At 69.5% G+C, this 57671-nt stretch carries 43 protein-coding genes, 2 tRNA genes and 1 riboswitch (1 of these 46 running past the window's edge); of the genes, 24 read left to right on the forward strand and 21 right to left on the reverse strand.

The features are described from left to right. On the forward strand, positions 1 to 1819 hold a 1819-nt coding region (gene lon / locus GC203_RS09340; RefSeq protein WP_293453606.1), incomplete at its 5' end, for an endopeptidase La. 65 nt (positions 1820 to 1884) lie between these two features. Here lon and GC203_RS09345 read toward each other — a convergent pair. The 3 genes from GC203_RS09345 to GC203_RS09355 all read right to left on the reverse strand — a co-directional run bounded on the left by GC203_RS09345 (position 1885) and on the right by GC203_RS09355 (position 8285). Then, positions 1885 to 3837: a DUF3604 domain-containing protein gene (locus GC203_RS09345; protein ID WP_293453608.1), complete on the reverse strand. Its 1953-nt coding sequence runs from the start codon at positions 3835 to 3837 to the stop codon at positions 1885 to 1887. A 34-nt stretch (positions 3838 to 3871) separates the two neighbouring features. Next, positions 3872 to 5839 (reverse strand): DUF3604 domain-containing protein, encoded by a 1968-nt coding sequence (locus GC203_RS09350; RefSeq protein WP_293453609.1) that lies wholly within the window; start codon positions 5837 to 5839, stop codon positions 3872 to 3874. Between the two features lie 100 nt (positions 5840 to 5939). After that, positions 5940 to 8285, reverse strand: coding sequence for a TonB-dependent receptor (locus GC203_RS09355; protein ID WP_293453610.1), 2346 nt, complete (start codon positions 8283 to 8285; stop codon positions 5940 to 5942). A gap of 113 nt (positions 8286 to 8398) precedes the next feature. Here GC203_RS09355 and GC203_RS09360 point away from each other — a divergent pair, with 113 nt between their 5' ends. From GC203_RS09360 to GC203_RS09400, 9 genes are all read left to right on the forward strand, one after another. Continuing rightward, positions 8399 to 9310, forward strand: coding sequence for a LysR family transcriptional regulator (locus GC203_RS09360; protein WP_293453612.1), 912 nt, complete (start codon positions 8399 to 8401; stop codon positions 9308 to 9310). Between the two features lie 211 nt (positions 9311 to 9521). After that, on the forward strand, positions 9522 to 9797 hold the full coding sequence (locus GC203_RS09365) for an HU family DNA-binding protein (RefSeq protein ID WP_293453614.1): 276 nt from the start codon (positions 9522 to 9524) through the stop codon (positions 9795 to 9797). An 82-nt stretch (positions 9798 to 9879) separates the two neighbouring features. Continuing rightward, a riboswitch (yybP-ykoY riboswitch) is annotated at positions 9880 to 9986 on the forward strand. Positions 9987 to 10066: 80 nt separating this feature from the next. Beyond that, positions 10067 to 10648: a TMEM165/GDT1 family protein gene (locus GC203_RS09370; protein ID WP_293453616.1), complete on the forward strand. Its 582-nt coding sequence runs from the start codon at positions 10067 to 10069 to the stop codon at positions 10646 to 10648. Positions 10649 to 10673: 25 nt separating this feature from the next. Beyond that, entirely contained in the window at positions 10674 to 12062 is a 1389-nt protein-coding gene (locus GC203_RS09375) for a peptide MFS transporter (protein WP_293453618.1), read from the forward strand. Positions 12063 to 12086: 24 nt separating this feature from the next. Then, positions 12087 to 12163 (forward strand) — tRNA-Val (locus tag GC203_RS09380). 81 nt (positions 12164 to 12244) lie between these two features. Then, on the forward strand, positions 12245 to 13132 hold the full coding sequence (locus GC203_RS09385; protein ID WP_293453620.1) for an alpha/beta hydrolase: 888 nt from the start codon (positions 12245 to 12247) through the stop codon (positions 13130 to 13132). 3 nt (positions 13133 to 13135) lie between these two features. Then, positions 13136 to 14050 carry an aldo/keto reductase gene (locus GC203_RS09390; protein ID WP_293453622.1) on the forward strand — a complete coding sequence of 305 codons (915 nt, stop codon included), beginning with the start codon at positions 13136 to 13138 and terminating at the stop codon, positions 14048 to 14050. 89 nt (positions 14051 to 14139) lie between these two features. Then, positions 14140 to 16065, forward strand: a complete 1926-nt coding sequence (locus tag GC203_RS09395) for an NAD(P)/FAD-dependent oxidoreductase (RefSeq protein ID WP_293453624.1) — start codon at positions 14140 to 14142, stop codon at positions 16063 to 16065. A gap of 241 nt (positions 16066 to 16306) precedes the next feature. Further along, positions 16307 to 18061 (forward strand): PAS domain S-box protein, encoded by a 1755-nt coding sequence (locus tag GC203_RS09400; RefSeq protein ID WP_293453626.1) that lies wholly within the window; start codon positions 16307 to 16309, stop codon positions 18059 to 18061. Between the two features lie 4 nt (positions 18062 to 18065). Here the strand turns inward: GC203_RS09400 and GC203_RS09405 are convergent, their stop codons facing one another. The 9 genes from GC203_RS09405 to lptF all read right to left on the reverse strand — a co-directional run bounded on the left by GC203_RS09405 (position 18066) and on the right by lptF (position 28674). Beyond that, positions 18066 to 19073: a DUF2891 domain-containing protein gene (locus GC203_RS09405; protein ID WP_293453628.1), complete on the reverse strand. Its 1008-nt coding sequence runs from the start codon at positions 19071 to 19073 to the stop codon at positions 18066 to 18068. Beyond that, a complete protein-coding gene (locus tag GC203_RS09410) occupies positions 19054 to 20007 on the reverse strand; it encodes a DUF979 domain-containing protein (protein WP_293453630.1) in 954 nt (317 codons plus the stop codon). The genes GC203_RS09405 and GC203_RS09410 overlap by 20 nt, the downstream gene beginning before the upstream one ends. Beyond that, entirely contained in the window at positions 20004 to 20672 is a 669-nt protein-coding gene (locus GC203_RS09415; protein ID WP_293453632.1) for a DUF969 domain-containing protein, read from the reverse strand. The genes GC203_RS09410 and GC203_RS09415 overlap by 4 nt, the downstream gene beginning before the upstream one ends. A gap of 97 nt (positions 20673 to 20769) precedes the next feature. Further along, positions 20770 to 21597, reverse strand: a complete 828-nt coding sequence (gene rsmA / locus GC203_RS09420; RefSeq protein WP_293453634.1) for a 16S rRNA (adenine(1518)-N(6)/adenine(1519)-N(6))-dimethyltransferase RsmA — start codon at positions 21595 to 21597, stop codon at positions 20770 to 20772. Next, positions 21594 to 22601: a 4-hydroxythreonine-4-phosphate dehydrogenase PdxA gene (gene pdxA / locus GC203_RS09425; RefSeq protein WP_293453636.1), complete on the reverse strand. Its 1008-nt coding sequence runs from the start codon at positions 22599 to 22601 to the stop codon at positions 21594 to 21596. The genes rsmA and pdxA overlap by 4 nt, the downstream gene beginning before the upstream one ends. After that, a complete protein-coding gene (locus GC203_RS09430; protein WP_293453638.1) occupies positions 22598 to 23962 on the reverse strand; it encodes a peptidylprolyl isomerase in 1365 nt (454 codons plus the stop codon). The genes pdxA and GC203_RS09430 overlap by 4 nt, the downstream gene beginning before the upstream one ends. A gap of 40 nt (positions 23963 to 24002) precedes the next feature. After that, positions 24003 to 26330, reverse strand: coding sequence for an LPS-assembly protein LptD (locus tag GC203_RS09435; RefSeq protein WP_293453640.1), 2328 nt, complete (start codon positions 26328 to 26330; stop codon positions 24003 to 24005). 92 nt (positions 26331 to 26422) lie between these two features. After that, on the reverse strand, positions 26423 to 27526 hold the full coding sequence (gene lptG / locus GC203_RS09440; RefSeq protein ID WP_293453642.1) for an LPS export ABC transporter permease LptG: 1104 nt from the start codon (positions 27524 to 27526) through the stop codon (positions 26423 to 26425). Then, a complete protein-coding gene (gene lptF, locus GC203_RS09445; protein ID WP_293453643.1) occupies positions 27523 to 28674 on the reverse strand; it encodes an LPS export ABC transporter permease LptF in 1152 nt (383 codons plus the stop codon). The genes lptG and lptF overlap by 4 nt, the downstream gene beginning before the upstream one ends. Positions 28675 to 28915: 241 nt before the next feature. Between lptF and GC203_RS09450 the strand changes: the two genes are divergently transcribed. The 3 genes from GC203_RS09450 to GC203_RS09460 are packed head-to-tail and all read left to right on the forward strand — an operon-like array spanning position 28916 to position 31524. After that, entirely contained in the window at positions 28916 to 30361 is a 1446-nt protein-coding gene (locus tag GC203_RS09450) for a leucyl aminopeptidase (protein ID WP_293453645.1), read from the forward strand. Between the two features lie 13 nt (positions 30362 to 30374). After that, positions 30375 to 31073, forward strand: coding sequence for a hypothetical protein (locus GC203_RS09455; RefSeq protein WP_293453647.1), 699 nt, complete (start codon positions 30375 to 30377; stop codon positions 31071 to 31073). After that, entirely contained in the window at positions 31066 to 31524 is a 459-nt protein-coding gene (locus GC203_RS09460) for a DNA polymerase III subunit chi (protein ID WP_293453649.1), read from the forward strand. Before GC203_RS09455 ends, GC203_RS09460 begins: the two co-directional genes overlap by 8 nt. A gap of 187 nt (positions 31525 to 31711) precedes the next feature. On the opposite strand, the gene GC203_RS09465 is transcribed toward GC203_RS09460, so the two are convergent. Then, a complete protein-coding gene (locus GC203_RS09465; protein ID WP_293453650.1) occupies positions 31712 to 32944 on the reverse strand; it encodes a glycosyltransferase in 1233 nt (410 codons plus the stop codon). Between the two features lie 97 nt (positions 32945 to 33041). Here GC203_RS09465 and GC203_RS09470 point away from each other — a divergent pair. The 3 genes from GC203_RS09470 (at position 33042) to tig (ending at position 36650) form a co-directional block, all read left to right on the forward strand. Beyond that, a tRNA-Leu gene (locus GC203_RS09470) sits at positions 33042 to 33124 on the forward strand. 122 nt (positions 33125 to 33246) lie between these two features. Continuing rightward, positions 33247 to 35139, forward strand: a complete 1893-nt coding sequence (locus GC203_RS09475) for an ATP-binding protein (protein ID WP_293453652.1) — start codon at positions 33247 to 33249, stop codon at positions 35137 to 35139. Between the two features lie 152 nt (positions 35140 to 35291). Then, on the forward strand, positions 35292 to 36650 hold the full coding sequence (gene tig / locus GC203_RS09480) for a trigger factor (RefSeq protein WP_293453904.1): 1359 nt from the start codon (positions 35292 to 35294) through the stop codon (positions 36648 to 36650). 304 nt (positions 36651 to 36954) lie between these two features. Here tig and GC203_RS09485 read toward each other — a convergent pair whose 3' ends face one another. Continuing rightward, a complete protein-coding gene (locus tag GC203_RS09485) occupies positions 36955 to 37131 on the reverse strand; it encodes a hypothetical protein (RefSeq protein WP_293453654.1) in 177 nt (58 codons plus the stop codon). 328 nt (positions 37132 to 37459) lie between these two features. On the opposite strand from GC203_RS09485, the gene GC203_RS09490 reads away from it, so the two are divergent. The 7 genes from GC203_RS09490 (at position 37460) to GC203_RS09520 (ending at position 47889) form a co-directional block, all read left to right on the forward strand. Beyond that, complete coding sequence (locus tag GC203_RS09490) at positions 37460 to 39241, forward strand: FAD-dependent oxidoreductase (protein WP_293453656.1); 1782 nt, start codon at positions 37460 to 37462, stop codon at positions 39239 to 39241. Further along, positions 39234 to 41078: a 2-oxoacid:acceptor oxidoreductase subunit alpha gene (locus GC203_RS09495; RefSeq protein WP_293453658.1), complete on the forward strand. Its 1845-nt coding sequence runs from the start codon at positions 39234 to 39236 to the stop codon at positions 41076 to 41078. The genes GC203_RS09490 and GC203_RS09495 overlap by 8 nt, the downstream gene beginning before the upstream one ends. A gap of 10 nt (positions 41079 to 41088) precedes the next feature. Beyond that, positions 41089 to 42144 carry a 2-oxoacid:ferredoxin oxidoreductase subunit beta gene (locus GC203_RS09500; protein ID WP_293453660.1) on the forward strand — a complete coding sequence of 352 codons (1056 nt, stop codon included), beginning with the start codon at positions 41089 to 41091 and terminating at the stop codon, positions 42142 to 42144. Between the two features lie 188 nt (positions 42145 to 42332). Then, on the forward strand, positions 42333 to 43679 hold the full coding sequence (locus GC203_RS09505) for a CHASE2 domain-containing protein (protein WP_293453662.1): 1347 nt from the start codon (positions 42333 to 42335) through the stop codon (positions 43677 to 43679). A gap of 426 nt (positions 43680 to 44105) precedes the next feature. Then, positions 44106 to 45710 (forward strand): M48 family metalloprotease, encoded by a 1605-nt coding sequence (locus GC203_RS09510; RefSeq protein WP_293453906.1) that lies wholly within the window; start codon positions 44106 to 44108, stop codon positions 45708 to 45710. Between the two features lie 92 nt (positions 45711 to 45802). Further along, complete coding sequence (locus GC203_RS09515) at positions 45803 to 46384, forward strand: hypothetical protein (protein ID WP_293453663.1); 582 nt, start codon at positions 45803 to 45805, stop codon at positions 46382 to 46384. Positions 46385 to 46590: 206 nt separating this feature from the next. Continuing rightward, on the forward strand, positions 46591 to 47889 hold the full coding sequence (locus GC203_RS09520) for a DUF2254 domain-containing protein (protein WP_293453665.1): 1299 nt from the start codon (positions 46591 to 46593) through the stop codon (positions 47887 to 47889). On the opposite strand, the gene purM is transcribed toward GC203_RS09520, so the two are convergent. Then, positions 47886 to 48911 carry a phosphoribosylformylglycinamidine cyclo-ligase gene (gene purM / locus GC203_RS09525; protein ID WP_293453667.1) on the reverse strand — a complete coding sequence of 342 codons (1026 nt, stop codon included), beginning with the start codon at positions 48909 to 48911 and terminating at the stop codon, positions 47886 to 47888. The two genes, GC203_RS09520 and purM, sit on opposite strands and share 4 nt — an antisense overlap. 80 nt (positions 48912 to 48991) lie before the next feature. Between purM and rnd the strand changes: the two genes are divergently transcribed. Next, positions 48992 to 50173, forward strand: coding sequence for a ribonuclease D (gene rnd / locus GC203_RS09530; protein WP_293453669.1), 1182 nt, complete (start codon positions 48992 to 48994; stop codon positions 50171 to 50173). A gap of 482 nt (positions 50174 to 50655) precedes the next feature. Here the strand turns inward: rnd and GC203_RS09535 are convergent, their stop codons facing one another. The 6 genes from GC203_RS09535 to GC203_RS09560 form a co-directional block, all read right to left on the reverse strand. Beyond that, a complete protein-coding gene (locus tag GC203_RS09535; protein WP_293453671.1) occupies positions 50656 to 52158 on the reverse strand; it encodes a Ppx/GppA phosphatase family protein in 1503 nt (500 codons plus the stop codon). Further along, a complete protein-coding gene (locus tag GC203_RS09540; protein WP_293453673.1) occupies positions 52139 to 54331 on the reverse strand; it encodes an RNA degradosome polyphosphate kinase in 2193 nt (730 codons plus the stop codon). Before GC203_RS09540 ends, GC203_RS09535 begins: the two co-directional genes overlap by 20 nt. Positions 54332 to 54376: 45 nt before the next feature. Beyond that, complete coding sequence (locus GC203_RS09545; protein ID WP_293453675.1) at positions 54377 to 55960, reverse strand: CYTH and CHAD domain-containing protein; 1584 nt, start codon at positions 55958 to 55960, stop codon at positions 54377 to 54379. 133 nt (positions 55961 to 56093) lie between these two features. Next, positions 56094 to 56747, reverse strand: a complete 654-nt coding sequence (locus tag GC203_RS09550; protein WP_293453676.1) for a DnaA/Hda family protein — start codon at positions 56745 to 56747, stop codon at positions 56094 to 56096. Between the two features lie 64 nt (positions 56748 to 56811). Next, positions 56812 to 57579, reverse strand: coding sequence for an arginyltransferase (locus GC203_RS09555; protein ID WP_293453677.1), 768 nt, complete (start codon positions 57577 to 57579; stop codon positions 56812 to 56814). Positions 57580 to 57653: 74 nt separating this feature from the next. Next, positions 57654 to 57671, reverse strand: the final stretch of a protein-coding gene (locus GC203_RS09560) for a flagellar motor protein MotB (RefSeq protein WP_293453678.1). Its footprint extends 879 nt past the window's final position; 18 of the gene's 897 nt are visible here — the last part of the coding sequence; the start codon falls outside the window, past its right edge — the gene reads right to left on this strand; the stop codon is at positions 57654 to 57656.

Here is a 57671-nt window from a genome sequence, read left to right on the forward strand (position 1 = left end):
CTACGCCCTGATGGAGGGCGAGATCTCGGTCATGCAGACCGAGAAGAAGATCCGCAACCGCGTGAAGCGTCAGATGGAGAAGACGCAGCGCGAGTACTATCTGAACGAGCAGATGAAGGCGATCCAGCGCGAGCTGGGCGAACAGGACGACCATCGCGACGAGCTGATCGAGCTCGAAAAGCGGATCAAGAAGACCAAGCTCTCCAGGGAAGCCCGCGCCAAGGCCGAGGCCGAGCTGAAGAAGCTGCGCAACATGAGCCCGATGAGCGCGGAATCGACCGTCGTCCGGAACTATCTGGACTGGCTGCTGTCGATCCCGTGGGGCAAGGCCAAGCAGAAGACCATCGACCTCGCCAAGGCCGAGGCGATCCTCGACGAGGACCACTACGGCCTCGACAAGGTGAAGGAGCGGATCCTGGAGTACCTGGCGGTGCAGAGCCGCGTGGGCACCCTGAAGGGCCCGATCCTGTGCCTCGTTGGCCCGCCCGGCGTCGGCAAGACCTCGCTGGGCCGCTCGATCGCCAAGGCCACGGGCCGCGAGTTCGTCCGCGTGTCGCTGGGCGGCGTGCGCGACGAGGCCGAGATCCGCGGCCACCGGCGCACCTACATCGGCTCGATGCCCGGCAAGGTCATCCAGTCGATGAAGAAGGCCAAGACCACCAACGCCTTCTTCCTGCTCGACGAGATCGACAAGATGGGCTCGGACTGGCGGGGCGACCCGTCGTCGGCGCTGCTCGAGGTGCTCGACCCGGCCCAGAATTCCACCTTCGCCGACCACTATCTGGAGGTGGATTACGACCTGTCGCCGGTGATGTTCGTCACCACGGCCAACTCGCTCAACATGCCCCAGCCCCTGCTGGACCGCATGGAGATCATCCGCATCCCCGGCTACACCGAGGACGAGAAGGTCGAGATCGCCAAGCGGCACGTGCTGCCGAAGCTGACCAAGGACCACGGCCTGAAGCCCGAGGAGTTCATCGTCCCGGACGAGGCGATCCGCGGCCTGATCCGCTACTACACGCGGGAAGCCGGGGTCCGGAGCCTGGAGCGCGAGCTGGGCAACCTGGCGCGCAAGACGGTGCGGGACCTGGGCCGCGAGAAGCTCACGTCGATCACCATCGACGATGAGCGGCTGGCCAAGTACGCGGGCGTCAGGAAGTTCCGCTACGGCGAGATGGACGAGGAGGATCAGGTCGGCATCGTCACGGGCCTGGCCTGGACCGAGTTCGGCGGCGACATCCTGACGATCGAGGCCGTCAAGATGCCGGGCAAGGGCCGCATGTCCATCACGGGCAACCTGAAGGACGTGATGAAGGAGTCGATCTCGGCGGCGAACAGCTATGTCCGCAGCCGCGCGACCAAGTTCGGCATCGAGCCGCCGATCTTCGAGCGCACCGACGTGCACATCCACGTGCCGGACGGGGCGACGCCCAAGGACGGCCCGTCGGCCGGCGCGGCCATGGCCACGGCCATCGTCTCCGTGCTGACCGGCATCCCGATCCGGGCCGACATCGCCATGACCGGCGAGGTCACGCTGCGGGGCCGGGTCACCGCCATCGGCGGCCTGAAGGAGAAGCTGCTGGCGGCGCTGCGTTCCGGCGTGAAGACGGTGCTGATCCCCGAGGAGAACGAGAAGGACCTCGCCGACATTCCCGACAACGTGAAGTCGGCGCTCGAGATCATTCCCGTGAACACCATGGACGAGGTGCTGGCCAAGGCGCTGACCCGCCAGCCCGAGCCGATCGAATGGACCGAGGTCGAGCCGGTCGCCGTGGCGGCCGACGACACCGACCCGTCGGACGCGATGGTCACCCACTAATCCGGGCGACTTCTAGTTCGAGCCAATGCGCCGGCCGGCCCCGAGAGGGGCCGGCCGGTTGCGTATCAGGCCTTGGGTTCGAACCAGATGGGCGAGGACCAGGCCCGCTCCATGATGGTCTTCGGCATGGTCGGGTTCGGCGGCGTGCCGTTGCGCAGGGCGTCGAGCGTCGACCAGCGGCACGACGGGTTCTCCAGCACGCGCACGTAGTAGAAGGCCCGCTGCTTGGGATTGAACTGCGGATCGGTCCAGACGGTGCGCAGCTCCACATCGCCCTTGAAGCGGTCGGGTTCGCAGGTCTGGAGGTTCACCGACGCGCCGTTGTCGGGGCAGCGGGCGGTCTTGGGATCGACCTTCAGCCCGTCGGAGCAGGCCACGTCGAACACCTTCTCCTTGGCCACGCCGTTCTCGATCCAGCCCTTCACGATCTGGGCCCGCTGCAGGTAGCCGGCCTTGGGGTCGCGCACGGCCCAGACGAAGAACTTGGGCGCGCGGCCGTCGGCCGCCAGATCACCGCCCATCGGCACGCCGTGAGCATAGGCCTGGCGCACGGTGTCGGGCCGGGTCAGCAGGTCGGACGGGAAGTCGTAGCCGCCGAAGAAGCGCACGCGGATGCGCGGGCCGGAGGTGGCGAAGGTCTCGCGCCGGCGCAGCGCCGCGAAGATCGACTCGCGGTCGTTCTCCTCGGCCCAGACGCCTGCCAGGCCCGAGGCGCCCCATTCCTGGAAGCGGCCGCCGGCGTGCGTATCGGCGCCGTCCCAGGTCTTGGCGCCGCCGGCCGGGATCGACCCGCGCTGCTCGGGCAGGCCGTCACGCCGCCCGACCTTGCCGAAGTAGTTGGGCTCCTCGACGCTGCCGGGGGCGGCGTTGTGGGTGTCGGACGAGCCGATGAAGCCCAGCTTGAACGGGTTCACGCCCAGCTTGTCGCGATAGAGGATGCCGTCCTCGAGCGCCTGGCGCACATAGCCGCCGCGGAACTTGGTGATCGGCTTCGCGCGGCCGATGTAGCTCTCCATGATCTCGAAGTTCGCCCACTCGTCGTTGGGCGAGAGGGACGGATGCGTCTCGGACGTGCCCTTGATCTGGGTGAGTTCGACGAGGGGCTCGTTGCGGGCGCGCAGTTCGGCGTAGGCCCGGTCGATGGGCTGGCCGTTCATCCGGGTGGTGTCGAACATCAGCCCGTCCGACCCGTTGGAATTGTGCGGGATGGCCAGGGTCTCGATGCCCTTGCCGCGCCAGGCGTCCATCGCATGCCACAGGTTCTCGGGATCGTTCGAGATCGTGGCGTTGTAGGGAAGCTCGGCGACGTTCGAGCCGCGGAAGATCACGTTGCGGTGCAGGTTCCGGCCGTCGGGGGCCGAGGTGTACTCATAGCCGACGAAGGTGGTGAACTTGCCCGGCTGGTAGTTGTTCGCCGCCGCCTGCTGGACCTCGGTCCAGGCGCGGGCGCGGACGGCCGGGTCGCTGAACTCCGGCGGCGTGGTGCCGTGTTCGAACGCGTCGACGATGGTCGCGAACGCCTTCTGGATGACCGCGGGATCGGGGCTGAACAGCCCCTTGGCGAAGTCCAGCTTCGACAGCGGGCTGTTGGGGTCGGCCGCTTCGCGGATCGCGCCCATGTATTCGGAGTGGTCGGTGACGGCGACGAAGTCGAGCGGGCCGCCGGCCAGCCGGATCTGGTAGCCGCTGGCATGGCCGATCGGCTCGCCCTTGGCGAAGCGGTAGGCGTCGTCCGGCGTGCGGCGGACGTTGAAGATGTAGGCGTCGAACGAGAGCTGGGTGTGGACGTGCAGGTCGCCGAAGTAGGCGTTGCGGTCCGGATTGTAGCCCGGCAGGTGCTGGGATGACGCCGGGGCGCTTGCCGCGGCGGGCGTGGCCGCGGAGGCGGCGGCCTTGGCGGCCGGCGCGGGTTTCGGCTTGGGCGTGAGTTGCGCGCCGATCGCGGTCCCGGCGACGATGGCGCCGACGGCGGCGGCGGGAACGGCGTAGCGCAGAGTCTGCTTCAGCGTCCGGCTCATGGCGTGTTCTCCCTTATGTGTTTTCGCGGCCGTCTCAGGCGGTGGGTTCGAACCAGATGGGCGAGGACCAGGCCCGCTCCATGATGGTGGGGGCGAGCGTCGGGTTGGGCGGCGTGCCGTTGCGCAGGGCGTCCCAGGTCGACCAGCGACAGGACGGGTTCTCCAGCACGCGGACATAGTAGAAGGCGCGCTGCTTGGGGTCGAAGCCCGGATCGGTCCACACCGTCCGCAGCTCCACGTCGCCCTTGAAGCGGTCGGGTTCGCAGGTCTTCAGGTTCACCGACGCGCCGTTGTCGGGGCAGCGGGCGGTCTTCGGATCGACCTTCATTCCGTCCGAGCAGGCGACGTCGAACACCTTTTCCTTGGCCACGCCGTTCTCGATCCAGCCCTTCACGATCTGGGCCCGTTGCAGGTAGCCGGCCTTCGGGTCGCGGACGGCCCAGACCAGGAACTTGGGCGCACGCCCCTTGGCGGCGGCGAGGTCGCCGCCCATCGGCACCCCGTGAGCATAGGCCTGGCGCACGGTGTCGGACCGGGTCAGCAGGTCCGCCGGGAAGTCGTAGCCGCCGAAGAAGCGCACGCGGATGCGCGGGCCGGAGGTGGCGAAGGTCTCGCGTCGGCGCAGCGCCGCGAAGATCGACTCGCGGTCGTTCTCCTCGGCCCACACGCCCGCCAGGCCCGAGGCGCCCCAGGTGGCGAGGGGCGCGGTCGAGCCGGCCTTGCCGACCTCCAGCGAGGCCGCGTCCCACGTCTTGGTGCCGCCGGCCGGGATCGACCCGCGCAGTTCGGGCGTGCCGTCGGCGCGGCCCACCTTGCTGAAGTAGTTGGGCTCCTCGACGCTGCCGGGGGCGGCGTTGTGGGTGTCGGACGAGCCGATGAAGCCCAGCTTGAACGGGTTCGCGCCCACCTTCTCGCGATAGAGGAGGCCGTCCTCCAGCGCGCGGCGGACGTAGCTGCCCTGGAACTTCGTCACGGCCTTGGCGTGGCCGATGTAGGTTTCCATGATCTCGAAATTCGCCCACTCGTCGTTGGGCGAGAGCGACGGGTGCGTCTCGGACGTGCCCTTGATCTGGGTGAGTTCGACGAGGGGCTCGTTGCGGGCGCGCAGTTCGGCGTAGGCCCGGTCGATGGGCTCGCCGTTCATCCGGGTGGTGTCGAACATCAGGCCGTCCGACCCGTTCGAGTTGTGCGGGATCGCCAGCGCCTCGATGCCCCTGCCGCGCCAGGCGTCCATCGCACGCCAGAGGTTCTCGGGATCGGCCGACGCCGTCGCCGAATAGGGCGCGCCGGGCACGTTGGCGCCGCGGAAGATGACGTTGCGGTGCAGGTTGCGGCCGTCCGGGGCCGAGGTGAACTCATAGCCCACCAGGGTGGTGAACTTGCCCGGCTGATAGTTGCGCGCCGCCGCCTGCTGCACTTCGGACCAGGCGCGGGAGATGATGGCCGGATTCTGGAATTCCTTCGGCAGGGTGCCGTCCTGGCGGCCTCGCACGAAGGCGCGGAACGCCTCCATGATCTTGGCCGGGTCCGGGCTGAACAACCCCTGGCTGAACGGCAGCTTCGACAGCGGCGTGTTCGGGTCTCCGGCCTCGCGGATCGCGCCCATGTATTCGGAATGGTCGGTGACCGCCACGAAATCGAGCGGGCCGCCGGCCAGGCGGATCTGATAGCCGGCGGCATGGCCGATCGGCTCTCCCTTGGCGAACCGGTAGGCGTCGTCCGGCGTGCGGCGGACGTTGAAGATGTAGGCGTCGTTCGACAGGTAGGTGTGGACGTGCAGGTCGCCGAAGTAGGCGTTGCGGTCGGGATTGTAGCCCGGCAGATGCTGAGGCGTCGCGGCGGCGCTCGCCGCGGCGGGCTTGGCGGCCGTGCCGGCGGCCTTGGCGGCTGGCGCGGGTTCGCTGCCGGCCACTCGCGTCGCGCCATAGGCGACGCCCGCGCCGATCAAAAGGGCGAGGGCCGTGCTTGCGGCCATGGCGCCCCGGGGCCGTGATCCCGTCATCTGTCTCTCCCCCTGCCTTTCTACGCCTGCGCGGCCGCCTTTGCCCATCGCGGCCGCGAGGATGGTCCGGGGCCGGGCGAAGCCGGCCCCGTGCAAGTCGCTAGTAGGTCTTGGTCACCCGAATGCCCCAGGTGCGCGGCGCCCCGACGTAGCCGCGATAGAGGGTGCCGCCGGTGGCCGGAATGCGAACCCCGAAGATCGAGTCCAGGGTCTGCACGAACTTCGCGCCCCGGAAGTAGTGCTCGTTGGTCAGGTTGTCGCCGAAGAGCGCCATGGTCCAGGACTTGTCGGGCCCGGTCAGGGTGATGCGGCCGCTGTAGAGCGTGAAGGAGTCGTCCACGCCCTGTTCGCTCAGGTCGTTGGTCGTGTACATGCTCCCGGTGTAGGCCATGTCGCCGCGCACGCTCAGGGTGTAGCCGTCGGCGAAGGCCGGCGTGGTGTACTCGGCGCCGATGTTGCCCTGCCACTTCGGCGAATAGGTCGGACGCCGCCCCGTGAGGTCCTGCAGCGTCGGGCACGACGTCGCCGAGCCGTTGCAGGCCGGCAGGCCCGGGGCCGACTTGTTCGAGGTGAAGACCGAGTCGAGATAGGCGAGCCCGAAATCGATGGAGACGCCCTCGATGGGCCTCGCCTGGCCCTCGATCTCCACGCCCTTGGCGCGGATCGAGCCGGCGTTGCGGATCAGGAAGCTCACGCCGTCGAACGAGCGCTCCTGGAAGTCGTCGAGGTCGGTCCGGTAGGCCGTGACGTTGAGGAGCAGCCGGCGGTCGAACAGGACCGACTTCATCCCCAGTTCCCAGTCCTTCGACTTCTCGGAGTTGAACAGGCGCTTCTGGCCGAGGGGCGCCGCGCCGCCCGCCGAGTTCAGTCCGCCGGACTTGTAGCCGGTCGAATAGGTCACGAACGTCATGATGTCGGGCGTGACGTGCCAGCTCAGGTTGGCGCGCCAGGACGGCTGGCTGTCGTCGAACTTGAGGTTGGTGTTTTCCGGTCCGCGGAGCAGGGCGGCGGCGGAGTTGGCCACCGTCTCGACGAACGAGCCGTGCTTCTTGTCCTTGGTCTCGCGCGCGCCGAGGATCAGGTCGAGGGTCGACGTGATGGCGTAGGTCGCCTGGGCGTAGGCCGCGTAGCTCTTGGCGTTCTGCTGGAAGAGGCCGTTGGCCGCGCCGATGAAGGGCCCCGCGTTGCAGGCGGCCAGCCGCGCCGGCGCGGCCACCGCGATGACGTTGCTGCAGTACTGGCTGCCGAGGTTGAACCCTTCCGAGATCTTGTAGTCTTCCTCGAAGAAGTAGAGGCCCGCGACGAAATCGAGCTTGCCGCCGAGCAGGGCGCCCTTCGGCGAGATGAACTGCAGCTCGTGGCTCTGGCTCTTGCTGTCGAAGGTGCTGTCGCGGCTGATGAGGTCCAGCGGCGTGAACACGACGTCGCCGTCGCTCTGGTTGTTCCGCCAGTTGCGGTAGGCGTTGATCATCCGCACCGTGTAGTCGCCGCCCAGCTCGATGCTGAGGTCGCTCGACACGCCGTACTGGCGATCCTTGAGGTTCAGGTTGGTGATGGCGCTGGCGAAGTCGTGGGTCGGCGGATAGACGAGCGCCGCCGCCGGGGTGCCCGTCCGCGCCGCGAAGTTGGCGATCTGCGTCGGCGTCAGGGTCGAGACGTCGACCTGGTTCAGCGCATAGCCGTCGCCGTCCGTCCGGGCGTAGTCGACCCGGCCGATCCAGGTGACGTTCTCGGTGGCCTGGAACTTGGCCGACAGCCGCCCGGCGATGGTTTCGTTCGCCCCGTAGGTCTTTCCGTCCAGGAGGTTCTTGGCGTAGCCATCGGTCTTGTTGGCCAGGGCCGCGACGCGGATCGCCAGGCGATCGTTCACCGGCGCGTTGATCATGCCCTCGGCCTTGTGCGTGCCGTACGAGCCGAGCTCGATGGCGGCCTTGGTGCCGAAGGTGTCGCGCGGCGTGGCCGTGCGCAGCGACAGGGCGCCGACCGTGGCGTTCCGGCCGAAGAGCGTGCCCTGCGGGCCGCGCAGCACTTCGGCGCTCTCGACGTCGAGGAACGTCGTCAGGATCGCGCCGGGGCGCGGGATGAACACGCCGTCGATGTAGGGCGCGACGCTCGGGTCGATGGCGGCGTTGGAGCTGGCGCCGAAGCCGCGGATGCGGATCGACACGCCCGCGAACTGGGCGATCGAGTCGAGGCGCAGGTTGGGCACCACCTTCTCCAGGCCGCGCGCGTCGACGACGCCTCGGGCCTCCATGGCCTTCTGCGAGACCGCCATGATCGACAGCGGCACATCCTGGATGTTCTCGGCCCGCTTCTGCGCGGTGACGATCACCTCTTCGACGGCGGAGGCGGCAGGTTGCGTGGTGGTGGTCTGGGCGGCGGCGGCGGACGCGGTCCCGGTCAGGACGGCGGAGGCGGCGAGGAGCCAGGCGCGACGATTGTTCATTATCCCCCCAATATCTTGGTTCTTATTGGTAGGCGCCCGCTATAGCGCTGGTCGCTCATGTTCTGAATTGAAAGAGATTTGCCGCACCCATAACCCCAGGTTATGGGTCGGACATGGACATCCGACAGATCCGCCAGATCCTCGCGATCCAGCGCCACGGCAGTTTCGCCCGCGCGGCCGACGAGCTCGGCATCTCCCAGCCGGCCATGTCCAAGAGCATCGCCCGGCTTGAGGACGAACTGGGCCTGCGGCTCTTCGATCGCTCCGGGGCAGGCGCGCGGGCCACCCCGACCGGAGAGCTGGTGGTGGAACGCGCCGAGCGGATCATCTCGGAGGCCGAGCAGCTCCAGCAGCTGGTCGAGCTCACGTCGACGGGCCGCATCGGGCGAATCAGGGTGGGGCTCGGGCCGGTGCTGCACGCCGAGTTCCTGCCGCGCTACGCCGAAGCCCTCGCGCGGCGGTGGCCGGAGCTGAAGATCTCGATCGACGTGGACCGGCGCGACCGCCTCATCGAGGACATCAAGACCAGCCGCTACGACATTGTGATCCACGCGCGCGCGGAGGAGCTGCTCGGTCCCGACTTCGTGGTCACCGAGGTGCTGCGCGAGCCGGCGCTGGTGGTCGCCAGCCCGGACCATCCGCTGGCGGCCCTGGAGGAGGTGCCGCTCGACCTGTTCCTGACCTATCCGACCGGCGGCGCCTCGCCGGACTCCATGCTCACGGCCCAGGGCTCGGTCCTGACCCCCGCCGTGGAGACGCATCAGGAGAACCGGATCGAGTGCAACGACGAGCGGACATTGAAGCTGCTGGCCAAGCGGGGGCTCATCACCCTGTTCACGGCCCGCCATACGGTCTGGCGCGAACTGGAGGAGGGCCAGCTCGTGCCCGTGAAGCTGGGATGGCGGATGACCCTGCAGCAGCTCGCCGTGACGCGCCGCGCGGTGAGCTATTCGCCGATCGTGCGCGAGGCGGTCGCGATCGCGTGTCGCATCGGTGTCGACCTGGGCGGCCTGGGCAGGCGGTGAGGCGGGGTAGGGCGCCCGCGCTTTCGCGCGCCGGCCGCTTCGGCGCCGACCGGATGGTCAAATTCCGGAAAATTCTCGCAATACAGACGCAAAGCCGCATCGCAGCCGTTTGACGGCCCCGCCGCGTCAGGCCTTAATCCGCGCAAGGCGCAGGCGGGCGCAGCCCAAGACCCGCCGCGCCAAAAGAGAATTGGGCTGGGAGAAAACGTAAATGACGAAAGCCGAACTCGTCTCGGCTATCGCCGACAAGGCGGGCCTCAATAAGGCGAAAGCCAAGGAGGCGCTGGACGCCTTCATCTCTTCGGTGTCGACATCGCTGAAGGCCGGAGACGAGGTCCGCCTCGTGGGCTTTGGCAGCTTCGTGCCGGTCAAACGCGCTGCGGGCATGGCCCGCAATCCGCGGACCGGCGAGAAGGTCAAGCGACCCGCCACGCAGACCTGCCGGTTCCGCGTGGGCGATGCGCTGAAGAGCGAGCTCAACAGCTAGATCGACCAGGGCGTCCAGGCGCCGGGGGGCGGCCTTTGGCGGCCGCCCTTTTCATTTGCGCCAACGTCCGCTAGGGAGGCGGTCTCCTCGGGGAGTAGCCGTCCGCACTTTCGCGGAGCCTGCGTCAACAGACTTGCCCTCGGGCATGGCGCCGGCGGCGGACCTCTGGTCCGGATTGGCGAGACCGACGATGCGGCCTCCGATGCCTGCGGGCGCGGCGGGGGCCTCGTCGTTGCGTCTCAACCGCCGCGTCCCGCCGGAGTCCACAGTTGGAAGCCTTCCTTATCTCGGCCGCGCTCGTGGCCGTCGCCGAGATCGGCGACAAGACCCAGCTCCTCGCGATCATTCTGGCGGCCCGGTTCCGCCGGCCGGTCCCGATCCTGCTGGGGATACTCTGCGCGACCATGCTCAACCACGCCCTGGCCGCCGCGCTCGGGGTGGTGGTGGCGCGCTTCCTCAGCGGTTCGGCCTTCCAGATCCTCGTCGGCGTGGGGTTCATCGCCATGGCGCTCTGGGCCCTCGTGCCGGACAAGGACGACGAGGACGCGGGCGCGCGGACGGCGGGCGGTGTCTTCCTCACCACCCTGGTGGCGTTCTTCCTGGTGGAGATCGGCGACAAGACCCAGATCGCCACCACGCTGCTCGGCGCGCGCTTCCAGAACGTGGCCCTGGTGGCGGCCGGCACCACGCTCGGGATGATGGCGGCCAATGCGCCCGCCGTGCTGCTCGGCGAGGCCGCCACGCGGGTCGTTCCCCTGCGGATCGTGCGCGCGGTGGCGGCGGCCCTCTTCGCCGCGCTGGGGGCATGGATTCTGGTCTCCGCCTTCCTTCGGACGGGTTTTTCCTTCTAAGGTCCGCCGGGGTTTGGAGAATCTTATGACGACCAAAATCGCCGACAAAGGCGACACGGCCTTCTTTGGTCATCCGAAGGCGCTGGGGTACCTCGCCTTCACCGAGGCGTGGGAGCGCTTCTCCTACTACGGCATGAACACCCTGCTGGTGCTCTACATGACCCGCCAGCTCCTGCTGCCGGGGCACGTGGACAACGTGGTCGGCTTCCCGTTCGTCCGCGACCTGTTCGATCCGGGGCACACCCTCAGTCCCCAGGCGCTGGCCGCGCTCATCGGGGGGACCTACGGCGCGCTGGTCTATCTCACGCCGCTGCTGGGCGGCCTGCTGGCCGACTGGGTGCTCGGTCGCACGCCGACCATCATCATGGGCGCGCTGCTCATGGCGGCGGGCCACTTCCTGATGGCGTTCGAGCAGCCGTTCTTCCTGGCGCTCATCTGCCTGATGCTGGGCTCGGGGTGCTTCAAGGGCAATATCGCGAGCCAGGTCGGGTCGCTCTACAAGGAAGGCGACAACCGGCGCGCCGACGCCTTCCAGGTCTTCTACCTCGGCATCAACGCGGGCGTCATCGCCGCGCCGCTGGTCACCGGAACCCTGGCGGAGAACGTCGCCTGGCACTGGGGTTTCGGCGCCGCCGGCGTCGGCATGCTGATCTCGATCGTCATCTACATGGCGGGCCGCAAGGGCTTCCCGTCCGACCCGCCGCTGCGCAAGCGCGCCGAGATGCATGTCGAGCGGCCGGCGATGACCCGATCGGATTGGATCCGCGTGGCCATGCTGTTCGCGCTGGTGCCGGTGATGGCCGCCTCGATCGTGGGCAACCAGCAGATCTTCATCGTCTACCAGGTCTGGGCCCAGCAGAGCGTCGACCTGCACCTGTTCGGCAAGCCGATGCTCACCGAGTGGCTGATCTCGGTCGACTCCATCGTCTCGGTGTCGTGCCTGGCCGGCATGGTCATCTTCTGGCGTCTGTGGGCCAAGCGGTTCAAGGAGCCTGACGAGTTCGGCAAGATCATCATCGGCTGCGCGTTCGGCGCGGCCGGCGTGGCCTGCCTGGGCCTCGGGACCATCCTCACGCCCGCTGGCGCCAAGGTGCCGTTCTTCTGGCTGCTGCTGTTCCACCTGCTGAACGACATCGGCTTCGCCAACGTGCTGCCGGTGGGCCTGGCGCTCTTCGCCCGCGCCGCGCCGCAGGCGATCTCGGGCGCGGTGATCGGCATCTACTATCTGCACCTGTTCATCGGGAACGCCTTCACCGGCTGGCTGGGCTCGCTGCTGGAGAAGATGCCCGCCGCCGACTTCTGGCTCATGCACGCCGCGCTCGTCGGCGGAGCAGGCGTCGTGTTCCTGGTGATCGCGCCGTTCTTCCGGCGCGTGCTGGCGCCGGAGCCGCAGGCGGCGCTTGCGGCGGCCTAGGGCTGGTTTAGAAGCGGCGCGGAAGGGCGGCTAGCTCAGCTGGTTAGAGCACCTCGTTTACACCGAGGGGGTCGGGGGTTCGAATCCCTCGCCGCCCACCAGCCTTCGCGCCCGATGGGCGCTTCGGCTCGGCAAGCCGACTTCCGCGCGGAAGCGGATCTGGTCGTGATTGGGGAGCCGCCATGAAACGTTGGGTCGCTGCGATCCTCGGGGCCGCCTCGGCAAGCGCCGCCCACGCCGAGCCCGCGACCGTCCAGGATTACATGAATCAGCCGCAGGTCCGCGCCGATGTCCGCATCGCCTATGGCCCGGCTCCGGCGCAGGTGGCCGACCTCTTCCTGCCGAAAGGCAAGGGGCCGCATCCCGTCGTCGTTCTGCTGCACGGCGGCTGCTACCTCGCCGAATACCAGGGTCTCGCCCAGACCAGCGGCGTGGCCGCCGACCTGGCGCGGCGTGGCTACGCCGTCTGGAACGTCGACTACCGCAAGCTGGGCGAGGCGGGCGCGGGCTATCCCGGCACCTTCCTGGACGTCGCAGAAGCGGTGGACCGCCTGCGCGCCGAGGCCCCGCGATACCATCTCGATCTCCATCGGGTCGTGGCCCTGGGCCACTCGGCCGGCGGGCATCTGGCGCTCTGGGCCGCCGCCCGACCGAGGATTCCGCACGCCAGCCCGCTCTGGCGCGCCGACCCGGTTGCGATCCGGGCGGTCGTCAGCCTGGGCGGCATCGGCGACCTGGAAGGGCAGGGCGAGATCTTCGGCGGCGCCTGCGGCCCCGACGTGATTCCCAGGATCATCGGCGCGGCCGATCGGCCCCGGCCGTACGCCGACACCTCTCCGGCCGCGTTGCTGCCCACCGGAACGCGCGCCGTGATGATCTCGGGCGAGTTCGACCACGTGATGCCGCCCTACACCGGCCGCAAGTACGTCGAGCGCCTCACCGCCGCTGGCGACGCGGGCGAGGCCGTCGCGATCCCCGGCGCCAGCCACTTCGACGTGGTGATCCCCACGACGGCGGCGTGGCGGGTGGTCGTCGGCGCGCTGGCCGCCGAGTTCGACCGGATCCGCTGAGCGATGCGCTACCGGGCCCTCGGCCGCACGGGCCTCACCGTCTCCGAGCTCGGCTTCGGCTGCGCGAGCTGGTGGGGCAAGCCGGCCCTCGAAGAGAAGGTCGCCTTGGGCCTGGTCCATGAGGCGATCGACCGGGGCGTCACCCTGTTCGACACCGGCGCCAGCTATTCGGCCGGGCGGGCCGAGCCGCGCCTGGGCCGCGCCCTGGCCGGCCGCGACTCGACGGGCCTGGTGATCGCCACCAAGGCCGGCACCTATCACGCTGGCGGCGGCCGCATCGCGCGTGACATGACGCCGGCCGCCGTCGTCGCCAGCGCTGAGCGCAGCCTGAAGACCCTCGGCGTGGAGGCGCTGGGCCTGCTCCAGCTTCACGGCCCCTCGATCGGCGAACTGGACGAGGCGATGCTGCGGGCGCTCGAAGGCCTCAAGGCCAGGGGCGTGGCGCGCGCGGTGGGGCTGAACAGCTTCGATCCGGCCGTGATCGAGCACGCCGTCTCGCTGCCCCAGATCGACGTGGTGATGGTTGACTACAATGTCCTGCGCCCGGAGCGGGAGCCGCTGATCGCCCGCGCGGCGGCGGCGGGGAAGGGGGTCCTGGCCGGCATGCCGCTGGCCATGGGCCACACCCGGCCGCTCCTGGCCCGCCTGCGCGGCCCGCAGGACGTCTGGTACGCCGCTCGCGCCCTGACGCGGCATCGTGCCGAGCTGGCGCGCGGCCGGCGCTTCCGGTTCCTGCACCATCTGCCCGACCGCAGCGGCGCTCAGGCGGCGCTGGGCTACGTCCTGGCCAACCCCGGCGTCAGCGCCGCGGTCTTCGGCGCGACCCGGCCGGAACACCTGCGCGACAACCTGCGGGCCGGTGATATGCCGCTTCCGGCCGAGCTCGTCGCGCGCATCCGCGCCGCGCAGTCAGGTTGACCCTGACGTAACGACAGGGCTTCCGCCACCCGGCCGCGGGGTTCATGCTCGGGCTCACCAGAACAGCGATAACCTAGGGCAGGAACAAGATGGCCGAGATCCCCGCCGACCTGGAGACGGTGCTCAAGGACGCGCACCTGCCGGCGCTGATGACGGCGCTCGTGCACATGACCGGCGACACCCACTGGCTCCGGTCCGAATGGACGCCGGTCTACAATCCGCTGTCGCGGGGCGATCCCGGCATTCCCGAGGAGGAACAGGCCAAGATCCGCGCCGAGGCGGCCAAGGCGATCCGCGCCTATCTTGAGGGCAAGCCGATGGCCATGCCCAATCCGCCGATCGACGTCCTGCGGCGGCAGATGGACTTCGTCGCGGGCGCTGAGATTCCGGAGCAGTATGTCGACTTCCTGACAGACGAACTGGTCCTCAAGGGGCGCAGCAGCAAGGATCCCCACTTCGAGGCGCCGCCCGTCCAGGCCGCCGCCCGCAAGATGAAGGTGCTGATCGTCGGCGCCGGCATGTCTGGCCTGCTCACGGGCATCCGCCTGTCCCAGGCGGGCGTGCCGTTCGAGATCGTCGACAAGAACGCCGACGTGGGCGGCACCTGGTTCGAGAACACCTACCCGGGCTGCCGGGTGGACAACTCCAACCACATGTACAGCTACTCGTTCGAGCCGAACCACGCCTGGCCCCAGCACTTCTCGCCCCAGCCGGTGCTGCTGGAATACTTCCGCGGCATCGCCAAGAAGCACGACCTCAAGAAGCACATCCGCTTCGAGACCCTGGTGGAGCAGCTGGCCTGGGACGAGGCGAAGGAGGTCTGGCGCGCCACGCTGAAGGGCAAGGACGGCAAGACCGAGGTGGTCGAGGCCACCGCCGTGGTCACCGCCGTGGGCCAGCTCAACCGCCCGCGCATGCCCGACATCGAAGGCCTCGGGACCTTCGAGGGCCCGGCGTTCCACTCCGCCGAGTGGCGGCACGACGTCGACCTGAAGGGCAAGCGGGTGGTCGTGATCGGGACGGGGGCTTCAGCCTACCAGTTCGTCCCCGAGATCGCGCCCGAGGTGGCCAAGCTCACCGTCTTCCAGCGCAATCCGCCGTGGGGCCTGCCGGTGCCGCACTATCACGAGGACGTGCCCGACGGCATGAAGTGGACGCTGGAGCACGTGCCCTTCTACGACAAATGGTACCGCTTCTGGCTCTTCTGGATGACCACCGAAGGCTTCCTGCCGATGGTGAAGACCGATCCCAGCTGGAACGGCTCGCCCGACGCGGTGAGCCCCGCCAACGCCATGCTGCGCGACATGGCCACCGAGTCCTATCGGATGCAGCTCGCCGAGCGGCCCGACCTGCTGCCGAAGGTGACCCCGAACTATCCCATCGGCGGCAAGCGGGCCGTGCTGGACAACGGCGTCTGGCTGGCCGCGCTCAAGCGCGACAACGTCGAGCTGGTGACGGAGAAGGTGGCCAGGATCACGCCGAAGGGCGTCGTCACCGCCGACGGGCGCGAGTACGAGGCCGACGTGCTGATCTACGGCACCGGCTTCCAGGCCTCGAACTTCCTGTCGTTCCTGAAAGTGAAGGGCCGCGGCGGACGCGACCTGCACGAGAGCTGGGGCGGGGACGCCCGCGCCTACCTCGGCATCACCCACCCGGGCTTCCCGAACTTCTTCACGATCTACGGGCCCAACACCAACATCGTGGTCAACGGCTCGATCATCTTCTTCTCGGAGTGCGCGGTCCGCTACATCGTGGGCTGCCTGCACCTGCTGGCCGAGACCGGCGCCCGGGCGCTGGAGCCCAGGCAGGACGTCTACGACGACTTCAACCGCAAGGTCGACGAGGCCAACGCGGGCTGGGCCTGGGGCTCTCCCAACGTGTCGAGCTGGTACAAGAACAGCTTCGGCCGGGTCAGCCAGAACTGGCCCTTCGGCCTGATCGACTACTGGCGCGCCACGCTGGCGCCGAACCCCGACGACTTCGTCCTGGAGCGCGCCCCCGAACCCGTCGGCTAGAGGCCTTCCCGCTCACGATGAGGCATCGCGGGCGGACAAGAAGGCCTCCAAGTCCGGAGAGGCGAGCACGTCGATCCCGCCGGGCTTGATTCAAGCCCGGACGGACGCGCTTTAGCGTATGCGATTGATATCTTCGGAAATCCGAAGGATCGTATAAGCTGCAAGGTTGCGGCGTACCAGGGGGGAGAGCTTGCCGGGTCACTCCCATCGACTTCGGTCTTCGCGCAGCGCGGTGGAGACGATGAAGCGGCTGGAAGGCATCGTCGGCTCGGCGATGGACGGCATCATCACGGTCAACGGCCGTGGCGAGATCGTCCTCTTCAACCCGGCCGCCGAGCGGATGTTCGGCCTGTCCGCCGACGAGGCGCTGGGCCGGCCCATCTCGCGCTTCATCCCCGAGCGGTATCGCGACGATCACGGCGCCCACATGCGCCGGTTCGCGCAGACGGGCGTCACCAACCGTCAGATGGGATCGCTGGGCGCGATCAGCGGCCTGAGGAACAACGGCGAGGAATTCCCCATCGAGGCCTCGATCTCCCAGGTGGAGGTCGGCGGCGAGCGCCTGTTCACCGTCATCCTGCGCGACATCACAGAGCGGAAGGCCAACGAGGACGCGCTGGAGGAAAGCCGGCGGCGGATGGAGGGCATCGTCGAGTCGGCGATGGACGCCCTGGTCACCATCGACGAGGACCAGCGGATCATCCTGTTCAACCCGGCGGCGGAGCGGATGTTCGGGGTCAAGACCCAGGACGCCCTGGGCCTGCCGATCGAACGGTTCATTCCCGACCGCTTCCGCCCCGGCCACGCCGAGCATATCCGGCGGTTCAAGGAGGCGGGCGTCACCAACCGCCGAATGGGGGCCTTGGGCGCCGTCAGCGGCCTGCGGGCCAATGGCGAGGAATTCCCGGTCGAGGCCTCGATCTCCCACGTCGAGGTGGGCGGCGCCCGGCTGGCCACCGTGATCCTGCGCGACATCACCGAGCGGAAGGCCAACGAGGAGGCCCGCCTGCTGCTCGCCCGCGAGGTGGATCACCGCGCCAAGAACGCCCTGGCGGTCGTGCAGGCCGTGGTCTCCCTGACCCGGGCCACCACCAAGGAGGAGTTCATCGCCGCCGTCCGCGGCCGGGTCTCGGCTCTCGGCCGCGCCCACTCGCTGCTGGCCCAGAACCGCTGGGAGGGCGCTGACCTCGTCCAGATCGTGCGCGACGAGGCCGCCGGCTACCACCGCGAAGGCCAGGTCCGCATCAACGGCCCGACCATCGTCCTGCCGCCCAACGCCGTCCAGCCGCTCAGCCTGCTCATCCACGAGCTCGCCACCAACGCGGTGAAGTATGGTGCGCTGTCTGCGGAGCGTGGACGGGTGGAGGTGAGCTGGTCGATCGATGGCGACGGCGACCTCGAGATCCGCTGGAGCGAATTCGGCGGCCCGCCCGTGGAGGCGCCGCAGCGCGCCGGCTTCGGCTCGACCCTGGTGCGCGAGGTGGCGACGCGCCAGCTCGGCGGCTCGATCGAGATGGCCTGGCCCGCCACGGGCCTGAACCTCGTCGCCCGCCTGCCGTCCTCGGCCTATCGGCTCGACACGCCGACGGCCCCCCAGCGGCCCATCGCCCCTCCGTCGCCCGACCCCCGCCAGATCGGCCGGCGCGGGCGGGTGCTGGTGGTGGAAGACGAGGCGCTGATCGCCATGGCCATCTCCCACGACCTGGCCTCGCTCGGTTGGGATGTCGTCGGGCCGGCCGCGACGGTTGAGGAGGCGCGCCGGCTGATCGGTGACGGCGCATTGCCGGACGCCGCCGTGCTGGACGTCAACCTGGCCGGCAAGCTGGTGTATCCCCTGGCCGAATGGCTGCGGGATCGGAGCGTCCCGTTCGTCTTCTGCACCGGCTACGAGCAGCTCGAGAGCAATCCCGCCTACGACGCCTGTCCCCGGGTGCGCAAACCGGTGGACGTCCAGCTGCTGGACGACGAGCTGCGCCGCGTCCGCGACGCCGCCTGAGCCTTCAGGGCGCGGTCAGCGCCAGCAGGGCGAACGACGCCAGCCAATGCTCGCCCATGTAGTCGCCGGCCACGTGGGGCAGGCTGGCGGCGAGGTGCGCGCGGGCGGCTTGCTCGGCCACGGATGCGACAGGATCGGCCGGATCGAGCGCGGCGGCGATCTCGCGCCAGCACCAGGCGCGCGACAGGTTCACGCCGTCGAGGTGGGCCATCTTGCCGTCGCTGCGGTCCGGCGGGACGGCGGGCGTGAACAGGCTGGCCGGCGCCTGGCGCGCCGCGTTCGGCAGGTAGGCGGCGAACCAGGCCCTGAAGGCCTCGCGGGCCATCACGTGCGACATCAGCGCCGCGGTCATCAGCGTGGGCGACAGGAAGTCGTCGAGCGAGGGCTCCCAGGCGTTCGCGTCGCGGTCGTCCTTGTGCCACGCGATCGCGCGATCGCGGATCAGCGACGGCAACGCCGCCTCGCCGGCCGGATAGTCCCAGGCCAGCCGCAGGGCGAAGGCGGTCGACGAATGCACGCCGGTCCGGATCGGATAGCGGGCCAGCGGCAAGAACGCGAGCAGGCGGTCCTCGAAGGCGTCGGCCAGCGGCCGCAGCGTCCGCGCCCAGGCTTCCGGGTGGCGCTCCAGTTCCGCCTGCAGCTTCAGGAGCCAGGCCCAGCCGTAGGGCCGCTCGAACCCCCGCGACGAGGGACGGTCGAGGTAGGCGACCTCGGCGTCCACGTTTCCCGTCGTGAAGATCTCGTCGAACAGAGCCCGCACCTGGGCCGCCTCCGGGATTTCCGGGTGCAGGCGCAGCACGGTCGCCAGCGTCCAGTAGCCGTGGACGCACGAGTGCCAGTCGTAGCTGCCGAAGAAGATGGGATGCAGGTCGCGCGGCCCGCGCGCGTCCTGGGGCCCCGTCATCACGTGGTCCAGCTTGTTCGGATACTCCCGCGTCACGTGGCCCAGGGCGATGCGGGCGAACTGCGACGCCAGCTCGGGCGTCAGGCGATCAGCGGAAGGCGAGGACATACATCAGCACCACATTGGCCGCGAGCAGCGGCAGGGCCGTCGGAATCTGAGCCTTGATGACCGCGTACCGGTCGGGAAGCTCCAGCAGCGTCGCCGGGACGAGGTTGAAGTTCGCCGCCAGCGGGGTCATCAGCGTGCCGCAGAAGCCCGAGAGCATGCCGATCGAGGCGACCACCGCAGGATCGCCGCCGAACTGCCGGATAAGAATGGGGAATCCGATGCCGGCCGTCAGCACCGGGAAGGCGGCGAAGGCGTTGCCCATGATCACCGTGAAGCCGGCCATGCCCAGGCAGTAGACCGCCACCGCCGTGATCCGCGCGTCCATCGGGATCCATTCGGTGACGAGGCGGCCGATGGTGTCGCCCACGCCGGCCAGGGCGAACACCGCGCCCAGCGCCGCCAGCATCTGGGGCAGCAGCGCCGCCCAGCCCACCGTGTCCATCAGCCGGCGCCCCTCCTGCAGCGGGCTCATCGCCGGCTGGCGCAGCAGCACCAGCCCGACGCCCGTGGCGATCACCGCGGCCAGGGCCAGCGAGATCAGCGTCGCCTGCTTGGGATCGAACAGCGGCGTCCCGCCGAAGTGGAGCGGCTTCAGCACCAGCACGCCCAGCGCCACCACCACAGGCAGGGTCAGGGCCGGCGCGAACAGCTTCAGCCCGAAGCGCTGGGCCAGGGCGCGCCGCTCGTCGGGCGAGGTGGTGGGCGGCGCGCCGCGCCCCAGGAGGCCGAAGCCGGCGATCAGGGCCAGCCCCAGCACCAGCACGCCGTTGCCCCGGTCGCCCAGCCGGTCGCCGGCCAGGAAGCTCAGCGACACCAGGCCCCAGAAGGCGGCGTTGCCGAACCGCTTGCGGTTGGCGCGGTCCAGCGCGCTCAGCACCGCGAAGGCCGCGAACACCAGCCCGGCCAGACCGTAGACGACGCCCAGCTTGATCATGGCGCATCGCCCCGGCCGTGGCGCCGGTCGAACAGGACCAGCCGCACCGCGTGGATCGCGAACGCCGCGACGGCCGTCGGGATGGCCCACAGCGACAGGTGGATCGGGTCCATGGTGATGCCGCTGGCGGCCAGGAAGCCCACCATGAGCAGGATCGAGCCGATGGCGACGAAGATGTCCTCGCCGAAGAACAGGCCGATGTTGTCGGTGGCTGCGGCGAAGGCCCGGACCCGCTGCCGCGTCGCCGGATCCAGCGGGCCGCGCCGCGCCTCCACCGCCCCCTCGGCCATGGGCGCGACGATGGGGCGGATGCTCTGGGCCTGGCCGGCGATCGAGGTCAGCCCCAAGGCCGAGGTGAGCTGGCGGAAGGCGAGATAGGCGATCAGCAGCGGGCCCACCGACACGCCCCGGAAGCGGGTGATGAGCGTCCGCGCCTGTTCCTGCAGCCCGGCGCGCTCCACCACGCCGATCACCGGCAGGACGAGGTAGGCGGCGCTGACGAACCGGTTCTCGTTGAAGGCGTGGCCGAACGCGTCCAGCACCTCCAGCGGCGACTTGCCGGCGGCCAGGCCCGTGATGAACGCCGCGCCCACCACCACCAGCAGCGGGTTCAGCCGCACGGCGAACCCGACCACCACGGCGGCGACGCCCAGAAGGGTCAGCATGCCCGCTCCCGCAACGACTCTGCCGGCATTGGAGCGGGTGATGGCGGCGGGAGCAACGACCTAGAGGCCATTCCGATCACGGCGCCACGACCTGGGGCTACCGCCCCGCCGCGAGCCACGCGTCGGCCAGGCCGAGGAAGCCGGCTACCGGCACCGTCTCCGCGCGCGCCTGCGGGTCGAGGCCGGCCGCCACGGCGAGCGCCTCGCCGCCCAGGCTCTTGAGGCTGGACCTCAGCATCTTGCGGCGCTGGCCGAAGGCGGCCGCCGTCACGGTCTGGAGCGCGGTCAGCCGGTCGGGCGAGGGGCGGTCGGCGCGGGGTTCGAGCCGTACGACGGCCGAATCCACCTTGGGCGGCGGGGTGAAGGCGCGCGCCGGCGCGTCCAGCACGCGGTGCGCCTCGCACGTCGCCTGGGCCAGCACACCCAGCCGGCCGTAGGCGTCCTCGTTCGGCCCGGCGGTGATCCGGTCGGCCACCTCGCGCTGGAACATCAGGGTGAGCGAGGCCGGCGTCCACGGCCCGGTGAGCCACTTCACCAGCAGCGGCGTGCCGACGTTGTAGGGCAGGTTGGAGACGACGTGCGCGGGCGCGCCGCCCGCGATCGCCGCCTCGTCGGCCTTGAGCGCGTCGCCGAAGATCAGCTCCAGCCGGCCCGAGGCGGCCGCTACCTCCTCCAGCAGCGGCCGGAACCGCTCGTCCTTCTCGATCGCCGTCACCCGCGCCCCGGTCTCCAGCAGGGCGCGGGTCAGCCCGCCGGGGCCGGGTCCCACCTCGATCACGTGGTCGGCCTCGCCCACCTGGGCCATGCGGGCGATCTTGCGGGTGACGTTCAGGTCGAGCAGGAAGTGCTGGCCGAACGCCTTCTTGGCCCACAGGCCGTGCGTTTCCAGCGCCTCGCGCAGGCCGGGCAGGGCGTCCAGGCTCATCCCGCCCGGCGCCGGGCGATCTCGGCGGCCATCCGGATGGCCGCGATCAGGCTGTCGGCGCGCGCGACGCCGCGGCCGGCGATGTCGAAGGCCGTCCCGTGGTCGGGCGAGGTCCGCACGATCGGCAGGCCCAGGGTCACGTTCACCCCGCCCCAGAAGTCCAGCATCTTCACCGGGATCAGCGCCTGGTCGTGATAGAGGCACAGCGCCGCGTCATAGGTCGCCCGCGCCTCGGCGTGGAACAGGGTGTCCGACGGGACGGGGCCCCGCACCTCGACGCCCAGGTCGCGCAGCGCCCGGATCGCCGGCTCCACGATCTCCACCTCCTCGCGGCCGATCGTCCCGCCTTCGCCGGCGTGGGGGTTGAGGCCGGCCACCGCCAGCCGCGGCGTGGCGACGCCGAAGTCGCGCTTCAACGCCTGGGCGGTGACGAGGCCGGCGTTGACGATGGCTTCGATGCTCAGCTTGCCGGGCACGGCCGCCAGCGGCTCGTGCACCGTCACCAGGCTCACCCTCAGGTCCGCGGCGGCCAGCATCATGACCGGGCCCCGCGCCCCATCGTGCCGGACCGCGGCGGTCAGGTCGCCGAGGAACTCGGTGTGGCCGGGAAACTTGAAGCCGGCGGCGTAGAGCGGGGCCTTGGCGATCGGCGCGGTCACCAGGCCGGAGGCGGTCTTCGAGAGCGTCAGGCCCACCGCCGTCTCGATCCAGCGGATGATCGCCTGCGCGGCCGCCGGCGAGGGCTGGCCCGCCACCACCGGCGCGCGGACGGGCAGGTCGAGCACGGGGATGGCGTCGGCGAAGGCCGCGCGCGCCTCGTCCACCGAGGAGATGGCCTTCACGATGGCCCGCGACGAACCGGACGCCGAACTCAGGGCCTGGGCGTCGCCCACTACGAAGAAGGCCGGACCGGTCTCCCGAAGCGCCCGCCACGCCTTGACGACGATCTCGGGGCCGACGCCGGCCGGATCGCCGAGGGTGAGCGCGAGGGGCTGGTCGGTCACCGCGTCTCGATGGTGGCCGAGTTGCGCAGGTCGCGCATGTAGCGGCGGGAGATCATCGACAGTTGCTGGCTGTAGAGCCGCTGTTCGATCTGGTCCCGGTCGGCCTGGGCGGCGCTGGCCGAGCGCCGGCCGCAGACGGCGATCAGGTGCAGGCCGACGGGCGTGCGGATCGGGTCCGACACCTCGCCCACCTTCAGCCGGTTGGCGGCTTCCTGGAACTGGGGCGCCAGGTCGTTGACCTCGGCCTCGCCCAGGTCGCCGGCCACCACGCCCTGCGACTTGGCGGCGGCGGCCTCGATGGAGTCACAGCCCTTGATGCGCCCCTTCACCGCCTCGAGCTTTTCGCGCGCGGCGGCCTCGTCGGCGGCGCTGGCGTCCTTGGGCAGGGCCACGGCCGCCTGCTTCAGGTTCACGAGCGTGGCGTCGCCGCCGGCCCGCTTGTCCTTCAGGTAGATGATGTAGACCCCGTCCTTCACCGGGATGGGCTGCGACAGCTGGCCGGGCCGCATCTGTTCCAGCACCGGCTGCACCTCGGGCGGCATGTCGGCCGCGGTCACCCACCCGGCCTCGCCGCCGCTGGCGGCCGTGGGCAGGGCCGAGAACTGCCGGGCCACGGCGGGGAAGGGCGCGCCCTGCTGCATCTGGCCGATCAGCTGCTGGGCGCCGGCCATCGCCTGCTGCATGCCGCCCACGCGGCTGGCGTCGATCAGCACCTCGCCGATGTTGTACTGCGGCTTGGCGGCTTCGGCCTCCAGGCGGGCCTGGGTGGCGGCGATCTGGTCGTCGCCGATGCGCAGGCGCGAGCCGTAGCGGCCCCGGATCCACCGGCCCCAGCTGATCTGGGCGCGCAGCTGCTGCTTCAGCGTGTCGGCGCCGATGCCCCGGGAGGCGAGGAAGCCGAGGAACTGCTCGCCGCTCATGTTGTTCTGCTGGGCCATGCCGTTGACTTCCTCGTTCACCTCCTGGTCGTCGGCGAGGATGTCGATCTTCTGCTCCCGCTCCACCCGGCGCAGTTCCTGGAACTGGAGGCGTTCGTCCACCAGCGAGACCAGGGCCTCGCGCTGGAACTGGGGCAGGTTCTGTTCGGTGGGCTGGACGCCCGACGTGGCGATCAGCAGCCGCATCCGCTGGCTCAGGTCGTAGGTCGAGATGATGTCGTCGTTGACCACGGCGGCCACCGACTCGGAGAGGCCCTGCGGCGGGGCCTGGACCGGAGCCGGCGCGGCGTCGGCCGGCGCGGTGGCCGTGGGCGCGTCGTCCGGCGCCGGCTGGGCGAGGGCGGGGGCGGCGGACGCCATGGCGGCGGCGGCGCAGGCGATCATCGCGCACCGTGCTGCCGGGCCCGTCAGATAGCGCATCATCAAGAAAGTCTTCCCTCGCAGGGCCCAACCCCGGCCCATGTTACCTGCCATTGAATGAGCCGCCCAATGTGGCGAGCGTTAGGCGCACCGAGACCGAGTTGCTGGGCAGCAGGCGCCCGACGATCGTGTCCTCGCGCCGGTAGATCACGTCCACCCGCAGGCAGTCGTCGCGGTAGAAGACGCCCAGGTCGCGGATGACCCACGCGTCGCGGGCCAGGTCGCGGTTGCCGTAGACGCTGATCCCGTAGTTCCGGCCCAGGTAGACCTCGCCGCCGACGTCGAGGTTCTCGCGCTTCGTGCCGTTGATGTCGAAATCGTCGGTCAGGTAGCGGACGTAGCCGCTGCCGTACTTGTTGTAGGCGTTGATCCCGGCTTCCAGGCGGTGGACGTCCAGCGTGTCGTTGTCCAGCCGGGCGCGGGTGAACAGCGACAGCCCCCGCATGGGCTGGGCGTCGGCGGCGACGACCCAGTCCGACGCCTTGGTCCGCAGGCCGCTGCGGTCGGTGAAGACCGGGTTCCGCTCGGTGCGGAAGCTGCGGCCGACCATGAAGTTGGCCCGCCGCCCGTCGTCCCACATCACCGTGGCGCGGCCGGCGACGTTCAGCCGCACGCCGTCCTCGTAGAGGTCGTAGCCGGGGAACTTGTTGGCGCGGAACAGGGTGGTCTCGTCGAACTCGAAGGCGACGCTGTCCTCGTTCAGATAGACGGGGTCGCCCGCGGCCGTGCGCCCGATCACCACCTGCTTGGCGTTCGGCGAGGCGGCCACCTGGGCCACGGGCTCCAGGACGATGGTGGCGTTCCCGGTCCGCTTGAACAGGGGATAGGAGATATCGAAGCCGGCCGTCGCCAGGGCGCGGCTCATGCTGTCGCTACGCGTGGCCGATCCCACGCCCGTCAGGATGTCGTGCAGGCGATAGCCGTCGACCCGCGCGTTGACGAACGGCTCCAGCCGCAGGCCGGCCGACGAGGTGTAGGCGGCCCGCCAGTCGACCTCGCCCGTGGCCCGGGCGCTGTCGAGGCCCGGCAGTCGCTGGGTGAGGTCGGTCTGCGACTGCTCGCGGCTCAGCACCACGGCGCTGGTGTGCAGGCGCAGCCGCCCGCCCAGCACCGTCTGGGCCGGCTCGTAGTGGCCTTCGATCAATGGGCCGATCACCGGGAAGACGCGGTCGTTCTCGCCCGAGGCGAAGCCGGTCACGGGATCGATGGCGCCCGGGCGCAGGCCCTGGATCGTCATGGCGGCGACCGAGAGGTACGAACGCTCGTCCTGCCGCGTCGTGTAGATCTGCGAGATCAGCCGGCGGTCGTCGGCCACATAGGGCCCGCGGCTCTCGTAGACCTTGCCGATCTCGTACTTGTCGAAGATCAGGTCGTCCGAGGTGCGCTCGGCCGTGAACCCCCAGCGCCACTTCTCGTCGATCTGGAACGAGCCGCGGCCGAGGATGTAGCTGCGGTCGCTGTCGGTGCCGGGCAGCTCGTTGCCCTTGCCGTCGAAGTCGCGGGCGTGGGTGTAGCCGAAGCGGATGTCGACATCGCCCGAGTAGAAGCGCCGGCGGAACTCGCCGTTCAGGAAGGGCGCGATCTTGGTGTTGATCTGCGGGCTGACGATCAGGTCCATCGAGGGCGAGATGGCCCAGTAGTACGGCTGCTCGTAGGAGAAGCCGCGCCGGTCCGAGGCCGAGGCCTTGGGCACCAGGAAGCCGGAATTCCGCTTCGACTGCGGGTCGGCGTGCCAGAACAGCGGCAGGTAGCCGACGGTCACGCCGAACAGGCGGAAGCGGGCGTTGCGGTAGTAGACGATCCGCCGGCGCTGGTCGCGCACCACGCGTTCCGCGGCGATCGACCAGGTGGGCGCCTTGGGCGAGCCGTCCTTGGCGCACGCCTCGCAGGGCGTGTAGATCGCCTTGTTGAGCTCCTGGATGTTGTCGCTGCGCTTGGCGGCGCTGGCCGCGGCGATCTTGACGTTCTCCTGCAGGCGCGCGGAGAAGCCCAGCGCGACACCGGCGCTCATCTCGTCGTCCAGCACCACCTCGTCGGCGTATTCGGTGGAGCCGTCCGGGTTGATGATGACGATGTGGCCGTAGGCGTGGATCACGCCGGAGTTGTCGTCGTAGACCAGCTTGTCGGCCCGTAGCGTGCGGCCGTTGTAGCGGACCTCGATGTTCCCGGTCGCCGTGGTGCGGGCGGCCTTGTCCTCGCGCCACACCTCATCGGCTTCCATGTAGAGTTCGCCGGGCTGAAGGCCGTCGGCGGGCGGCTTGCCCTCCACGCCCTGCGCATGCGCGTGCGCGCCCAGGAGCAGGGCGATCGCGGCGCCGGCCAGGAGCGCGCGCTTGCCAGCGGATCGCGGCGGACGCCGACGCGGACTCATCTACGTTCTCGATCCCCTATTCGCCCGCGGGTCCCGCCGTCCGACGGTGCTTTGTGTCAGGCTTGCGATGCATAGCCGCGCCGGCCCAGGATTCAACCGTCTTCCGTGTAGCAAAGCAGGGTCACCCCGGCGAGCAGCGCGACGACCGCGGGCGCCCAGGCCGCGGCGAACAGCGGCAGGATGTCGGCCCGCGCCAGCGCGCCCGCGAACTGATTGAAGAAGAACATCACGAAACCCAGCGCCACGCCGGCGCCCGCCAGGCCCGCCAGCCCGCCGAGACGCGTGAGCCGGAGCGAGAAGGCGGCGGCCAGCACCGTCATGGCGGCGTAGAGCAGGGGGGTCGCCAGCAGCTGCTGGAATCGAAGCCGGTAGCCCGAAGCCGAAAACCCGGCCTGCTCGGTGAGGCGGATGGCCTTGGGCAGCTTCCAGAAGGCGATGGCCTCGGGCGAGGCCAGGCTCTCCATCGCCGCCTCGGCGTCCAGCGTCGAGCGGATCGAGAGGCTGTCCGAGCGGATCGACGAATCGCCCGCCGTGGCCTCCCGCACGTCCTTGAGCCGCCAGAAGCCGGGCAGCAGCGTCGCTTCCGCGGCCTCCAGCCGCCGGCGGAATTCGGGAAAGCCGCGATCGTTCTTCTCGTAGATGAACAGCGTGACGCCCTTCAGCGTCGCCAGGCCGTTCTGGACGTCGCGGGCGCGGGCGTGGATCACCACCTGGGTCGTCGCATCGCCCTGGCGCAGCCACACGTCCTGGGGCCGGTCGCCCAGGTAGTTCTGCATGATCCGCGCGCGCTCGTTCTCGAAGCGGGCGTTGAGCGAGGAGGCCAGGGGGTTGAGCCCGCCCACGGCCAGCAGGCCCAGGGCGAAGGCGCCCACGGCCGGCGGGGCGATGAAGCGCCAGGCCGAGACCCCGGCGGCGCGCATCGCCACCAGTTCGCTGCGCCGGTTCAGCCCGACATAGGCGCCCAGGCCGCCGAACAGGAAGCAGAACGGCAGCAGGATCTGGATGAGCGACGGGGCGCGGAGCAGGGTGAGGCTGAAGATGCTGTCGGCGCCGACGTCGGCCCGGGTCCCGACCTGGCTCGACAGCTCGACGAACTGGATCAGCAGCACCACGGCGGCGATGACCGCCAGCGCGGTCGCGACGCCCATGAGCAGCCGCGCGGAGACGTAGCGCTCTATCCGCCCCAGCCCGTTCACGCGGCGGCCTCGGCGGTGGGGGCGGCGGCGATCCGCGACTTGCGCCGGGTGATGTCGATGTGGCGGTTCACCCGGCCCCGGAAGATCTGGGCCAGCGCCAGCCACGTGGCCAGGAGCGGGGTGGCGTACTGGCCGATGTTGAGCCAGGCGTTGTCTTCGGCGGCGGCCTGGAACTGGAAGCCGGCCAGCCGGGCGATCGCGGCCAGGGCGGCCATGGTGGCGATCCGGCGGCCGTAGCCCAGGCGCGAGAACCCGCCGCCGATGATCGCGGCGAGCGCCATGGCCATGAAGGCGATGTTGTAGAGCGGCGAGGCCAGGCGGGCGTGCCCCTCGGCCATCAGGTCGAGGCGGTTGCGCCGCTCCCAGTCCTGCTGGAGGTCGGGGAAGAGCAGCTCGTGCAGATAGCGGTCGGACGGCTTGTAGTGGATTAGCTCGTCGGAGTTCGCCAGCGGCCCGAGGTCGAAGGTGTAGCTGCGGAACGTGAGGAAGTTCAGCACCCCGCGGCTCGACAGCTCCTGGTTCGAGCCGTTCTGCAGGATCAGCACCGGCCGGCCCTGGCTGCGCGCGATGTGGCCTTTCTCGGCCGAATAGGTCGTGTCCGAGCCGTCCGGCCGGACCTGATGGATGAACAGGTTCACCAGGTTGCCCGAGCTGTCGACCTTCTGGGCGTAGACCGTCAGGCCCGGCGCCGGGTGGGTGAACTCGCCCTCGCGCACCAGGGTGGCGGCAAGGTCGGTCCGCACCTCGAACAGCTCCTGGCGCAGGGTCCGGAAGGCGGCCGGCTGGATGAACAGGTTCATCGCCAGCGCAAGGAACGCGATGGTCGCCGCCAGCCGCATCGCCGGCGAGACCACCCGCCAGCGGCTCATGCCGCCGGCGAAGCAGACGACGATCTCCTGCTCGGTGTGCAGGCGGTTCAGGGCCACCAGCGCGGCCACGAACACGGCGATCGGCAGCACCAGGTTGATGAGCTGCGGCATGTACAGCAGCGTCACCTTGAGGAACACGAGCGCGCTCTGGCGCTGGTTCACGATCAGGTCGAGGCCCGCCAGGCTCTGGCTCAGCAACGCGACCGCCGTCAGCGCCAGAGTCGCTAGCGCGACTGGCCCGACGAGCTGGCGCAGGAGATATCGGTCGATCAGGCGCATTTCGCGTACTACGGCCTGAGCCTTGCCCTTTCAGCTGAACGATGCCTGAAGCGGAGGAGGAAGTTCGAAACCCGGAACCATAGCGTTGCGGCGTGCGAAAGCGGCTTCCCCTTTTGTCCGCTACGCACTAGGCCCGCAGGATTGGACGCGGCCCGGCCGCAATCCCGTTCTAAACCATGCGTCGCCGCGCCAGACAACATGACCTTGGCCACGGCCGGCGCAGCTCCGAGAGAGTGTGACGATGGATATCGAGTTCGTGGCGGCGGGCGTCGCCGTTTCTCCGAAGGCCGCCCTGGCGCGCATCGTCTTCGAGGGCGAGGCTCAGACGGGGCCGCTGGCCGCCGCGGTGGCCGCCAGCCGCTTCACGGGCGCCAAGGGGCAGACCCTGGACGTGCTCGCGCCCTCCGGCGTCGACGCCGCGCGGCTGGTCCTCGTCGGCGCGGGCAAGAAGGACGCCTTCGACACGATCGGCGCCGAGCATGCCGCCGCCAGCGCCTACGCCGCGGTGAAGGCCTCGGGCCTCGAGACCCTGCGCATCGAACTCCCCGAGGGCGCCGAGACCGCCGCGCACGCGGCGCTGGGTGTCCGCCTCGCCAGCTACCGCTTCGACAAGTACCGGACCAAGGAGCCGGCCGATAAGAAGCCGTCCGTCTCCCGGACCGAGATCGTCGTGGCCGACTCCGACGCCGCGATCGCCGCCTTCGCGCCGCTGGCGGCCCTCGCCGACGGCGTGGCCTTCACCCGCGACCTGGTCTCCGAGCCGGCCAACATCCTCTATCCCGCCGAGTTCGCCGCCCGCGTGAAGGCGCTGGAGAGCCTGGGCCTCGAGGTCGAGATCCTCGGCGAGCCCGAGATGATGAAGCTGGGCATGGGCTCGCTGCTGGGCGTGGGCCAGGGCAGCATCCGCGAGAGCCAGCTGGCGATCGTGAAGTGGAACGGCGGCAAGAAGGGCGATCAGCCCATCGCCTTCGTCGGCAAGGGCGTCTGCTTCGACACCGGCGGCATCTCGCTGAAGCCGGCCGACGGCATGGAGGACATGAAGTGGGACATGGGCGGCGCGGGCGCCGTCGCGGGCCTCATGCACGTCCTGGCCGGCCGCAAGGCCAAGGTGAACGCCATCGGCATCCTCGGCCTCGTCGAGAACATGCCCGACGGCAACGCCCAGCGTCCGGGCGACGTGGTCACCTCCATGTCGGGCCAGACCATCGAGGTCATCAACACCGACGCCGAGGGCCGCCTCGTGCTGGCCGACGCGCTCTGGTACTGCCAGGACCGCTTCAAGCCCAAGTTCATGGTCGATCTCGCCACCCTGACCGGCGCGATCATCATTTCGCTGGGCAATGACTACGCCGGCTGCTTCTCCAACAACGACGAGCTGGCCGGCAACCTCCTCGCCGCCGCCGGCGCCGAGGGCGAGCCCCTGTGGCGCATGCCGCTGCCCGACGCCTACAACAAGCAGATCGACTCGATGATCGCCGACGTGAAGAACACCGGCGGCCGGCCGGGCGGCTCGATCACCGCGGCCCTGTTCCTGAAGCGCTTCGTCAACGACCTGCCCTGGGCGCACCTCGACATCGCCTCCACCGCCTGGAAGAAGCCGTCCACCGTGCCGACCATCCCGGACGGAGCCACCGGCTATGGCGTCCGGCTGCTGAACCGGATGGTGCAGGACAAGTACGAATCCTGACGGCGCGCGGTCCATGGCGCCCCGGCTGGTCCTGCTCCACAGCCCGCTCCTCGGCCCGCTCTGCTGGCGGGCCGTGGCCGATGAGCTGAGGGCGCGCGGCCTCGCGGCCGAGACGCCGGCGTGGCCCCGGCTCTCGACCCTGGGCGACGACTGCTACGCCGCCCTCGCCAACAGCATGTCGGCGACCCTCCAGCCGGCGGGCGACACCATCGTCGTGGCCCATTCCGGGGCGGGGCCGCTGATCCCGTCCGTGGCCGCGCTCGCATCCGGACGGCTGGGCGGCGTCATCTATTGCGACGCCTTGCTGCCGCACCCGGGGCTCAGCTGGTTCGACACCGCGCCGCCGGACCTGGGGCTCCAGCTCCGGGCCGGCGCGGAGCAGGGGCGGCTGCCGTCGTGGGATCGCTGGTGGCCGCCGGGCGCGCTGGAGCGCCTGGTCCCCGACGACGGCCTCCGCACGGCCCTGATCGGCGAGCTGGAGCCCATCCCCATCGACTATTTCGAGGAGCTGGCCCCCGAGCTCGGCCTGGACGCCCCGGCCGCCTTTCTCCAGCTCAGCGGCGCCTACGTCGAGGAGGCGCAGATCGCCGGCCGCCGGGGCTGGCCGGTGGTGAGCCTGCCGTTGCATCATCTCGCCATGCTGACCCATGCGCCCGCCGTGGCCACGGCGATCGAGGGTCTGGCCCGGCGCCTGGGGGAAGCGGGTGGCTGAGACGCCCTGCGAGGTCTGGTTCTATCACCTGGAGCGCACCGGGCTGGACCAGGCGCTGCCCGAACTGCTGGAAAAGACGCTGCAGCGCGGCTGGCGCGCCATCGTCCGCTCGTCGGCGCGCGAGCGCATCGACCATCTCGACGGCTGGCTGTGGAGCTATCGCGACGAAAGCTTCCTGCCGCACGCCCCGGCCGAGGAGCCCCAGCCCGAGCGCCAGCCCATCCTGCTGACCACCGGCATGGACAACCCCAACCACGCCGACGCCCTGTTCCTGGTGGACGGCGCCCAGCCGGGCGAGCTGGCGGGCTACAGCCGCTGCATCGTCCTGTTCGACGGCGCCGACGAGGCCCAGCTGCGCAACGCTCGCACGCTGTGGACCGAGGTGAAGGCCAAGGGCCTGCCCGCCTCGTACTGGAAGCAGCAGTCCCGCGGCTGGGAGAAGCAGGCCTAGGCGGCCGACTCGTTCTCCGCGTCGAAACATTCTCCGTCGTCATGGCCCGGCTTGTCCGGGCCACCCACAAGCGCCGACGGGGCAGGCGAGGGCGCGGCGGCGCCGCCAGGCCGGCTGATCCCCCTATTCATGGGCCGCGCGGACAAGCCGGGCGATGACGGCGAACGTCGGCTGATGCGTCGCCGGCCTAGGCGGCCGGGATCTCCGCGCCCAGTTCCCGCAGCAGGTCCAGCCAGGCCTCGCGTCCCTTGGCGCGGCTGAACTTGGCGACGGCGGTCTCCCGCGCGGCGGCCCGCAGGGGCGCCGAGGCCTCGGGATTGCGGCAGGCCTCGATCAGGGCGTCCGAAAGCGCTGCGACGTCGAAGAACGGCAGGAGCCGGCCGTCGACGCCGTCGGTGATGGCGTCGTGCAGGGGGGCGGTGTCGGAGCCGATCACGTAGCAGCCGCTGGCCATGGCCTCGGCCAGCGACCACGAAAGCACGAAGGGATAGGTGTAGTAGACATGCGCCGTGCTCAGCCTGAGCGCGGCCAGCATGCGGGCGTGCTCGGTGCGGCCCAGGAAGTGGACGCGGTCCGGGTCGTCGGCGACGCCGTCGAAGCACACCTCCCGCCATGTCCGCCCGTCCTCGGGCGACCCGCCATAGGGCCGCCCGCCGGCCTGGCCGAAGATCAGCACCTGGGCCTCGGGGACCTCGGCGAGCAGGCGGGGCAGGGCGCGGGCGAAGATGTGCAGGCCTCGCAGCGGCTCCAGGTTGTTGTTGATGTGGGTGATCACCGGCGTTCCGGGAGCGATCGTGCGGCCGTCGTCCAGCGCGAACGGCTCGGCCGGTCCGGGGCGGATGGCGTCCACGTCGACCCCTTCGTGGATCACGCGGGTCCGGGTCCGCAGCAGCTCGGGCAGGGCTCCGGCCTGGAACTCGGTCGGCGCCACCAGGACGTCGGCGCCCAGATAGCCCAGCGCCATCACCGCGTTCTTGGCCTCGACCTTGTAGACCGCCTCCTGGTCGAACGGCAGGAACTCGGTGTCGAAGCCGACGTCATAGCCGCGGCCGTGGTAGTAGTACTCGGCGAAGGCCGCCATCCGGGCGTTCGGAAACACCTCGCGCAGCAGCACCGTCTCGCCCCAGCCGGGATGGGCGACGATGACGGCGGGATCCCATCCCTCCATGGCCAGGCGGCGGGCCGCCTCCAAGGCGCCGCGCGCCCGCAGCAGGTCGGCCTCGGCCCGCACCGCAAGGTCGTAGACGCCGGGCGTCGAGCCGCGCGCCAGCTGGTACTTGTAGATCCGCACGCCGGGGACGCCCTTGGCGTGATCCTGCCCGACCGCGCAGCAGGGCACCCCGCGCGCCATCAGGGTCTCGGCCAGATCCCGGAACTGTCCGGGGAAATTGTTGTGCACAAAGAGAACGCCGCGCGGCATGGGCGCCTTTTGCCCGCGGCGGCGGGCCATGTCACGCGGGCTCGATGCGAGGAACGGCTTGCTGGCCGACGAGCTGCCGCGATAGACCGCTCAGGGCGCGGCTATGGCGGAATTGGTAGACGCAACGGTTTTAGGTACCGTCGGGCAACCGTGGGGGTTCGAGTCCCTCTAGCCGCACCAGATGACTCGTGCGCTGGGCCTCCGAAACCCAGAATGAGCAACGTTCGACGACCGGAAATAGTTAAGAAAACGCCTCGTTAAGCTCGCCTGCGAAGTTTGCGGCTCGGAGGCACGCCGTAATCATGCCGGGACTGGCGAGACTTTTCGAACGACTGATCGGGCCGCCGGCGCGGGGGCCGGAACTCGACGGCCCGTTGCTGGGCCTGGCGGTGCGCAACAACCTGCTGACCATCGCGGTCCACGTGGCCGCCGCCGTCGGGGTCACGTTCCTCGGCCGGACCGAGGACCGGGCCTTCTACGATTCGTGGCTGGCGGTCGTGCTGGCCGTCGTCGGCGTGCGCCTGTGGACCAATCATCGCGCGAAGCGGGCGTTGGCCCGCGGAGGCGACCTCGACCTGGCGCGGCGGCGCCGGCTTTCGCTGGTGCATTCCGCCGGGCTGCTCGTCAGCGCGGGGCTATGGGCCTTCCTCGCGATCGCGCGCCTGCCCGTCGAGCCCGAATTCGTGCGCTTCGCCATCATCATCGTCCTGTCGGCGCTGGCGGGCGGCGCGATCGGCACCCTCGCGCCGCTGCGGATCACCGGCGCGGCCTACGGCACCTTGCTGCTGGCGCCGGCCAGCCTCACGCTGCTCCTGGGCGATGCGCACGAGCGGGTCCTCGGCGCGCTCGGGCTGGCCTACTGGCTGGTCATGATCGCCGCGCACCGGAACGGCCATACGCTGGTCGTCCGATCCATCCGGCTGGCGGCCGAGAAACACGCGCTGGTCGGGGAGCTGCGCGCCCGCAACGCCGAGATCGACGAGGCCAACCGGTCGCTCGAGGCGCGGGTCGCCGCCCGCACCGCGGAACTGAGGGACATGGCGGGCAGGGCGGAGGCGGCCAATCGCGCCAAGTCGGCGTTCCTCGCCACCATCAGCCACGAGATCCGCACCCCGCTGAACGGTGTCCTCGGCATGGCCCAGGCCATGGACCGCGCTGCGCTCGCTGCGCCCCAGGCCGGGCAGTTGGACGTCATCCGCGACTCGGCGCGCATGCTGCTGGGGATCGTCAACGACGTCCTCGACATCTCCAAGGTCGAGGCCGGCCAGCTCCAGCTTTCGCCGGCCCCCTTCGACGTCGCCGCGTTCGCCGATGGGGTGCGGCGCCTCTACGAGATGCTGGCGGTGGAGAAGAACCTGGCGTTCGAGCTCACCGTTACCGACGGCGCGCTCGGCATGCGCATGGGCGATGAGGTCCGTCTGCGCCAGATCGTGGGCAACCTGGTCGCGAACGCGCTCAAGTTCACCGAGGCGGGCGGTGTGACGATCACCTTCGATGGGGACGACGAGGGGCTGATCTGCGCCGTGCGGGACACCGGCATCGGCATCCCGCCCGAGGACCAGGCGCGGATCTTCGACCGCTTCGTGCAGGCCGACGCCTCCACGGCGCGCCGCGCCGGCGGAACCGGGCTGGGGCTCGCCATTTCGCGCGAGCTTGCGGAACTGATGGGCGGCGGGCTCACCGTCGCGTCCGACCCGGGGCGCGGCTCGTGCTTCACGGTCCGCACCGCTCTTCCGCGGGTCGAGGCCGAGGCGCCGCCAGGACCGGAGGCGGCGGCGCCCCCGGGCGTCGCCCCGTCGGCGGGCGGCGATATCCTGGTGGTCGACGACAATCCCACCAATCAGCTCGTCCTGAAGACCCTGCTGGGACATCTCGGCCTCGCCTGCGAGACCGCCGACGACGGGGTGGCCGCGGTCGCGGCTTTCGAGGCGCGGACCTGGGGCCTCGTGCTGATGGACGTCAACATGCCGGGGATGGACGGCCTGGAGGCCACCCGCCGCATGCGCTCGCTTGAGACCGCGCTGGGCCGGCTCCGCACGCCGATCGTGGCCGTCACGGCGAGCGTGCTGTCGCACGAGACCGAGCGCTATCGCGCCGCCGGAATGGACGACATGCTGGCCAAGCCGATCGACGTCGCCGCGCTGGTCGATTGCCTCCAGCAGCGGTTCGGGGCGCCCCGCGACGAGGCGGCGTGACGCCGGCCCGCGATGGGGCTTGGACGCGCGACGACACCGTGACATAAGGGCGCCTTCGCGCCGCCGGACCCTGTCCTGCGGCCATCCTCGTTTGACCTAAAGGACGGACGCGGCGCAGCGAGACGCCCTGCTCCAGGAATCTGAAGATGTCGATGCAGATCGTTGAGAAGTCTGGTGAAGGCCTGAGCCGTGTCTATGGGGTGACGGTTCCCGTCGCCGACCTGACCGAGCGGCTGGAGGCTCGGATCGCCGAGATCACGCCGACCCTCAACATCAAGGGCTTCCGGCCGGGCAAGGTGCCGCCGGCCCACGTGCGCCGCCTCTATGGCAAGGCGCTGATGAGCGAGGTCGTGCAGGAGACCCTGAACGAGACCACCCAGAAGGTGCTGGAAGACAACAAGCTGCGCCCGGCGGGCGAGCCCGACCTCAAGCCCGAGGGCGACATCGAGGCGGTGATGGAAGGCAAGGCCGACCTGGCCTACGAGCTGGCCATCGACCTGATGCCGGAATTCGAGCCGGTCGACGCCGCGACGCTGTCGCTCTCCAAGCCGGTCTACGCCCCCACCGAAAAGGAAGTGGACGAGACCGTCGCCGATCTCGCCAAGCAGAACCGCACCTACGAGCCGCGCACGGGCAAGACCGTCAAGGCGAAGGACGGCGACCAGCTGCTGATCGACTTCATCGGCCGCATCGACGGCGAGGCCTTCGATGGCGGGACCGCCACCGACGTCGAGCTGGTGCTGGGCTCCGGCCAGTTCATCCCGGGCTTCGAGGAACAGCTCGTGGGCGCCAAGCCCGACAGCGACGCCACGGTGAAGGTGACGTTCCCGGCCGAGTACCAGGCCGCTCATCTCGCCGGCAAGGACGCGGAGTTCGAGGTCAAGGTGAAGGAAGTGCGCGCGCCCAAGGACGCGCCGGCCGACGACGAGTTCGCCCAGCGCCTCGGCCTGGAGAGCCTGGAGAAGCTGAAGGAGCTGGTGAAGGGCAACCTGGAGGAACAGTACGCCGGGGCCTCGCGCTTCAAGCTGAAGCGCGCGCTGTTGGACGAGCTGGAGTCCAAGCACGACTTCCCGCTGCCGCCCAAGATGGTCGAGTCCGAGTTCGCCGCCATCTGGTCGCAGGTCCAGCAGGACAAGGAAGGCGGCTCGCTGCCGCCCGAGGACGCCGACAAGACCGAGGACCAGCTCGAGAAGGAATACCGCAAGATCGCCGAGCGCCGGGTGCGCCTGGGCCTCGTGCTGGCCGAGATCGGCCGCGCCAACAACATCCAGGTCACCGAGCAGGAGCTCGGCCAGGCGATGATGGAAGAAGCCCGCCGCTACGGCGCCCAGGCCCAGGAGGTGTTCAACCTGCTGCGCCAGAACGCCAACGCCCAGGCCCAGCTCCGCGCGCCGATCTTCGAGGACAAGGTCGTCGACCTCATCGTCTCCCAGGCCAAGGTCAAGGAGAAGAAGGTCAGCAAGGACGAACTCCTGAAGGAAGACGACCTGCCGGCCGGCTACGAAGAGTAGCCCGCGCGGCGGAACAGCTTCCCGGGAAGGCGCTGAGGCCGGTTCGCGGCTTTTCTGCCTAACTTGCTCACGGCGTCATCCCGGACGGAGGGCGCGACGCGCCCGAAGATCCGGGACCCAGCGGCGCCACCCTCGACGCGCCCGGGCCGGCAGCTTCACCGCCGCGCGGCTGGATCCCGGCTCTACGCGCTCTCGTGAGCGCTTCGGCCGGGATGACGTTGACCTGCTTGGCCTGAGGGGTAGCCCCCAGAGCGTTTCGAGTCTTCGCGATGTCGTCCGATCGTTGCGTCGGCGCCGGCTCGACTCAGAGCGAACGCAGCCGCCGCAGCAGCTCGGGGTTCTCCACCTGCGCGCGGCGCTCGTTGATGGCGCGATGCAGGTCGTAGGCCTCCTGCGGGTCCAGCGGCGACAGCGCCACCGGCGGCAGGTCCTCGTACGAAGGGGACCCAGACTCGGTCACGTGCTCGGTCGGCTGGCTCATAGGCAGGCTCCCATCTCCCCGCGATCGCGGGGCCCATCCCACGGTTAAGGTATCATTTACCCGTCACATCCGCCAAATCCCGAGTGCGCTGCGCCCGTTCGCCTCCGATCACAGTCTGGTGTGCAAGGTTCCACCCCGGCCGTGGGCCAGGCTTTCGAGACCCCGCGGCAATTCGGTGAACCGCGATCAGGAATCGGTTGGCTTCCGCAAGGAAGGGGTCGTAATTTGCGGAGATTACGCCGCGTCGGGGCGCGGAGCCAACCTCTGCCACGGGCAGGGATCGACTTCTCGACCTCGGGAGTAGTGCGTCCCGGGAAGGAAGTGAGTTTTGCAGCGCACGAGCGAGGTCGGGGACGACTACTTTCATAAGGTCGTCGACTGTCAGTGGGCGTGTCCGGCCCACACCCCCGTTCCGGAGTACATCCGCCTGATCGCGGAAGGCCGCTACTCCGACGCCTACATGATCAACTGGAAGTCCAACGTCTTCCCGGGCGTGCTGGGGCGCACCTGCGACCGGCCGTGCGAGCCGGCCTGCCGCCGCGGGCGGGTCGAGGCCGAGCCGGTGGCGATCTGCCGTCTCAAGCGGGTGGCCGCCGACCTGAAGTCCGACATCACCGACCGCCTGCCGCCGCCGGCCGCGCAGCCGAACGGCAAGCGCGTGGCGCTGGTGGGCTGCGGCCCGGCCTCGCTGACCGTGGCGCGCGACCTGGCGCCGCTGGGCTACCAGCTCACCCTGTTCGACGGCGAGACCAAGTCGGCCGGCATGATCCGCAGCCAGATTCCGCGCTTCCGCCTGCCGGAGGAGGTGATCGACGAGGAGGTCGGCTACATCGAGGCCCTGGGCGGGGTGGAGCTGCGCCTGGGCCAGCCGATCGACAGCCTGGGGGCCCTGCTGGCCGAGGGCTACGACGCCGTCTTCGTGGGCTCGGGCGCGCCGCGGGGCCGCGACCTCGACATCCCCGGCCGCGAGGAGGCCAAGGCCAACATCCACATCGGCATCGACTGGCTGAGCTCGGTGTCGTTCGGCCACATCGACCGGATCGGCCGCCGCGTGATCGTGCTGGGCGGCGGCAACACCGCCATGGACTGCTGCCGCACCTCGCGCCGGCTGGGCGGCGAGGACGTCAAGGTGATCGTCCGCTCCGGCTTCGAGGAGATGAAGGCGTCCCCCTGGGAGAAGGAGGACGCGATGCACGAGGACATCCCGATCCTCAACTACCGCGTCCCCAAGGCCTTCACCCACGAGGGCGGCCGGCTGACGGGCGTCACCTTCGAGGTGGTCGAGGCCGTCTACGACGCCGACGGCCGCCGCAAGCTGATCCCCTCGGGCGAGCCCGACGAGCACTACGAATGCGACGACGTCCTGGTGGCCGTGGGGCAGGAGAACGCCTTCCCCTGGATCGAGCGCGACCTGGGGCTGGAGTTCGACGAGTGGAACATGCCGAAGGTCGATCCGGTCACCTTCCAGGCGACGCGCCCCGGCGTCTTCTTCGGCGGCGACGCCGCCTTCGGCCCGAAGAACATCATCTGGGCCGTCGCCCACGGCCACGAGGCCGCCGTCTCGATCCACAAGCACTGCCAGGGGCAGGACGTGGCCGAGCGCCCGCCGCCCGGCGCCACCCTCGTGAGCCAGAAGATGGGCATCCACGAGTGGAGCTACGACAACGACGTCTCCAACGACCGCCGCCACCGCGTGCCCCTGCGCGACAAGGCCGAGGCGCTCGCCAACGTGCGCCTGGAGGTGGAGCTGGGCTTCGACGCCCGGCTCGGCTTCGACGAGGCCCAGCGGTGCCTCAACTGCGACGTCCAGACCGTCTTCGCCGACAAGCTGTGCATCGAGTGCGACGCCTGCGTCGACATCTGCCCGATGGACTGCATCACCTTCACCGACGACGGCGAGGAGGCCGAGCTGCGAACCCGGCTCAAGGCCCCGGCCGAAAACCCCGACCAGGACCTCTACGTCTCCGGCAAGCTCGCCACCGGCCGGGTGATGGCCAAGGACGAGGACGTCTGCCTGCACTGCGGCCTCTGCGCCGAGCGGTGCCCGACCGGCGCCTGGGACATGCAGAAGTTCTACCTCGAGATGACCCACGCGGGGCCCCATGCCTGAGACCGCCAAGCCCGGGGCGCCGAAGGCCCGCGTCAACGACTTCGTCGTCAAGTTCGCCAACGTCAACGGATCGGGATCGGCCAGCGCCAACGGCCTGTTCGCCCGCTCGATCCTGCGCATGGGCGTGCCGGTGGCGGCGCGCAACATCTTCCCGTCCAACATCCAGGGCCTGCCCACCTGGTACGAGGTGCGCATCACCGAGGCCGGCTATCTGGGCCGGCGCGGCGGCGTCGACCTGATGGTGGCGATGAACCCGCAGACCTGGGACAGGGACGTGGCCGAGATCGAGCCCGGCGGCTTCCTGTTCTACGATTCCACCAAGCCGATGCCCGCCGCGAAGTTCCGCGACGACATCACCGTCGTCGGCATGCCGCTGACGGCCATGTGCAACGCCGCCTACGAGCTGCCGCGCGAGCGCCAGCTGTTCAAGAACACCATCTACGTCGGCGCCCTGGCCGCCCTGCTGGGCATCGAGGCCGAGGCCATCCGCGGCCTGCTGGCCAAGGACTTCGCCGGCCGCGACAAGCTGATCGAGGCCAACTACAAGGCCCTGGAGATGGGCTTCGGCTACGTCCGCGACCATCTCCAGGCCCTGCCGCTCCAGGTCCGCCGCGCCGACGCGGTGGGCGACCGCATCTATGTCGAGGGCAACCAGGCCGCCGCCCTGGGCGCGGTCTACGGCGGCGCCACCGTCTGCGCCTGGTATCCGATCACGCCGTCGACCTCGCTGGCCGAGGCCTTCACCAGCTACTGCCAGGACCTGCGCGTCGACCCCGAGACCGGCAAGGCCCGCTACGCCATCGTCCAGGGCGAGGACGAGATCGCCTCGATCGGCATCGTCGTCGGCGCCGGCTGGAACGGCTGCCGCGCCTTCACCGCCACCTCCGGCCCCGGCGTCTCGCTGATGACCGAGTTCATCGGCCTTTCCTACTTCGCCGAGATCCCCGCGGTGATCTTCGACGTCCAGCGCGGCGGGCCCTCCACCGGCATGCCCACGCGGACGCAGCAGGCCGACCTCATCGCCGCCGCCTACGCCGGCCACGGCGACAGCAAGCACGTCATGCTGCTGCCGGCCGATCCGGGCGAGTGCTTCGAGATGGGCGCCCAGGCCTTCGACCTCGCCGACCGCCTGCAGACCACCGTCTTCGTCATGCTCGACCTCGACATCGGCATGAACGAGTGGCTGACCGAGCCCTTCCAGTGGGACGACAGCCGCCGCCTCGACCGCGGCAAGGTGATGACCGCCGAGGAGCTGGAGGCCGGGGCCGATTTCGGCCGCTACAAGGACGTCGACGGCGACGGGATCCCGTTCCGCACCTATCCCGGCACGCATCCCACCAAGGGCGGCTATTTCACCCGCGGCACTTCGCGCAACCCCTACGCCCGCTACTCCGAGGAGGGCGCCGTCTACGTCGACAACATGGAGCGCCTGCTCCGCAAGTTCGACACCGCCCGCACCCTGGTCCCGGCCCCGATCGCGCGGCCGGCCAAAGGCAAGACGCGGGAGGGCGTCCTCTACTTCGGCTCCACCACGCCGGCCATGCACGAGGCGCTGGAGATGCTGGAGGCCCAGGGCCACCGCCTCGACGGCCTGCGCGTGCGCGCCTTCCCCTTCGCCCAGGCGGTGTGGGACTTCATCGCCGCCCACGACCGCGTCTTCGTGGTCGAACAGAACCGCGACGCCCAGCTGCGCACCCTGCTGATGACCGAGGGCGGGGTGGAGGCGGCCAAGCTGGTCCCCGTGCTGCACTACGACGGCACGCCCATCATGGCGCGGTTCATCGCCGACGACATCGCCCGCAAGCTGGCCGTGGGCCGGATCGAGGCCGCAGAGTGAGCTTCGCAGCATGACCTACATCACCAAGCCCCAGCTGCATCACCCCAGCCTGCGCGCCAACGGCCTGGGCTACACCCGCCGCGACTACGAGGGCTCGGTCTCGACGCTCTGCGCCGGCTGCGGCCACGACAGCATCTCGGCGGCCATCATCCAGGCGGCGTTCGAGCTGGAGCTGCCGCCGCACCGCGTCGCCAAGCTCTCCGGCATCGGCTGCTCGTCGAAGACGCCCGACTACTTCCTGGGCGCCAGCCACGGCTTCAACACCGTCCACGGCCGCATGCCCTCGGTGCTCACCGGCGCCAACCTCGCCAATCGCGACCTGATCTACCTGGGCGTCTCGGGCGACGGCGACTCGGCCTCCATCGGCCTGGGCCAATTCGCCCACGCCATCCGCCGCGGCGTGAACATGCTCTACATCGTCGAGAACAACGGCGTGTACGGCCTCACCAAGGGCCAGTTCTCGGCCACCTCCGACAAGGGCTCCAAGTCCAAGCGCGGCGTGGTCAACCACGACGCCGGCATCGACATGGTCAGCCTGGCCCTGCAGATGGGCGCCACCTTCGTGGCCCGCTCGTTCTCGGGCGACAAGGCCCAGCTCGTCCCGCTCATCAAGGCGGGGCTGGCGCACAAGGGCGCGGCCTTCATCGACTGCATCAGCCCCTGCGTGCAGTTCAACAACCACGTCGGCTCCACCAAGAGCTTCGACTATGTGCGCGAGCACAACGAGGCGGTGAACCGGCTCGACATGATCCCCCCGCGCGCGCCCATCCAGGTCGACTACGCCCCGGGCGAGACGGTGCGCGTCCAGCAGCACGACGGTTCGATCCTGTCGCTGCACAAGCTGGCCGAGCTCTACAACCCCGGCAACCGCGCCCAGGCCCTGGGCTACCTCCAGGCCCGCCAGGCGAGGGGCCAGATCGTCACCGGCCTCCTCTTCGTCGACCCCGAACACGGCGACCTCCACGACGCCATCGGCACCGTCGACACCCCCCTGAACCAGCTCGGCGAGGCGGAACTCGTGCCCGGCGCCGCGGCCCTGGCCAAGATCAACGCGGAGCTGCAGTAGGACGCTGGGCTAGTTTGTCGTTAGGTGATGTCGCATTGTGCAAGACTGGAAAGTCACTCGGTTGCATTTGGATGGTCGGCATCTGATGATTGACGGTTCGCAGCGTTTGCGGAACCATCGTCAAAGTGGGGGAGCCTCGAAGCAAAGCGTTGGGTGAGCGCGTTCGACGCTTCGCGTCGCGACGGACGTTGACCGGTAGCCTAATCGCCTTTGCCCTGATTTTCGCCAATCCTTTCTCTGCGTTAGGTTACCTGGACACTGCGTCAGAAGACCTTGTGTACAAACTCGTCGCGGGCTGGTTGCCGAGCAATTCAACAAAATTGGTCGTGGTCATCGCGGATGACACCTATCTACGAGATGCCGAAGCGCACGGTCAGCCGGCCGGTTGGCCGTTAAGTTACGGCGTCTACAGCGAAACCCTTGCCCGCGTCGCGCGAGCGAATCCCCGGGCATTGTTTCTAGATGTTGCATTCATCGAACCTTCTGCAGACCCCGCCGCCGAATCCCTCGCCGAAAGCCTGGCCTTCTATTCAAAGCGGTTTCCGATCCTTGTTGCGGCTGGCTCGGCAGAGACAGGTGCGCCGCGACCATTCATGAATCAAATCAAGAGAGTCATTGCCGACGGGCCACAGACTCCTGGGGCCCGTCGCGCGCCCCTCGCTGTCTCGGTGCTCGATCCAACATCTGACGGCTTGATTCACCCCTATAGCCTGAGCCCCGACAGCGACGGTCGACCCAATGCCGCCGTCGCGCTCTTACAGGTTACGGGCCAGACAGAAACTGCACGGGTGGCAGCGCGGCTGGGCCGGATCGACCTAGTTTGGGGCCTACCGGCGGCGGCTGCATGCAGCCTCTATGGCGAAGAGTTTGCCGAACGAGTTGCCGCCGGGTGCGCCCTGTCCCCCCGTGACCTGATCCTCCGTTTCGGCCAGCTGCTTTGGTCGGGCCTCGCGGCCGGACCGTGTGGCGATGACCGTCGGGGTACGCCGAACAAGGTCTGCGCACTGATCCCCCCGCTCATTCTCGCAGGCGACCCCTATCCAGTTGTGCCTCTGCAGGAACTGCTTAGTGGCAACGAACTGCAGATGAACAGCCTGTTGGCTGACTCGATTGTTGTATTCGGGCAGGACTTCGCCTTCGCTCGCGATGAGGCTTACAGCCCAATCTACGGAATGCGCCCTGCTAGTCTTCGGATTGCAACTGCGTATGCAAACCTTACGCACTTCGGATCGCGGGCCTTACGGCCACTTCCGGGCGTCTGGAAGCTGGTCAACCAGTTCTTGACGTGCTTGGTGGGCTTGGCGCTAGTCCTACGCCTGGAACGCCGGATAGGTTCCGAAACGCCTCTAGCGGAAGTCCTAACAGCGGCGACACTACTGTGCCTCGCACTTGTGACCGCAGTGCTGCAGACTTGGATGTGGCGCATTGGGCCGGAGAACTGGCTGGGCATCACCGCGGTGGCGAAACTCGCGCAGGACGGCTCGGCGCTGTTGTCGCAACTTGTCCGACCGACGAGGCCTCATGCGGCGGTCTAGGTTCATCCTCATCTGTGCGGCGCTCGTTGTTGCGTCTGCGGCCTCTGCTGCGCCGAACGACGCCGTTTCGGAAGATCTCGCCCCTGGCGATAGAGTGGTGTTCCTAGGTCAGGAGATCACCGCCACGTCAAACTTGAGCGGGCTCGGAATGAAGTTCTACGACGTCGCGAAGCTCCGACAGCCTGCGATCGTAACTGGGGTCGCCCCTAAGAACCGAATGGTCCGAGTTCGATCCGGGACTCTAGAGTTCTGGACCTGGCGCGTCAGTGTGCGTCGGGAGGGCGCGGCCGAACCGCCACGTTACAACCGTCCGACGAAAGTCTGCCCGCCATCCGGGGCGAGCGGGAGTCGGCACGCATGCTGAGTGGCGTTTGGCGAAGTGCATTGGCCGTAGTCGTCGCGCTTGGGCTGCAAGTGCCGCCCGTGATGGCCGCCCCACACAGTTCACTCGGAAGGGATGTAGTTCACAGCCCATTGCTCAAGTTAGCGAAGCCCAATCCATTCCGGCCGACTGCAGAAGAATATGAGGGCCACCCAACCATCGTCGTGCCCGCGTTGACGGCGAAGCTTCAAGGCATCACGCGGCGCCTTGAGGCGGCGGCTGGCTGGCCGGAGGGGACCGTCCAAATTCAAGTTGGCGATTGCGCCGGGTACTCAGCATCCGCAACAGCCCCCAACACGGTTTCCGTGTGTCGAGACGCTGTATTGTTCGCCAAGACCGAAGATGAACTGGCTTGGCTTATTGGCCATGAGATCGGCCATCTGCATCTGCAGCACAAGGTCATTGAGCCTGGAATCGTGCTCAAGGACGGTCCGGCAGAGGTCGCATGGGGCGTGGTGGCCGTCGGCCTGCTCATCGCGGCGCCGCCAGCCATTCTGGCGATGCCCGCTGGGCATCGGGAAACCCGCCGCGCGATGGCAACGAGCGAAGGGAGCTATTCGCGTAATTCCGAGTTAGCGGCCGACGTTTTCGGTACTCGTTTAATTATAGCGGCGGGCTATTCCCCACTTGGCGCAGCTGCGGCGCTGAGTTGTCTCGAGTACCAGACCACCGATTGTAGCCCCGACGCGAATACGATCCCGGCGCCGGCGACTGAAGGGCATGCCGACATCTTCGAATTACTGAGCGGCAGCGCCTACTTTAAGTCGCCGACTCACCCTGCGTTTCGGCAGCGGAAGGCCGGACTGGAGGCCACTGTTCGTCGCTTCAAGGGCGAATTCCGTGCTCCTACCGACCTCGTTTGGGAAACCCCATCAGAACGAGGCGAAGTTGATGCTTACCGTCATCTGTCACTAGCCGCAGACGATGTATCTCGCGACGCCCAGGCGGTGTTTATCGACTCGATGCGCTCACAACGTCGCGACGTCGCGCGACGAGAAGCTTGTGCAAAGCGAGATCTCTCGGGCAAGACCCACCATCTTCTGCAGATGGATCCCATGGGGGATCGGGACATCCTAGAACTCGCTGCCACTGTAGGGCTGATCTGTGGCGATCGATCCCTGGCATTCAGCCTAGCCAAGGCTCAGGCGCCTTCATACCTGCAGAGCCTCAGTCACATGTTGATCCTGAGCCAGTTCAATGAATGGAGCGCCTACGACAACGTATTGTTCCGGTTGGCCCGCACTCACGCTTCGGACGAACAGCGCTATCGTGAACTACGCTTGATTGCTGAGGACGTTTATCCGCAGAAGGGATCTGGAGCTGCGCAAGCCGGTTGCCGCGCCAGTCCTCGTCTTATAGCTAAGGCGAGAACAAATACCGGCTTCTTGTCTGGAACTCCAGAGAGCCAAGTTTTCTACTACTGTGTTCCGTCGGTTGCCGACGACCCAGATTTTATGCCTGTAGACAACATTGCAATACTCTGGTTCCGTTCTGATCCTAACGCCATTCGAGAAGACAGCGTCATTGCGATGAATTACCGAGTCAACAAGGCGTTTCAGGAGATCATCGAACAGGGTTATGTTGACGCCGGGCGTCCGGACCACGCATTTTGTCCTGCCGGTCTAGAGTATTGTTTCGGGAGAAGGTGAGCAGGCTTCCGGTCGGGCCCCCCGAACGCAATTGATAGATATTTCCCCCTACGTCCGCATCTGACGCACCCCGCCTCCACACTCCCAGCCTCATGCTGGACGCGCTCGACATCACCGAGGAGGAGGCCGCGGGGCTGGCCGAGCTGGCGCAGCACGACCTGGCCATGGCGCGGCATTTCGCCGGTCGGGCGCAGGCGGCGGAAGATCCCGACGAGGCCAACCGGCTGGCGCGCAGCTATCAGCGCGCGGCGCGGTCGTACCGCCAGACCCTGGCGCTGAAGGCGCGGCTGAAGCGCGACCTGGCGCAGGCCGAGGCCGAGAAGCCCCGGCCCAGGCCCGGCGGGCAGGCGGTGGCGCGCCGCATCGGCGCGCTGCGCACGGCGCTCCTGCGCCTGGCCTGGGACGAGGCCGAGCGGCCTGAATCTGAAGAGGCCGAGTCCGAACCCGACCTTGAGACCTTCGCCTGGTATCGCGATGACATCGAAGGCGTCGTCGCCGAGGAATGCGTGAAGGACGCCTTCTGCGACGAGCCGCTGGACGACCACGTGGCCCGTGTCGGCCTGGCGATGGGCTTCGATCCCGAGGCCCTGGCCGCCTGGCGCGACCTGGCCGACCCGCCCGACGCCGCCCTGGCGTTCAAGTCGCCCGAACCCGTGTGGCGCGGCTCGGGCTGAATTCGGAACCACGGATTTCACGGATTCACACGGATGATCGGCGCAGGCCGACAATCAGCCTCCGGCCCGCCGCCGGCGGGGCCCATATCCGTGCAATCCGAGAAATCCGTGGTTCGTACTTCCCGCGCCGGTGGGAACCCATCGGCGGCGTTGCGGTTAGCCCTCTAGCTTGGCCGCGCCGTCGGGGCGTCGGGCCGGAGGATGTCATGCGCGCCCGTCTTCGCCGGTTGCTGCTCGAACTGAGCGAGGCCTTCTGGGTGCTGCCGGCCGCGATCGTGCTGGTGCTCGCCGGGCTCGGCCTGCTGGTCGTCGACCTGCAGCTGGAGGGCGACATCGCCCACGGACCCCTGCACGACTGGGTCTATGGCGGCGGCGAGACGGGCGCGCGCACCCTGCTGGGCGCCGTGGCCTCGTCGACCATCGGCGTTGCGGGCACCCTGTTCTCGATCACCATCGCGGCGCTGTCGCTGGCGTCGAGCCAGATGGGGCCGCGGCTGCTGCGCAACTTCGTCCGCGACCGGGGCAACCAGATCACCCTGGGCGTCCTGCTCGGAACCTTCGCCTATGCGCTGGTCGTCCTGCGCTCGGTGCGCGGGGGCGCGAACGACGCCTTCGTTCCGGCGCTGGGCGTCACCGTCGCCCTGGCGCTGTCGGGCGCCTGCATCGGGCTCCTGATCTATTTCGTCCACCACGTGGCGACGCGCATCAACGTCGACACCGTGATCGACCTCGTCCACGACGACATCGACCGCGAGATCGACCGGCTGACCGAGCCCAGGTCCGAGCGCCGGCCGCCGCCCGCCGAGATGGACTGGACGGGCGCCGACGAGGTCCGGCTGGAGGGCTCGGGCTATCTCCAGCAGATCGACGCGGCGGGGCTGGCGAAGTGGGCGGCCGACGCCGGAACCACCGTGCGCCTCCTCATCCGGCCCGGGGCGTTCGTCTTCCCGGGCGCGACCGTCGCCCTGGTGAAGCCCCGGGCGCCCGGCGCCGCCGAGGCGATCCGGGAGGCGACGGCGCTCAGCCCCCGGGCGGGCGGCGGCGGCGATCTGGTCTATTCGATCCTGCAGCTGGTGGAGGTGGCGGTGCGCGCGCTCTCGCCGGGCATCAACGATCCGCGCACGGCGATCAGCGTGCTCGACCGCCTGGGCGCCATCCTGGGCCGTCTGGTGGACCGCGACCTGCGCGACGGGGTCGTGCGCCACGCGGACGCGCCGCGCCTCCTGATCCCCAGCCCGGCCTATGGCGACCTGACCGGGGCGATGTTCGCGATGATCCGCCAGTCGGCCGGCCATTCGCCCACCGTGCTGCTGCACATGCTGGGCGTCCTGCGCGCGGTGGCCGAGATCGAGACCCGCGCCGAGCGGATCGAGGCGCTGAGGCAGGTGGCCGCCGAGGTGGCGGAGGAGGGGCGGGGCCGCATCTCCAACCCGTGCGACGTCCACGCGCTGGACGCCGCGCACCGGGCCTTCCTGACCACGGCGGCGGCCAGATGCGCGGGCTAGGCCTTGGCCAGTTCGCCCATGACGAAGGCGTCCTCGCCGTCGCGGACCAGGCCCTCCAGCACCGCGGCCACGTCGTCGGGGGCCACGATCAGCGCCAGGCCGACGCCGCAGTTGAAGGTGCGGCGCATCTCGGCCTCGGCCACGCCGCCGGTCGCGGCCAGCCACTCGAACACCGGCGGCATGGCCCAGGCGTTCCAGTCGAAGCGCGGGACGAGGCCGTCGGCGATGGCGCGCGGCGGGTTCTCGATCAGCCCGCCGCCGGTGATGTGGGCCAGGCCCTTCACCCGGCCGGCCTTCAGGTGCGGCAGCACCGTCTTGATGTAGATGCGCGTGGGCGTCAGCAGCGCCTGCGCCAGCGTCTTGCCGTGCGCGAACGGGCAGGGGGCGTCCCACGCCAGGCCCGAGCGCTCGACGATGCGGCGGATCAGGGAATAGCCGTTGGAATGCGGCCCCGACGAGCCCACGCCCACCAGGATGTCGCCCGGCCGCTGGTCATCGAGGCGCGGCAGCACCTTGTCGCGGTCGACCGCGCCGACGCAGAAGCCGGCCATGTCGTAGTCGCCTTCCGAGTACATGCCCGGCATCTCGGCCGTCTCGCCGCCCACCAGGGCGCATCCGGCCTGGCGGCAACCCTCGGCGATGCCTTCCACCACCGCGGTCGCGGCCTCCACGTCGAGCTTCCCGGTGGCGTAGTAGTCGAGGAACATCAGCGGCTCGGCGCCCTGGGCCAGCAGGTCGTTGACGCACATGCCCACCAGGTCGATCCCCACCGTGCCGTGCAGGCCGGTCTCGATGGCCACCTTCAGCTTGGTGCCGACCCCGTCCGTGGTGGTCACCAGCAGCGGGTCGTCGTAGCCGGCGGCCTTCAGGTCGAACAGCGCGCCGAAGCCGCCCAGCGACGCCTCGGCCCCGGCCCGGCGGGTCGACTTGGCCAGCGGCTTGATCCGCTCGACCAGCGCGTTTCCCGCGTCGATGTCGACGCCGGCCTGCGCATAGGTGAGACCGTTCGGCCGCTCAGACATTTACGAACCCCGCCTTGAAGTGCACAGAGACGCCGCGCGGACTTGCAGAGTCGCCCGCGCGCGGGGCTATAGCTGGATTTATGACGCCAATCACCACCACCGCGGACCTCGCGGCCTTCTGCGACAAGATCAAAGGGCAGCCTTTCGTCGCGGTGGACACAGAGTTCATGCGCGAGACCACCTACTGGCCCAAGCTGTGCCTGATCCAGGCGGCGGCGCCTTCGGCCGAGGCGGTCATCGACCCGCTGGCCGACGGCCTCGACATGACGTGCTTCCTCGACATCATGCGGGACCCCAAGATCCTGAAGGTGTTCCACGCCGCGCGCCAGGACGTGGAGATCTTCAACAACCTCCAGGCCATGCCCCGGCCGCTGTTCGACACCCAGGTGGCCGGCATGGCCGCCGGCTTCGGCGAGCAGATCGCCTATGACGCCCTGGTGCGCCAGATGCTGAAGGTCGAGATCGACAAGTCCAGCCGCTTCACCGACTGGTCGCGCCGCCCGCTGTCGGACGCCCAGCTCTCGTACGCCCTGGCCGACGTGACCCACCTGGCCCGGCTCTATCCCATGCTGCGCGAGCGGCTGGAGCGGGAAGGCCGCCTCGCCTGGGTGACCGACGAGATGGCCGACCTCACCGACCCGGCCAACTACGACGTCGAGCCCGACAACGCCTGGAAGCGGCTGAAGCCGCGCCGGCACACCGCCAAGTACCTCGCGGTCTACCGCGCCGTGGCCGCCTGGCGCGAGCGCACCGCCCAGCTTCGCGACCAGCCGCGCGGCCGCATCCTCAAGGACGAGGCGATCGACGAGATCGCCACCCAGGCGCCGACCGACTCCGACGGCCTCGACCGCCTGCGCTCGGTGCCCAAGGGCTTCTCCGGCTCGCGCTTCGGCCCCGACCTCGTGGCCTCGATCCGCGAGGCGCTGCGGGATCCCGAGGCCTACGCCCCGGTGATCGAGCGGACCAAGCCCACCAGCTCGCCGGCCGCCGGCGCGGTCGTGGAGCTGCTGAAGGTGCTGCTGAAGGCCCGCGCCGAGGAGTCCGGGGTGGCCTCCAAGCTGATCGCCACGGTGTCCGACCTGGAGAAGATCGCCAACGACGACGACGCCGACGTGGCCGCCCTCAAGGGCTGGCGCCGCGAGGCCTTCGGCGAGGACGCGCTGAAGCTCAAGCGGGGCGAGCTGGCCCTGGTGCTCGACGGAGCCCGCGTGCGGGTGGTCGAGGTGCGCCGCGCGCCGCGGGCGTCGTCGCAAGCTTCCTGAGGATAAGCCTAAGCCGTTGAAATAAATCGGCGTTACGACGTTCTCCACAGGCTGTCCACGAACTGTCGCAAGACTGTTCCACAGCCTCCGATCCTGAGGCCGTTGCGCCCGGCCCGGCCCTGCGCGAACCTCTCCTTGCCGAGAGGGACTGCGGCGCGGCGGACCGGGCGACCGGGAGGCGAGCGGGCAGGAGGCTCTCCAGACTGAAGGTCCCGGGGCGACCCGGTTCGGAAGGTCCGGAGGCGGCACGGAAGACGGATCGACGCCGAGCTGGCTCGCCAGCGGAGCCCAGGTCTCCTTCCACCTCGAAGGCTCAGGTCCCCCAACGGATCTGGATCAGAGGGCGGTGTTCCGGGCGACCGGGGCGCCGCCCTCTTGCTATCCGGCCCTGAGGCCGCGCCCGCGCCGCCGTGCGGGAGGGGCCGCCGAAGTCCGGCGGAGAAGGGACGGCGGGCCGCCGGCCTTTCTCTGTCCGGCCGGCGTCAGGCCATTTCCAGCTTCAGCTTCATCGCATTGGCCAGCGCCTGGGCCCGGCGCGCCGTCTGCTCGCCCAGCAGCATGTCTTCCCAGCCGGCCAGGGCGCTGAGCGTCAGCCGCTCGCCGCTGACCCGCACGGTCGACTTCTCCAGCAGCCGCGCATTGCGCCCGGAGAGGTCACAGCCCAGGCGGATCGCGCTGCCCAGGGCCCGGGCGCGCTGCCGCCGCTCCGGCGTCAGCACCCGCTCGATGGTCTGGATGTCGGGCGGCTGCGGCGCGGCGGTGTGGCGCGAGAAGGCGGCGAAGGCCAGGAAGCAGCGCTCGGCGTGGTTCATGCCGGCCAGCGGCGCGCGCAGCACCTGCTCGAAGGCGAGGTCGGCCCGATGGTCGGGGTGGAGCTGCGCGCCCAGGTCGGCCAGCCGGCAGGCGGCCGCCAGCAGGACGGCGTCGCGGGCGCCGAACAGCGGCGGGGCGCCCTCGAAGACCGGCGCCACCCAGGCCTCCAGCGCCTGGCCGATGCCGGGGCCGCCGCCACGCTGGGCCGCCAGCGCCTCGCAGCCCTCGATCAGCGGATCGCGCTGGCGGATCTCGGGCGGCATGGCTTCCAGCAGCAGGCCTTCGCGCACGCCGTAGGCCGAGATGACGATGCGGTCGACGCCCAGCCGCTCGATCAGCCGCTCCAGGACCATCGCCGCATAGGGAAGGGTGTCGTAGCGCTTCTTCGAGAGCCCCTGGATGCGCTCCAGCGACGAACGCGACTGCCGCTCGACGAAACGCGCCAGCTCGAGTCCGTCGGCCCGCCCGAACTCGTACTGGTGGGCCACATGCAGCGGATAGTCGGCCAGCTGCATATGCAGCAGCGCCAGGTTTCGCCACGCGCCGCCCACGGCGTGGAACTCGGGGCTGGAATAGCGGTTGGCGAGCTGCGCGAGACGATCATCGATCTTCCGGCGCGTCTTCTCGGGATCCAGCGGCTTTGGCGCGCCCAGGGCGAAAGGACCGAGCGGCAGCGTGACGCCCTCGATGTTGGTCATGCCGTTCAGGCGCACCAGTTCGAGGCTCGATCCGCCGAGGTCGCCGACCACGCCTTCCGCGTCGGGCTGGCCGCAGAGCACGCCCAGCGCCGCGTAGCGCGCTTCCTCCTCGCCACTGATGACGCGGACCTTGAGGCCGGTTTCGGCGGTCACGCGGTTCAGGAACGCCTTGCCGTCGGCGGCGTCCCGAACGGCGGCGGTGGCGGCGGCCGTCACCTCCTCGGCGCGCCAGCCGTCCAGGACGGCGCGGAACCGGCGCAGCGCTCCGATCGCGGCCTCAACGCCCTCGGTGGACAGGCGGCCCGTGGTCGGCAGGTCGCGGCCCAGCCCGGCGATGACCTTCTCGTTGTAGAGCGTCCACAGCGCACGCCCGTCGATCCGGTAGATGACGAGGCGCACCGAGTTCGATCCAACGTCGATGACTGCGGCGTGGCGGCCCTCCGGCCGTCCAGGGCTATCCCCGCGCGGCCACATGATCGATGGCGCGCGGCATGTCCTTCACTCTCTGTCCGCGGCCGGACAGGCTTGGATTGGTCATGAAATACTCGTGCGCGGAAAAGGCGTTCGGATGGTCCCAGGCGGGATCACGCCTATAGCGGCCGTCGCCGTCCAGGGTCCAGCTCTGCGCTTCGTCCTTGAGGTTCGCGAGCATGATCTGTTGGAGAACCTGCTGATGCACCGTCGGGTTCTCGATCGGCGTCATGCATTCGACGCGGCGATCCAGGTTGCGCGGCATCCAGTCGGCCGAGGAGATGAAGACCCGAGCCTGCGATGAGGGCATGGGTTGGCCGTTGGCGAAGGCCACGATACGGCCGTGCTCCAGGAAGCGGCCGACGATCGACTTCACCCGGATGGTGGGCGAGAGGCCGGGGACGCCGGGACGCAGGCAGCAGATGCCCCGGATGACCAGCTCGATCGGCACCCCGGCCAGACTGGCCTCGTAGAGCGCGTCGATGATTTCCGGGTCCACCAGCGAATTCATCTTGGCCCAGATGCCGGAGGGCCGTCCAGAGCGCGCCGCCTTCGCTTCCTCGCCGATCAGGCGCAGGAGGTCGCGCTTCATGGTCACCGGAGAAAAGCTCAGCCGCTCCAGCCCCACGGGCTGGGCGTAGCCGGTGACGAAATTGAACAACTTGGCCGAGTCTCGCCCGAACGGCGGATCGGTCGTGAACAGCGACAGGTCGGTGTAGATCCGCGCCGTGATCGGGTGGTAGTTGCCCGTCCCGAAGTGGCAGTACGTACGCAGGGTCTCGCCCTCGCGACGGACCACCATCGAGAGCTTGGCGTGGGTCTTGTACTCGATGAAGCCATAGACCACGTGAACGCCGGCCCGCTCGAGGTCGCGGGCCCACTTGAGGTTGGCCTCCTCGTCGAACCGCGCCTTGATCTCGACGACGGCCGTGACGTTCTTGCCGTTCTCAGCCGCCTCGATCAGAGCCGCCACGATCGGGCTGTCCTTCGAGGTCCGGTAGAGCGTCTGCTTGATCGCCAGGACGTTGGGGTCGCGCGCGGCCTGGCGCAGGAACTGGACCACCACGTCGAAGCTCTCGAACGGGTGGTGGACCAGGATGTCCTTCTCGCGGATCGCGGCGAAGCAGTCGCCGCCGTGGTCGCGGATCCGCTCGGGGAAGCGCGGCTCGAACGGCTTGAACTTCAGCTCGGGCCGGTCGGGAGGGATCAGCTGCGACAGCTCATCCAGGCCCAGCAGGCCGTCGATCAGGATGATGTCTTCCGGGTTGGCGTGCAGGCTCTCGGAGATGAAGCCCCGCAGTTCGTCGGGCATGGCCGCTTCGAGCTCGATGCGCACCACCGAGCCCAGCCGGCGCTGTTTGAGCAGGGCCTCGTACTCGCGGACGAGGTCTTCGGCTTCCTCCTCGATCTCCACGTCGGAGTCGCGGATCAGGCGGAACACCCCTTGCTCCACGATCTCGCAGCCCGGGAACAGGTGATCCAGGAAGAGCGTCACCACGCTCTCGAGGGAGATCACGCGGCGGGTCTTGCGGCGCGGCCCCTTGCCGGGCGCCACCTCCCAGAAGCGCGCCACCTGAGCCGGCAGCGGCGCGAGGGCGTAGAGCTGGCGGCCGTCCGAAGTGCGCCGGATCTTCAGCACCAGAGAGAACGCCAGGTTCGGGATGAACGGGAACGGATGCGCCGGGTCGATCGCCAGCGGCGTCAGCACCGGGAAAAGCTCGGAGAGGAAGCGGGCTTCGAGGGCCGAACGCTCCGCCGGCGTCACTTCGGCCGCCGTTATGTAGTTGAGGCCGACACCCGACAGCTCCTGGCGAAGCTCGCGCCAGCGCGTCTGTTGGTCGCCCATCAGATCGGCCGCCGCGGCGTTCACGCGCACGAGTTGCTCGGCCGGCGTCAGGCCGTCCTGGCTGACGACGCGGACCTCTTCGCGCACCTGCGCCTTCAGGCCCGCCACCCGGACCATGTAGAATTCGTCGAGGTTGTTGGCGCTGATCGCCAGGAATCGCAGCCGCTCCAGCAGCGGGTGGCGCGGGTTCATGCTCTCGGCGAGCACCCGGCGATTGAACGCGAGCCAGGACAGCTCGCGATTGAAGAACCGGGCCGGCGAGTCGGACAGATCCTCGATCGCGGCCGGTGCGGTTTCCTCGATGGCTGGCGCGGGCGTGGGGGCGTTCATCGGTGCGATGTCGTTGGGCGGCGGCATACTATTTCTCGGGCGTCGTCAGACGCTGCGCAAGCGTGGCTGCGAAAGGTTAAGGTCCTTTGCGTGCGCTTTGGGCTCGGACCAGAACGTCCGTGTCCGCCGGAACGCCTTGAACGCCTCGGCGGCGGCCGCGAGCAACTCGTCTTCGCCCGCCGTGATGCGGCCGACTTCCTCGCCCGCGGCGAAGGCGATCTCTCCGGTGCGCTTTCCAAGCGCCCGTCGCGCGACCGTGCGGGCGACGGCCAGATCGTTGAGGTCGCCCAGGCGATCCTGCACGAGGCGCAGGGCGCCCACGAACCGTTCCCTGCGCTTCGGATGCTCGGAAAACACTTCCCCAAAGAAAGCGGATGCATAGCGCAATTTCTTGACCTGCTTCCGCAACTCGTGGCGGGCGCCCGCGTCGAGGCGCGCGAACTTGCGTGACCGCTTGCGGACGCGCCGGTCCAATCGCTGGAGCACCGATGCGGCGAGGCCGGAGACGGGGCGCTCGCGCAGCGCCCGGCGCTCGCCACTGGCGATCCGTCGCCACGCGCCGGCCTCGATCCACTCCGCGACGCCGAGGAGCAGGCTCCGGAAGCGGTCGGAATCCACGGCCTTGAGCGCGCGTTCGTAGGCGTCGGCCTGCGCGATGCGCAGCGCGCGCAGGAAGGCGGCGCGGGCCGGGCTGTCGTCGATCTCGTCGCCGGGCGGGCGCCGTTGCAGGAAGACGTCGAGGTCGCGGGCGAGCGCCATCTCTCCGGCCAGCCACTTCGTCTCGGTCCGCGCGTAGGCCAGACCGTCGGGGTCCAGCATCGGCTTGAAGACCGCCAGCGCCGCCCGCAGGCGACGCAGCCCCACGCGAGCCTGATGCAGCACATCGGGATTGTGCGCCCGCCGCAGCAGGTGGACGTTGCCGGCGACCTGTACGAGCGCGTCGCGGGCGATGGCCTGGAAGGCGGCGCCCGTCGTGACGTCGGGTCCGATGGCGCTCTGCTGGGCCTTCAGCGCGGCGACGCCGTCATGGCCGGCGAGCCGGTATCCCCGTTCGGCCTTGCTGGCGAACGACAGGGTGAGGACGGCCTTCGCCTGGAGCTGGCGCGCCAGGGCGAACAGCGTCGCGCGCGAGCCCGAAATCAGCTCCAGCTCCAGTTCGGCGATCGCGTCGGTGCGTCCGCCGGCCACGATGACGCCGGTGTCGAAACTGACCTCGACGCGCGAGCGTCCGTGCGTCCAGATGTGGGTGCGCCGCTCGACCTCCACGACGAAGGCGGGGATCAGGGCCTCGTCGCCCACGACCGCGCGGGCCGGCGTGGCGTCGAGCGCCGTCATGTCGAGATCGAGGCCGGGAACGGGCGCTTCCCATTCGCTCCGCTCGAAAAGGCCGCCGGCGCCCCGGTGCTTCAGCGTCTGGACATGGGTGTCGCCGCGGCGACGGACGCGCAGGCCGAAGCCGGCGTCGCGCAGGGCGTGCTCGGGGGTGTCGTAGTAGATCGCATGGAGATGGGAGACCGACGCCTTTTCAGGCGGGAACAGGTCGGCTTCGAGCGCCTCCACGGCGCCCGCGCCAAGCTGGAACTTGAGCTCCAACTCCGCTGCAGCCTTGGCCGGGGCCCGCGCGAGCATCTCCAGGTTCCGAGGGGGTGGCCTTCGCGCCACCACGAAACCTGTGCCGGAAAACGAATCAGTTTGTCCAGTCCGACGCCCAAGATTTCGCGGCTCGGCCGCCATCGGGCCCAAGCCTTGGGCGCTGCCGGCGCTATCGCCGGGATTGCTCCAGGATCTCGCGGGCCAGTACGCGGGTCACCGGGCGGAAGCCGTCCTCGCCGGCTTCGTCGAGCCGTCGCACGATCTCGGCCGCGTCCGGGATCGAACGGCCCATACGGGCCAGCAGATAGGCGTAGACCGCCTCGGGCGGGCGAATGTTGCGGTCGCGGAAGAAGCGCCGCAGCACGCCTTCCAGGACCTGGTCGTCGGGCGGCTCGATCTCGACCACCAGCAAGGCGTTCAGCCGCGAGCGCAGGTCGGGGAGGGCGGTGGGCCAGGTCGCCGGCCGGGTTCGCGCCGTCAGGAGCAGGCCGCCGCCGTCGCGGCCCGCCAGGTTGATCAGGTGGAACAGGCTTTCCGTCGACACGCCGCGGTCGGCGTCCTCCAGCAGCACCGGCCGGCCGGCCGCCGCTTCGACGTCGGGCGTCTCCGCCGAGAGGATCAGCGCGCCGGTTCGCGCGGCCCAGGCGCGGGCGAGGTGCGACTTGCCCGATCCCTTGGGGCCCACGACGGCCAGGCATCCGACGGGCCAGCCCGGCCACGCCTCGACGGCGGCCGCCGCGTCGGCGTTGGATGGGCCCCGTACGAACTCGTCGAGGGAGGGGAGGCTCTTCCGCCCCAGGCTCAGCCGAAGCTGCCGTGCCATGGGTGTCGCCGTTCGATCATGATCACAGTTTGATTTTAGGCCGGGGCGGGACGCCGCGCCACGATTAGTCGCGGCGCGCTCCGGCCGGCAGGTCGCGGGCCTGCGCCAGCGTCCAGCCCTCGGGACGCAGCAGCTCGATCGGCGAGAAGCGCACCTTGTAGTCCATCTTCTCGGAGCCCCGCACCCAATAGCCGAGGTAGACGTATGGCAGGTTCGTGAGGCACGCCTGAACCACGTGGTCCAGGATCATGAACGAGCCCAGGCTGCGCCGCGGCATGGTGGGGTCGTAGAAGCTGTAGACCAGCGAGAGTCCGTCGCTCATCAGGTCCACCAGCGCGCAACCCACGAGGTCGGACGGACCGCCGTCCTCGCGGCTGACCCGATACTCGATGATGTGGGTCCGGACGGCCGTGTCCTCGACCATGGCGACGTAGTCAGGCCAGGTCATCTCGGCCATTCCGCCGTCGGCGTGGCGGGCCACCAGATAGCGCCGGAGCAGGTCGAACTGCTCCATCGTCGCCTCGGCCTCGACAAGGCAGCGGGAGACGTCCTCGTTGCGGGACAGGATCTTCCGTTCCGAGCGCGAAAACACGTAGTCCCCGGCGGGGACGCGCGCCGAGACACAGGCCGAGCAGGCCTCGCAGGCGGGCCGGTAGGCGATGTTCTGCGAGCGGCGGAAGCCCACCTGCGTCAGGCTGTCGTTGACCGCGGCTCCGTCCGACAGCGGCAGATGCGCGAAAACCTTACGTTCCCAGCGCTCCGGCAGGTACGGACACGGCGACGGCGCGGTCAGGAAGAACCGGAGCTGTCGGGTCGGGAAATGCTGCGTCACGGCGCTGCGGTCGCCTTCGGACCATTCGTCATGCCGCGATTAGGCGTCATGCCGGCGCGACGCGCAAGGCCCGGTTAGAGCGCGGGATTTGG

The sequence above is a fragment of the Phenylobacterium sp. genome, assembly GCF_016124325.1.
GTDB lineage: Bacteria > Pseudomonadota > Alphaproteobacteria > Caulobacterales > Caulobacteraceae > Phenylobacterium.

Coding starts and splice junctions, on each gene's coding strand:
- purM (WP_293453667.1), bottom strand. CDS start 48,911: ATGTCTGAGCGGCCGAACGGTCTCACCTATGCGCAGGCCGGCGTCGAC.
- GC203_RS09540 (WP_293453673.1), bottom strand. CDS start 54,331: ATGAACGCCCCCACGCCCGCGCCAGCCATCGAGGAAACCGCACCGGCC.
- GC203_RS09405 (WP_293453628.1), bottom strand. CDS start 19,073: ATGTCCTCGCCTTCCGCTGATCGCCTGACGCCCGAGCTGGCGTCGCAG.
- GC203_RS09455 (WP_293453647.1), top strand. CDS start 30,375: ATGGCGCCCCGGCTGGTCCTGCTCCACAGCCCGCTCCTCGGCCCGCTC.
- GC203_RS09390 (WP_293453622.1), top strand. CDS start 13,136: ATGCGCTACCGGGCCCTCGGCCGCACGGGCCTCACCGTCTCCGAGCTC.
- GC203_RS09365 (WP_293453614.1), top strand. CDS start 9,522: ATGACGAAAGCCGAACTCGTCTCGGCTATCGCCGACAAGGCGGGCCTC.
- GC203_RS09520 (WP_293453665.1), top strand. CDS start 46,591: ATGCGCGCCCGTCTTCGCCGGTTGCTGCTCGAACTGAGCGAGGCCTTC.
- GC203_RS09510 (WP_293453906.1), top strand. CDS start 44,106: ATGGCCGCCCCACACAGTTCACTCGGAAGGGATGTAGTTCACAGCCCA.
- lptF (WP_293453643.1), bottom strand. CDS start 28,674: ATGCGCCTGATCGACCGATATCTCCTGCGCCAGCTCGTCGGGCCAGTC.
- GC203_RS09430 (WP_293453638.1), bottom strand. CDS start 23,962: ATGATGCGCTATCTGACGGGCCCGGCAGCACGGTGCGCGATGATCGCC.
- GC203_RS09550 (WP_293453676.1), bottom strand. CDS start 56,747: ATGGCACGGCAGCTTCGGCTGAGCCTGGGGCGGAAGAGCCTCCCCTCC.
- rnd (WP_293453669.1), top strand. CDS start 48,992: ATGACGCCAATCACCACCACCGCGGACCTCGCGGCCTTCTGCGACAAG.
- GC203_RS09400 (WP_293453626.1), top strand. CDS start 16,307: ATGAAGCGGCTGGAAGGCATCGTCGGCTCGGCGATGGACGGCATCATC.
- GC203_RS09500 (WP_293453660.1), top strand. CDS start 41,089: ATGACCTACATCACCAAGCCCCAGCTGCATCACCCCAGCCTGCGCGCC.
- GC203_RS09410 (WP_293453630.1), bottom strand. CDS start 20,007: ATGATCAAGCTGGGCGTCGTCTACGGTCTGGCCGGGCTGGTGTTCGCG.
- rsmA (WP_293453634.1), bottom strand. CDS start 21,597: ATGAGCCTGGACGCCCTGCCCGGCCTGCGCGAGGCGCTGGAAACGCAC.
- GC203_RS09495 (WP_293453658.1), top strand. CDS start 39,234: ATGCCTGAGACCGCCAAGCCCGGGGCGCCGAAGGCCCGCGTCAACGAC.
- GC203_RS09415 (WP_293453632.1), bottom strand. CDS start 20,672: ATGCTGACCCTTCTGGGCGTCGCCGCCGTGGTGGTCGGGTTCGCCGTG.
- GC203_RS09350 (WP_293453609.1), bottom strand. CDS start 5,839: ATGACGGGATCACGGCCCCGGGGCGCCATGGCCGCAAGCACGGCCCTC.
- GC203_RS09360 (WP_293453612.1), top strand. CDS start 8,399: ATGGACATCCGACAGATCCGCCAGATCCTCGCGATCCAGCGCCACGGC.
- GC203_RS09485 (WP_293453654.1), bottom strand. CDS start 37,131: ATGAGCCAGCCGACCGAGCACGTGACCGAGTCTGGGTCCCCTTCGTAC.
- GC203_RS09545 (WP_293453675.1), bottom strand. CDS start 55,960: ATGCTCGCGCGGGCCCCGGCCAAGGCTGCAGCGGAGTTGGAGCTCAAG.
- GC203_RS09385 (WP_293453620.1), top strand. CDS start 12,245: ATGAAACGTTGGGTCGCTGCGATCCTCGGGGCCGCCTCGGCAAGCGCC.
- GC203_RS09345 (WP_293453608.1), bottom strand. CDS start 3,837: ATGAGCCGGACGCTGAAGCAGACTCTGCGCTACGCCGTTCCCGCCGCC.
- GC203_RS09355 (WP_293453610.1), bottom strand. CDS start 8,285: ATGAACAATCGTCGCGCCTGGCTCCTCGCCGCCTCCGCCGTCCTGACC.
- GC203_RS09535 (WP_293453671.1), bottom strand. CDS start 52,158: ATGTGGCCGCGCGGGGATAGCCCTGGACGGCCGGAGGGCCGCCACGCC.
- GC203_RS09515 (WP_293453663.1), top strand. CDS start 45,803: ATGCTGGACGCGCTCGACATCACCGAGGAGGAGGCCGCGGGGCTGGCC.
- GC203_RS09450 (WP_293453645.1), top strand. CDS start 28,916: ATGGATATCGAGTTCGTGGCGGCGGGCGTCGCCGTTTCTCCGAAGGCC.
- GC203_RS09465 (WP_293453650.1), bottom strand. CDS start 32,944: ATGCCGCGCGGCGTTCTCTTTGTGCACAACAATTTCCCCGGACAGTTC.
- GC203_RS09395 (WP_293453624.1), top strand. CDS start 14,140: ATGGCCGAGATCCCCGCCGACCTGGAGACGGTGCTCAAGGACGCGCAC.
- tig (WP_293453904.1), top strand. CDS start 35,292: ATGCAGATCGTTGAGAAGTCTGGTGAAGGCCTGAGCCGTGTCTATGGG.
- GC203_RS09375 (WP_293453618.1), top strand. CDS start 10,674: ATGACGACCAAAATCGCCGACAAAGGCGACACGGCCTTCTTTGGTCAT.
- GC203_RS09475 (WP_293453652.1), top strand. CDS start 33,247: ATGCCGGGACTGGCGAGACTTTTCGAACGACTGATCGGGCCGCCGGCG.
- GC203_RS09435 (WP_293453640.1), bottom strand. CDS start 26,330: ATGAGTCCGCGTCGGCGTCCGCCGCGATCCGCTGGCAAGCGCGCGCTC.